We start from the raw sequence: 49,815 nt of genomic DNA on the forward strand, positions 1-49,815 counted from the left end.
AGGAAAGACGAACTCCAAGAGCACCAGGACGGCCGCCGCCAGCAGCAACAGAGACAGCATAATCCGCACGGCGAGCGGGCCCGGCAGGTTCCGGAAGATCCAGGCGTACACCTCAGGCTCCTGCCTGCGCGGCGACCAGGCCGGCGATGTCGGGGGGCGGTCCGGTGTCGGCGGGGCGCCAGGAGTCCAGCGCGGCGTAGGCGATGTAACGCTCCTTGTCGCCGAACCTCGGATGACAGGTTGTCAGCGTCATCATCGCTCTGACCGGTTCGGCCCCGGGTTGTTCCGGTACGGGCAGCAACACGTCTGTCCGGTCCGGCGTCACGATGGTGTATTCCTCGAAGACGTAGCTGAAGTACCCGTCGGCAGTACGCACATGGATGCGGTCCCCGGGCCGGAGCGCATCGATTCTGTCCAGGACCTTGCCGTACGTCTGCCGGTGGCCGGCCACCGCGAAGTTCCCGACCTCCCCCGGCATCGCTGCCCCGGCGTACATGCCCAGGCCCAGCGAATCGAGGACTTCGGGACCCACTCCCCCGGAGACCGGCACGGAGAAGTCCTCGCCGAAGCGCGGGATGTAGACGATGCCGAAGGTCTCCCCGTCCCCGGGCGGCTCGCCTGGCTGCGGCGGCCCGAAGTCCGCGGCAGCGGCTGGCTCGGTGGGACCTGCGAACTGCCGGGACAGGGTGGTGACTGCGCCCTGCTGCGCCGCCTGGGCGTCCACGTTGGTCCACCACAGCTGCCAGATGACGTAGAGGAGGAGGATACCCCCGATGGTCACGAGCAGTTCGCCCGCCAGGCCGGCGGCAGTTCGGAGCGGACCGGCGGTTCTGCGTGTTCCCATATAAGCGATCCTCCCTGGGGGAACTGGATTCCTGGTGGCGGCGTGGCCAACGCCCGGGCGGGCCTACTGCTGGGCGCGCAGTGCGTCGGTGATCTTGGCGGCGGCGGCCTGGAGCTTCGGCAGGGCTTCCGCGACCACGGCGTCCACGTCCCGGGTGCCGTCTGCCAGCGATGCCTGCATGGACATGTTCAACGCGGCTGCCACGGAACCGTCCGGATGCAGCACCGGCACCGCCACGGAGCGCAGCCCGATCTCCAGCTCCTGGTCCACCAGGGCCCATCCTTGGCGCCGCACCTTGTCCAGCTCCGCCCGGAGCTTGTCCGGGTCGGCGATGGTCCGTGACGTCAGCGGCTTCAGGTCGGCGGAGGCCAGATAGTCCTCCAGCTGGCCGGCGGGCAGGCCGGCGAGCAGCACGCGGCCCATCGACGTCGCGTAGGCGGGGAAGCGTGTGCCCACCATGATGCCCACGGTCATGATCCGCCGGGTATGGATGCGGGCGATGTAGACGATCTCATCGCCGTCGAGAATCGACGCGGAGGTGGATTCATGCAGCTCCGCGGAAAGCTCCTCCAGCAATGGCTGCACCAGCTGGGGCAGACTCTGCCCGGCGAGGTAGGAATACCCCAGCTGGAGCACCAGGGCGGTGAGTTCGAAGACACGGCCGTCCGTGCGCACATAGCCCAGGTCGACCAGGGTGTGCAGGAACCTCCGCGCCGTGGCACGGGTCAGGCCGGTCCTCTTGGAGACCTCGCTGAGCGTCATGGTGACGTTGTCGGCGTCGAAGGCCCTGATCACGGTCAATCCGCGGGCCAGCGACTGGACGAACTGGTCGCCCGGCGTCTTGGTCTCGGTCATGGTTCCTTTTTGCAGTTACTCGGTGGGCGGAAGCAGCTTGATGTCCATCTTGGACTGCAGTTCTTCAAGCGTGGTTCCGAACGTTTCGCGCACGCGCACGCCTTCCTCCGTAATCAGGAAGACCGCGTCATTAGTGTATATGCGGGTGACGCAGCCCACGCCCGTGAGCGGGTAGGTGCATTCCGGAACCAGCTTCGGCTTGCCGTCCTTGGTGAACAGGGACATCATCACGTAGACATCCTTGGCCCCGGTCGCCAGGTCCATCGCACCGCCAACGGCGGGGATGGCATCGGGTGCGCCGGTATGCCAGTTCGCCAGGTCGCCGGTGGCGGAGACCTGGAACGCGCCGAGCACGCAGACGTCCAGGTGGCCGCCGCGCATCATGGCGAAGGAGTCGGCGTGGTGGAAGTAGGAAGCCCCCGGCACCTCGGTGACCGGGACCTTGCCCGCGTTGATCAGGTCCTGGTCGATCTCGTCGCCCTGCGCCTCCGGGCCCATGCCCAGCATGCCGTTCTCCGTGTGCAGGGTGATGTCCTGCTCCGCGGTCAGGTAATTGGAGACGGACGTCGGCTGGCCGATGCCGAGGTTGACGAAGGAACCGGGCTTGATGTCTTGGGCCACAAGCTTGGCCAGGTCTTCGCGGCTGAGTTTCTCGCTCACTGGTTTGCCTCTCCCTCTGCGACCTGCGGCGCAATTTCGACGACGGTGTCCACGTAGATGCCCGGAGTCACGATGACCTCGGGATCCAGTTGGCCGGTCTCCACGATGCCGGAGACCTGGACGATGCTCTTCTTGGCGGCGGCGGCCATGATCGGTCCGAAGTTGCGGGCGGTCTTGCGGTAGACCAGGTTGCCCTTCTTGTCGGAGGTCAGCGCCTTGATCAGCGCGACGTCGCCGTGGATCGGGGTCTCGAGCACGTAGCCCTTGCCGTCGATCATGCGGGTTTCCTTGCCTTCGGCCAGCATGGTGCCGTAGCCCGTGGGCGTGAAGAAGCCGCCGATCCCGGCGCCGGCGGCGCGGATACGTTCGGCCAGGTTGCCCTGCGGCACCAGCTCCAGTTCGATCTCGCCGGCGCGGTAGGCGGTGTCGAAGTGCCAGGAGTCGGACTGGCGCGGGAAGGAGCAGATGATCTTCTTGACCCTGCGCTCCTTGATCAGCAGCGCCAGGCCGGCGTCCGCCTGCCCGGCGTTGTTGTTCACCACGGTCAGGTCGGTGGCGCCGCAGTCCATGAGCGCGTCGATCAGCTCCATCGGCTGGCCGGCGTTGCCGAAGCCGCCGATCAGCACGGTGGCGCCGTCCTGGATGCCGGCCACGGCGTCCTGGGCAGTAGCAGCGAATGTAGCCACTCGCTTACCTCCTTAGTTCTTGGTTGAGTTGACGTTTTCCAGCACGACGGCGAGGCCCTGGCCGACGCCGATGCAGATGGCGGCCACGCCCCAGCGGTCGCCCGATTCCTGCAGGCGGCGGGCCAGCGTGCCGAGGATGCGGATCCCCGAGGCGCCCAGCGGGTGGCCGATGGCCACGGCACCGCCCCAGGCGTTCACGATCGCCGGGTCGATGTCCCAGTTGTCGATGCAGGCCAGGGACTGCGCGGCGAATGCCTCATTAAGCTCGACGGCGGCGACATCGGACCAGTTGATCCCGGCCCGCTTGACGGCCTGGTTGGCGGCCTCCACCGGCGCGAACCCGAAGAACTGCGGGTCCAGGGCGGACGTGCCGCGGCCGGCGATCCGGGCCAGCGGCTCGGTACCCAGCAGCCCGGCGGCGGCCTCGCTGCCCAGCCAGGCCGCGGAAGCGCCGTCGTTCAGCGGCGAAGCGTTGCCGGCCGTGACCGTGCCGCCCTCGGGGCCGTCGCCCACCGGCCGGAAGACGGTCTTCAGCCCGGCCAGGACGTCAACGGTGCTGGTGGGGCGGATGGACTCGTCGCGGGCCAGGTCGGTGCCCGGAACCTGCACCACCATCGAGTCGTACCTGCCCGCGTTCCAGGCCTCGTCGGCCAGCCGGTGCGAGGCGGCGGCGAACTCGTCCTGCCGTTCGCGGGTGATGCCGTGACGCTCGCGCAGCTGTTCGGTGGCCTCGCCCAGGGAGACGGTCCATTCCTGGGGCATCTTCTTGTTCACCAGGCGCCAGCCCAGCGTGGTGGACGCCAGCGTCATGTTGCCGGCCGGGTAGGGCTTCTCGGTCTTTGGCAGCACCCACGGCGCCCGGCTCATCGACTCGACGCCGCCGATCAGCACCAGGTCGCCTTCGCCGGCGTTGATCTGCCGGGAGGCGATGATCGCGGCGTCCAGGCTGGAGCCGCACAGCCGGTTCACGGTGGTGCCCGGGATGGAGGTGGGCAGGCCCGCCAGCAGCGTGGCCATCCGCGCGACGTTCCGGTTCTCTTCGCCGGCGCCGTTGGCGTTGCCGAAGATCACCTCGTCGATGCGCTCCGGGTCCAGGCCGGGGGCCCGGGAAACTTCCGCCTTGACGACTTCGGCCGCCAGGTCGTCCGGTCGGACACCTGCCAGCGCACCGCCGAACTTGCCGAAGGGGGTGCGGACGGCGTCATACAAATATGCCTGGTTCATTCGAGGCTCCTTCGTGGCGCACTTGGGGCGTGCGCTTTTCGGTTACAGCAAACGGTCCGGTCCAGCGCTCAGGCTGGACCGGACCGCTCCGTCGACACGGGGGTCCGCGCAGGAACTTGCCGTTCGGCACGGGACCGCCGCGGGGGCGGCATCCGGTCTTTGCCGAGGGTGTTCGCTTTACGAACGCATGTACGTCATATGAACTATATCGAGCCCTTGTGATCCTCGTCAAGGCTGGCAAAGACGCCCTTGGCCACCTTGAACGCGACGTTGGCGTCCGGAACGCCGCAGTAGATGGCCGACTGCAGCACCACTTCCTTGATCTCGTCCCGGGTCATGCCGTTAGTCAGCGCCGCCCGGACATGCATGGCGAATTCCTCCCAGTGATTCCTGGCGATCATGGCGGTCAGCGTGATGGCGCTGCGCGTGGTGCGGGGCAGCCCCTCCCGGGTCCAGATGGTCCCCCAGGCGTAACGGGTGATCAGTTCCTGGAAGTCCTGGGTGAACTCATCGATCGAGCTGTTCGCGCGGTCCACGTGGGCATCGCCGAGGACCTGCCGGCGCACCGCCATGCCCTCGTCGTAGACCTCCTGCTGTGTCTTGGCAGGATCGAAGGTGCGGTTGTCGCTCACGGCGTGTACTCCTTGGGTAGTTCAGTCATGGGTCCGGCTGCCGTTCAGGCGGCCAGGAAGAAATCTCGCAGCAGCGCCGCGGTTTCCCCCGGTGCTTCGGCGGGTGCCTGGTGGGCCACCCCGTCGACGACGGCGGAGCTCCCCTTCTGCACGCCGGCGGCCACTGCTTCGGCGAACCCGGGCGGGCACACCTGGTCCACCGCCCCGGCGATGGCGATCACCGGGGTGCCTATTTCACCGAGCCGTTCGCGGACGTCGAAGCCGGCCAGGGCCTCGCAGGCGTGGGCGTAGGCGAAGCGGTCGGCGTTCTGCAGGGTGTGCAGCAGCCGGGTAGTGCGCTCGGGGTGCTTCTCGATGAAGCCCGGCGCGAACCAGCGCTGCGCCGAGCCGGTCACCATCGTGGGCGTGCCCGCGGTGCGCACGGTTTCCGCGCGCTCCAGCCACGCCTCCGGCTCGCCGATCTTGGCGCCGGAGCACACCACGCCCAGGCCGGCGAAGCGGTCCGGGTAGTCCAGGCCCAGCTGCAGGGCCAGTTCACCGGCCAACGAGACGCCGGCGAAGTACACCTTGGCCGCGGCGTCGATGTCGCCGGCTTCGCGCAGCTTGTCGAGCATCGCCACGACTCCTTGGGCCAGTTCGGCCATGGTGAACGGTCCGGTCGAGGCGGGGCTGGCCCCGTGGCCGGGCAGGTCAACGCCCACTACCTGGAAGTCCTGCAGGTGCTCCACGGCGTCGGACCAGAGCGCCTTGGCGCCGGTGCCCAGTCCCGCGCCGGCCAGCAGCACCGGCCTGCCTTTGCCCTCGGACAGCAGGGTGGGGGTGATTTCGGGAACGGTCACGAATGGCTCCATTCTGCGTAGTGGGATGTGATTCGGTCGATCAGTTCGCTGCTTTGGCCGGTGTACCCGGCCGGATCCAGCAGTTCGGCCAGCGCCGGGTCGGACAGGACCTCGCCCGGCACAGCTTCGCGCAGCAGTTGCGCCAGGCTGCCCTGGCCGGCGAGCGACTGGTTGACCAGGCTCTGGACCTTGGACTTGCCGGCGCCGGGGGTCCCGCCGTCCAGCATCGGCGCCACCGTGGCCATGACGCGTTCGCTGACCACCAGCTCGCCGGTGATCTGCAGGTTCCGGCGCATCGTCTCCGGGCGGACCACCAGCCCGTCGGAGAGTTCGGCCAGCTTGGCCGCCGCCCCGCCGGCCAGCCGGAGCAGCTGGCGCAGCGCCTGCCACTCCACGTGCCAGGAACCGTCCGGCCGCTCGTCGATGGCCCCGGCCGCCGCGGCCTGGACCTGGGCCAGGTGTCCGGGAGCGGCGAGGGCGGCGCTGCGGATCAGCACGGACAGCACCGGATTCTGTTTCTGCGGCATGGCCGAGGAGCCGCCGCGGCCGTCTGCGGCGGGCTCGGAGACCTCGCCGAGCTCGGGCCGGCTCAGCAGCAGCACGTCGTTGGCGACCTTTCCGGCGGCCGCCAGCACGTCGGCCAGCGCGGCGGCCAGCGAAGTGACCGGCAGTCGGTTGGTCTGCCACGGCGCCACCGGATCGGCCAGCCCCAGCCGCCCGGCGAGGCGGGCCGCCAGGGCGAGCGCGTCGTCGTCCTGCCCGGTGCCCTCCGCCGGAGGGTTGGCGGGCCGGTTGGCCAGGTCGGTGAGCGCGGCCATGGTGCCGGCCGCACCGCCCCACTGCAGCGGCAGTCCGCCGGCCACCTGCTCCAACCGGATACCGGCCTGGGCCACGCCGGAGAGCCAGTTGGCGGCCTTGAGCCCGAACGTCGACGGCAGCGAATGCTGGGTGAGCGTGCGGGCCACGGTGACGGTGGCGCGGTGTTCGTCCGCCAACCGTCCGAGGCCCGCGGCGGCTGACTTGAGGTCGGTGACGATTCCGGCCAGCGCGCGGCGGGCCATCAGCATCAGGGCGCTGTCCAGGATGTCCTGGCTGGTGGCGCCCTGGTGGATCGCCGGGACGGAAGCCGGGTCGTGCTTTTTGATCTCCGCCCGCAGGTCGGCCAGCAGCGGGATGACCGGATTGCCGCCGCCCTGTGCCCGCTCGGCCAGCCCCGCGGCGTCGTAGAGGTCCGCATGCGCGGCCTGCTCGACGGCCGGGACGGCCTCCGCCGGCACCCTGCCCGCGTCGGCCAGCACGCGGGTCCATTCGAGCTCGACGTCGAGCATGGCTTGGATGAATTGGTAGTCGCTGGTTAAACGGGACGCTGCTGTCCCAGCCGAAGCCGGGGACAGCAGCCCGAAATCAGCGTGGTCCGCTGGGTTCATGTGTTCCTAAATCCCCGGGTAGCTCAGGAAGACGGTCTCGCCTTCGCCCTGCAGCCGGATGTCGAAGCGGAGGTCGCCGTTCGGCTCGCGCTCGGCGATGAGCGTGTTCCGCCGCTCTTCCGGCAGCGAGGACAGCAGCGGATCGTTGGCCAGCGCCTCGGTGTCCTCCGGCAGGTAGATCCGGGTGAACAGCCGGTTCAGCAGGCCGCGGGCGAAGACCACCATGGAGATGAACGGGGCCTTGCCCGGCTCGGTGGCACCCGGGTTGACCGTGGTGAAGGTGTAGTGGCCCACGTTGTCCACGGCCACCCGGCCGAAGCCGGTGAAGGTGTGGTTGTCGCGGACCAGGGACCCGGTTTCGCGGGAGATCTTGCCGTGCTCGTCGGCCTGCCAGATCTCCAGCATGGAGTCGGGGATCACGGCGCCGTTGCCGTCGTAGACCACGCCGTGCAGCCGGATGGCTCCGGCGTGCGCGCGGTGGACCAGCTGGCTGTCCTTCTCGTAGGGCAGCGCGAAGCCGTAGAACGGGCCGATGGTCTGGCCCGGGGTGGGCACCAGTTTGGTGGTGGACTCGCTCATCAGTGCTCCTCGCCTTCTTCCATCCATGTGCGGTTGCTGCCGGAAAGGACGATGTCCCAGCGGTAGCCGGTGTTCCACTCGTGGCTGGTGATCGAGTGGTCGTAGGTGGCGACCAGGCGGTCGCGGGCCGCCGGGTCGGTGATCGACTGGTAGATCGGATCCAGGGGGAACAGCGGGTCGCCCGGGAAGTACATCTGGGTGATCATGCGCTGGGTGAAGTCCGTACCGAACAGCGAGAAGTGGATGTGGGCCGGGCGCCAGGCGTTGTGGTGGTTCTTCCACGGGTACGGAGCCGGCTTGATGGTGGTGAACTTGTACTCGCCGTTGGGCCCGGTGATGCAGCGGCCCACGCCGGTGAAGTTCGGGTCGATCGGGGCCGGGTGCTGGTCGCGCTTGTGCACGTAACGTCCGGCGGCGTTGGCCTGCCAGACTTCCACCAGCTGGTTGCGCACCGGGCGGCCGTCGCCGTCCAGGACACGGCCCTGCACCACGATCCGCTCGCCGAGCGGCTCGCCGTTGTGCTGGATGGTCAGGTCCGACTCCAGGATGTGCACGTCCCGCTCGCCGAAGGCCGGGCTCCACAGCTCGATGGTCTCCGGGTCCGCGTGGTGCAGGTCCTTGGTGGGGTGGCGCAGCAGCGAGGAGCGGTACGGCGCAAAGTCGATGCGCGGCTGCGTTTCCTCGGCGCCCCCGGCCTCCACGCCCTTGCGGTACGCCTCGTGGCTGTCGGCGATTTCCTGGCTGATCTTCTCCTGCGAATCCGCGGTGGCGGCGGGATCCAGCAGGTGGCTGTCGTCAAACGTCTCGTCCTCGAAAGCCTCGTCCTGAGCTTTAGCGTCGCTCATCGGGACTCCTTTCCGTTGTGGCTGTGGATGGGTTAAGGGTTTGCGCCCGGTGTGGTGCGGGCGCAGCGGCTACTTGTGCGGCCAACCCGTGTAGGACTCGGCCAGGTACTGCTGCCCGAAGCGGGAACCGGTCACGGTGGCCAGTTCGCCCAGCGCGCGCTTGGTCTCGAACGGCGAGGCATCCTCGCGGGTGTGCAGCATGCTGGTCATCCAGTAGGAGAAGTTCTGCGCCTTCCAGACCCGCTCCAGCGCCAGGTCGGAGTAGCCCTCCAGCAGGGCGTCGCTGCCGGTGGAGTAGAACGAGTCGATGGCCTCGAAGAGCACCTTGACGTCCGCGAAGGCCAGGTTCAGGCCCTTGGCGCCGGTGGGCGGCACCGTGTGTCCGGCGTCGCCGGCCAGGAACATGCGCCCGTGGGACAGCGGTTCCCGCACGAAGGAGCGGAAGGCCAGCACGGTCTTGTCGAAGATCGGTCCCTGCTTCAGCTGGAAGCCGTCCGGTCCGTCGACCCGCTTCTGCAGTTCCGCCCAGATCCGGTCGTCGCTCCAGTCGTCCACGTTCTCGGCCGGATCGCACTGGAAGTACATGCGCTGGACCCTCTCGCTGCGCTGCGAGATCAGCGCGAAGCCGTGCGGCGAGTTCGCGTAGATCAGTTCCGGGGCGCTCTTCGGGGCCTCGGTCAGGATCCCGAACCACGCGAACGGATACTCGATCTTGTAGTCCTGCTCCCCCTTCACCGCGCGGCGGCAGAAGCTGCGGGAGCCATCGGCTCCAACCAGGATGTCGCAGTGCACCTCGAAGGCGGCGCCGTCCTTGTCCGTGAACCGGAACTTGGGCGTGGTGGTCTCCAGGTCCAGCACCTCGGTGACCTGAGCCTCGTAGCGCACGTCGCCGCCGTCGCGCCGGCGGGCAGCGGCCAGGTCCAGGAAGACCTCGTTCTGCGCGTACAACGTCACGGTGGCGTCCACCAGGTCCTTGAAGTCCAGGGGATGCGATTCGCCGTTGAAGCGCAGATCGATGCCGGCGTGCTCGTCGCCCTCGGTCAGCACCCGGCCATCGACGCCGGTGTCGGTGAGCATCTTGACCGAGCCCGCCTCCAGGATGCCGGCCCGGTGGGTGTTGTGGATGGTGTCGTGGTCACGGGATTCCACCACGAGGTTGTCGATTCCCTGCTGGGCCAGCAGGTGGCTGAGCATCAGGCCGGCCGGTCCCCCGCCGACGATTCCAACCTTGGTCTTGATGATCTGCGCTTGCGCCATAGGTGAGTCTCCTGGAGTCAAAGAGGAAGCCATGTCTTCCTCCAGTGTGAGCCCCGCGACACGCGTTCCGCCCAGGCGTTCTTATTGAATGAGAATTACGACGGCGGTGGTTGCCGCCGCTCCGCTCGCGGCAGCGCCACGCCCAGGGCGGAGATGCCGTGCGCCGCCCGCCGTCTCGGTCACGGCAGCGCCACGCCCATGGCGCGCGAGATGCCGCGTGCCGCAGTCATCAGCGCCGGGACCACGGCGTGGAAGTTCTCGAAGCCCAGCGGCACCACCACGCCGAGGGCAGCCAACGGGCGGGCGGCCGGACCGGGCACGGGGACGGCAATGCCGGTGGTGTCCACGTCGATGCGCCCGTCGAACGCGGCGTAGCCCCGCTTGCGGATGTCGGCCAGGTGCCGGCGCAGGTCAAAGGACACCGGGTCAGCCGATGTCACGGCCTCCGGGTGCCGGGTCAGGTAGGACTCCTGGACGTGGTTGGGTGAGTAGGCCAGCAGCACCATTCCCATCGAGGTCCGGTGCACCGGCATGCGGCCGGCTATCTGGGCCTGGTTCACCACCGAGCCGCGGCTGGAGAGCCGCTCGATCACCAGGACTTCGTCATCGCGCAGCACCGCCAGCTGGGTGTGTTGGCGCACCACGGACTGGATGTCCTCCATGAACGGCATGGCGGCCTGCCGCAGGTCGACGGCCGGCGAACTCCGGTTGGCCAGCTCCCACAGGCGAAGCCCCAGCCGGATCTCGCCGGGGCCTTCCTTCGTCAGCAGACCGTGGCGGGACAGTTCCTCCACCAGCCGGTAGGTCGTAGCCAGCGGCACATCCGCCCGGCGGGAGAGCGTGGCGACGTTCATCGCCGGCTTGTCCGGCTCGAACGCAGACAAGATGCGCACCAGCCGGTCCAGCATCGAGTCACCGGACGGGGAATTGGCCATGCCCCTAGAATCTCACGTGTGCCTCGTCCGCCGGCGCCACGGGGTCGAGTGCGCATTCATGTGGGGCAGCAGACGGGAGCCTCCGGGGCGTTGCGCTCCCGTCTCCTCCCACCCGGTGACAGACGCAAAAAACCGCCTCCCGCTGCCCCGGAATCGGGGAGCAGGAGGCGGTTTTGTGCTTTACGCCAAGGCGCTGGCGCCCCGCACCGGTGGGGTGCGGGGGCCGCAGCACCCTATTGGCTAGCGGTAGTCGCTGCCCAGGTCGTAGTCATCCAGCGGGATGGCGTGGAACTCGGGCGTCAGCGAACCATCGGCGCCGGCGTAGTCGAAGTCGCCGAAGGCGCTCGGGCCGGTGAACAGGTTGGCCTTCGCTTCCTCCGTGGGCTCCACCGACACCTGGGTGTACCGGTCCAGGCCGGTGCCGGCCGGGATCAGCTTACCGATGATGACGTTCTCCTTCAGGCCCAGCAGCGGGTCGGACTTGCCTTCCATGGCCGCCTGCGTCAGGACGCGGGTGGTCTCCTGGAAGGACGCGGCCGACAGCCACGACTCGGTGGCGAGCGAGGCCTTGGTGATGCCCATCAGCTCGTCACGGCCGTTGGCCGGCTGCTTGCCCTCGGACACCGCCTTGCGGTTCTCCGCCTGGAAGCGGCTCCGCTCGGCCAGCTCGCCCGGCAGCAGGTCGGTCTCGCCGGACTCGATCACCGTGATGCGGCGCAGCATCTGGCGGACGATGACTTCCACGTGCTTGTCGTGGATGCCAACACCCTGGCTGCGGTACACGCTCTGGACCTCGTCCACCAGGAACTTCTGCGCCTGGCGCGGGCCGAGGATACGCAGCACCTGCTTCGGGTCCTTGGCGCCGGTGACGAGCTGCTGGCCGACGTCCACGTGCTGGCCGTCTTCGACCAGCAGGCGTGCACGGCGCAGCACCGGGTAGGCGATCTCTTCCGAGCCGTCATCGGGGGTGACGATGACGCGCATCTGGCGCTCGCCGTCCTCGATGGACACGCGTCCGGCCACTTCGGCCATCGGCGCGACACCCTTGGGGGTACGGGCTTCGAAGAGCTCCTGGATACGGGGCAGACCCTGGGTGATGTCTTCCGCGGAGGCCACACCACCGGTGTGGAAGGTACGCATGGTCAGCTGGGTACCGGGCTCACCGATCGACTGTGCGGCAATGATGCCCACGGCCTCGCCGATGTCCACGGTCTTGCCGGTGGCCAGCGACCGGCCGTAGCACAGCGCACAGGTACCGACGGCCGACTCACAGGTGAGCACGGAGCGCACCTTGATCTCGGTGATCCCGGCGTCGATCAGTTCCTGGATCAGCACGTCGCCGACGTCGGAGCCGCCCGGCGCCACCACGGTGCCCTCGGAGTTCACCACGTCGGTGGCCAGCGTACGGGCGTAAGCGGAGTTCTCCACTTCCTCCGCCCGGCGCAGTTCACCGTTGTGGTCGGCCTCGGCGATGATCGTGTTCAGGCCACGCTCGGTGCCGCAGTCCATCTCGCGCACGATCACGTCCTGCGACACGTCCACCAGACGGCGGGTCAGGTAACCCGAGTTGGCGGTACGCAGCGCGGTGTCGGCCAGGCCCTTACGGGCACCGTGCGTGGCGATGAAGTACTCCAGCACCGACAGGCCCTCACGGTAGGAGGACTTGATCGGACGCGGGATGATCTCGCCCTTCGGGTTGGCCACCAGGCCGCGGATACCTGCGATCTGGCGGACCTGCAGCCAGTTGCCACGGGCACCGGAGGACACCATGCGGTTGATGGTGTTCTCCTTGGTCAGGTTCTTCCGCATCGCGTCGGCAACCTCGTTGGTCGCCTTGTTCCAGATGTCGATCAGTTCCTGGCGCCGCTCGTCGTCGGCAATCAGGCCCTTGTTGTACTGGGACTCGACGCGGGCGGCCTGGGTCTCGTAGCCCTCCATGATGGCGGCCTTTTCGGCGGGCGCGGCGATGTCGGAGATCGCCACGGTCACACCGGAACGGGTCGCCCAGTAGAACCCGGCGTCCTTGAGGTTGTCCAGCGTCGCCGCGGTGACGACCTTCGGGTAGCGCTCGGCCAGATCGTTCACGATCGCCGAGAGCTGGCCCTTGTCCGCCACGCGTGCCACCCAGGGGTAGTCATCGGGCAAGGTGTCGTTGAAGATGACCTGGCCGAGCGAGGTTTCGATCAGCGCTTCCTGGCCCTCTTCCCAGTCCTCCGGTGCCGGCTGGTCCGCGCTGGGCACGAAGCCGGGCACGCGGATCTTGACCACGGAGTTCAGGTGCAGCTCGCCGGCGTCGTGGGCCATGATGGCCTCCGCCGGGCTGGCGAAGACGCGGCCTTCGCCGGTTCCGCCTTCGCGCTTGGTGGTCAGGTGGTGCAGGCCGATGATCATGTCCTGGGAGGGCAGGGTCACCGGACGGCCGTCCGACGGCTTGAGGATGTTGTTCGAGGAGAGCATCAGGATGCGCGCCTCGGCCTGGGCCTCGGGGCTCAGCGGCAGGTGCACAGCCATCTGGTCGCCGTCGAAGTCGGCGTTGAACGCGGCGCAGACCAGCGGGTGAAGCTGCAGCGCCTTGCCTTCCACCAGCTGCGGCTCGAACGCCTGGATGCCCAGGCGGTGCAGGGTTGGTGCACGGTTGAGCAGCACCGGGTGTTCGGTGATGATCTCTTCGAGCACGTCCCACACCTGCGGGCGGAAGCGCTCCACCATCCGCTTGGCGCTCTTGATGTTCTGCGCGTGGTTCAGGTCCACCAGGCGCTTCATCACGAACGGCTTGAACAGCTCCAGCGCCATCTGCTTGGGCAGGCCGCACTGGTGCAGCTTCAGCTGCGGGCCGACAACGATCACGGAACGGCCGGAGTAGTCAACGCGCTTGCCCAGCAGGTTCTGCCGGAAGCGGCCCTGCTTGCCCTTGAGCATGTCGGACAGCGACTTCAGCGGACGGTTGCCCGGTCCGGTGACCGGGCGGCCGCGGCGGCCGTTGTCGAACAGCGAGTCCACTGCTTCCTGCAGCATCCGCTTTTCGTTGTTGACGATGATTTCCGGCGCGCCCAGGTCGAGCAGCCGCTTCAGGCGGTTGTTGCGGTTGATCACGCGGCGGTACAGGTCGTTCAGGTCGGAGGTCGCAAAGCGGCCGCCGTCCAGCTGGACCATCGGGCGAAGCTCCGGCGGGATCACCGGGACGGCGTCCAGCACCATGCCCAGCGGCGAGTTGGTGGTGGTCAGGAAAGCGTTGACCACCTTCAACCGCTTCAGGGCGCGGGTCTTGCGCTGGCCCTTGCCGTTCTTGATGATGTCGCGCAGGGACTCGGCCTCGGCGGCCATGTCGAAGTTCTCAAGGCGGTTCTTGATGGCTTCGGCACCCATGGCGCCTTCGAAGTAGAGGCCGTAGCGGTCGCGCAGCTCGCGGTACAGCCCCTCGTCGCCCTCGAGGTCGGCGACCTTGAGGTTCTTGAAGCGGTCCCAGACCATGTCGAGGCGCTCGATCTCGGCGTCGGCACGCTTGCGCACGTTGGCCATCTGGCGGTCGGCGGAGTCGCGGGCCTTCTTCTTCTCGGCGGCCTTGGCGCCCTCGCCCTCCAGGCGGGTCAGCTCGTCCTCGAGGTCCTTGGCGATCGCCGCGATGTCGGAATCGCGGGTATCGGCCAGCTGCTTCTTCTCCAGGTCGTGCTCGGCCTGCAGGTTGGGCAGTTCCTCGTGGCGGCGCTGCTCGTCCACGCTGGTGATCATGTAGGCGGCGAAGTAGATGACCTTCTCCAGGTCCTTCGGCGCCAGGTCGAGCAGGTAGCCCAGGCGGGAGGGGACACCCTTGAAGTACCAGATGTGGGTGACCGGGGCGGCCAGCTCGATGTGGCCCATCCGCTCGCGGCGGACCTTGGCACGGGTGACCTCGACGCCGCAGCGCTCACAGATGATGCCCTTGAAGCGCACCCGCTTGTACTTGCCGCAGTAGCACTCCCAGTCGCGGGAAGGTCCGAAGATCTTCTCGCAGAAGAGGCCGTCCTTCTCAGGCTTCAGGGTGCGGTAGTTGATGGTTTCCGGCTTCTTGACCTCGCCGTAGCTCCAGTCGCGGATGTCGTCCGCGGTGGCAAGGCCGATGCGCATGAGGCCGAAGGAGGATTCGCTGGACATATGGTCCCTGTTCTCTCTTGTTCTCTAAATCTGAAAGTCTGTCGGGTTACGGAAAGAGGACGCCGTGCGGCGGGCCGGCCGCGGTGCGGAAGGCACCTGCGGCCGGCCGGCGCGGCTAGACCTCTTCGACGGAACTCGGCTCGGCCCGGGAAAGGTCGATGCCCAGTTCTTCCGCGGCCCGGAAGACTTCTTCATCCGAGTCACGCATTTCGATCGCGGTGCCGTCGGTGGAGAGTACTTCCACGTTCAGGCAGAGCGACTGCATTTCCTTGATCAACACCTTGAAGGATTCGGGAACACCCGGCTCCGGGATGTTCTCGCCCTTGACGATCGCCTCGTAGACCTTGACGCGGCCGTGGATGTCGTCGGACTTGATGGTCAGCAGTTCCTGCAGGGTGTACGCGGCACCGTAGGCCTCCAGGGCCCACACTTCCATTTCACCGAACCGCTGGCCGCCGAACTGCGCCTTACCGCCCAGCGGCTGCTGGGTGATCATCGAGTACGGGCCGGTGGAACGCGCGTGGATCTTGTCGTCCACCAGGTGGTGCAGCTTCAGGATGTACATGTAGCCCACGGACACCGGATCCGGGAACGGCTGGCCGGAGCGGCCGTCGAACAGGCGCGCCTTGCCGGAAGCGCCGATCAGGCGGTCGCCGTCGCGGGTCGGATTCGTCGAATCCAGCAGCCCGGTGATCTCGAACTCGCTGGCACCGTCGAACACCGGCGTGGCCACCGTCGTCGGACCCGTCTGGCGCGGCAGGTTCGGCAGGTCCTTGGCCCAGTCCGGGTTGCCCGCGATGTTCCAGCCCTGCTTCGCGGCCCAGCCGAGGTGGATTTCCAGCACCTGGCCCACGTTCATGCGGCCGGGAACACCCAGCGGGTTCAGCACGACGTCGACCGGGGTGCCGTCTTCCAGGAACGGCATGTCCTCGACCGGCAGGATCTTGGAGATGACGCCCTTGTTGCCGTGGCGGCCGGCGAGCTTGTCGCCGTCCGTGATCTTGCGCTTCTGCGCCACGTACACGCGCACCAGCTGGTTCACGCCCGGGGGCAGCTCGTCGTCGTTGTCGCGGTCGAAGATCCGCACGCCGATCACGGTGCCGGACTCGCCGTGCGGGACCTTCAGGGAGGTGTCGCGCACTTCGCGGGACTTCTCGCCGAAGATCGCGCGCAGCAGGCGCTCTTCCGGGGTCAGCTCCGTCTCGCCCTTCGGGGTCACGCGGCCGACGAGGATGTCGCCGGCGTCGACCTCGGCACCGATGTGGATGATGCCGCGCTCGTCCAGCTGGGAGAGCACTTCCTCCGACACGTTCGGGATGTCACGGGTGATTTCCTCGGCACCGAGCTTGGTGTCGCGGGCATCAACCTCGTGCTCCTCGATATGGATGGAGGTCAGCACGTCGTCGGAGACCACGCGCTGCGAGAGGATGATCGCGTCCTCGAAGTTGTGGCCTTCCCAGGACATGAACGCCACGAGCAGGTTCTTGCCCAGCGCCAGTTCGCCCTGGTCAGTGGACGGGCCGTCGGCGATGATGCTGCCGGTTTCCAGCCGCTGGCCCTCGGAGACGAGGACGCGCTGGTTGTACGCGTTGCCCTGGTTGGAGCGGGCGAACTTCATGATCGGGTACCGGGTCTCGGTGCCGTCGTCGTTCAGGGCGGTGACCAGGTCCGCGGAGACCTCGGTGACCACGCCCGGCTTGGCGGCAACCACGGAGTCGCCGGCGTCGACAGCCGCGTAGCGCTCCATGCCGGTGCCGACCAGCGGGGCTTCCGAACGCAGCAGCGGCACGGCCTGGCGCTGCATGTTCGCGCCCATCAGTGCGCGGTTGGCATCGTCGTGCTCCAGGAACGGAATCAGGGCGGTCGCCACCGACACCATCTGGCGCGGGGAAACGTCCATGTAGTCGACTTCGGTGGCCGGCACGAGTACCGGCTCGCCGCCGCCGCCGCGCTCACGGCTGAGGACCAGGTCCTCTTCGAAGTGCAGGTCCTCGGTGAGCGGAGCGTTCGCCTGGGCGATCACGCACTCGATCTCGTCGTCGGCCGTCAGGTAGTCGACCTGGTCGGTGACCTGGCCGTTGACCACCTTGCGGTAGGGGGTCTCGATGAAACCGAACGCGTTGATCCGGCCGTAGGAGGCCAGCGAACCGATCAGGCCGATGTTCGGGCCTTCAGGGGTCTCGATCGGGCACATGCGGCCGTAGTGCGAGGGGTGCACGTCACGGACTTCCATGCCGGCACGGTCGCGGGACAGGCCGCCCGGGCCCAGCGCGGACAGGCGGCGCTTGTGCGTCAGGCCGGCCAGCGGGTTGTTCTGGTCCATGAACTGGGACAGCTGCGAAGTGCCGAAGAACTCCTTGATCGCTGCCACCACGGGGCGGATGTTGATCAGGGTCTGCGGTGTGATCGCTTCGACGTCCTGGGTGGTCATGCGTTCGCGGACCACGCGCTCCATGCGGGAGAGGCCGGTGCGGACCTGGTTCTCGATCAGTTCGCCGACCGCACGGATGCGGCGGTTGCCGAAGTGGTCGATGTCGTCGATCTCGACGCGGAGGTCGTGGTCGGCGCCGTCGCGCTTGCCCGGGATGGTGGTCTCGCCGGCGTGCAGCGCCACCAGGAACTTGATCATGGCGACGATATCGTCATTGTTCAGGACCGAGGCGTCCGGATCCGTCAGCGGCTTGTCGATGCCCAGCTTGCGGTTGATCTTGTAGCGGCCAACCTTGGCCAGATCGTAGCGCTTGGGGTTGAAGTACAGGTTGTCCAGCAGGGACTGGGCAGCCTCGACTGTCGGCGGCTCGCCCGGACGCAGCTTGCGGTAGATGTCCAGGAGGGCTTCCTCCTGGGTCTGGGTGGCGTCCTTCTCCAGCGTGGCGCGGATGGAGTCGTACTCGCCGAAGGTCTCCAGGATCTGGCCTTCGGTCCAGCCCAGGGCCTTGAGCAGCACGGTCACGGACTGCTTGCGCTTGCGGTCAAGGCGCACGCCGACCTGGTCGCGCTTGTCGATTTCCAGCTCGAACCAGGCGCCGCGGGACGGGATGATCTTCGCGGTGAAGATGTCCTTGTCGCTGGTCTTGTCGGCGGTCTTCTCGAAGTAGGCGCCCGGCGAGCGGACCAGCTGGGAGACGACGACGCGCTCGGTGCCGTTGATGACGAAGGTGCCCTTGTCGGTCATCAGCGGGAAGTCGCCCATGAACACGGTCTGCTGCTTGATCTCGCCCGTGTTGTTGTTCATGAACTCGGCCTTGACGTACAGCGGCGCGGAGAACGTGGCGTCGCGGTCCTTGCACTCGGCCATGGTGTACTTCGGATCGGCGAACTCCGGCTCCGAGAAGCTCAGGGACATGGTGCCCTGGAAGTCCTCGATCGGGGAGATCTCTTCGAAGATGTCGGCGAGGCCGGAGGTGGTGGCCACGCCCTGGCGGCCTTCTTCCTGGGCCTTGGCTACGCGCGCCTTCCAGCGTTCGTTGCCGACCAGCCAGTCGAAGCTGTCGGTCTGAAGGGCGAGCAGATTGGGAACGTCAAGAGGTTCGTGAATCTTGGCGAATGAGAGCCGGCGGGTTGCTCCGTCGTTCGACGAGGCGTCCAGCAGGCTGTTAGCGGTATCGGTATTAGAGGTGCTCGAGGCGACCAAGAGGGATCCTTCCACAGACCTTCAGGCTTGTCCTGCGCTTCCGCACCGCCGGCACCCCGAATGGGGCCCGGACATCACCTGGATCCGCTATATGATCCTTGCCCGCCGCACGATCTGCAGTTAAACACAGATAGGGCGTGGCGAAGCCCACCGCTATATGAAGGCCAAAGGTTTTGAGGGAAGACGCAAATACCAAGTGTACGGCACCGCGCGGCGGAATGTCCAGCATGCAGGCAGGCGCAGTTCACCGCTGCGCCCGTCCCCGGGCCGGGGCGGCGCACCGGGTGCGCGGTGCAAAAGAGCGTCTTCGCGGTTGTCCTCCCCCGGACAACGCCATCAGCATATACCCCGTCCCCGGCTTTTTCCGGCCTGCGCTTCAGGCGAGTTGCCCAAACGCGGGTAATCTGTGAACCAGATCATACCGACGGCAGCAGCCGGCGGCCCGGTTCAGCCGGGCAGGACGGCACGGAAAGAGGCATCGACACATGGCCGAGAACAACAGCAGCCGAGACGACGTCGTCATCCTGAACGGCGCGCGGACGCCCAATGGACGACTGAACGGCCAGCTCGCATCATTCACCGCGGTCGAGCTCGGAGGCAAAGCCATCGCGGCCGCGCTGGAGCGCTCCGGCGTCGCGGCCGAACAGGTGGACGCGGTCATCATGGGACACGTCATCCAGGCCGGAGCCGGCCAGAACCCCGCCCGGCAGGCAGCGATCGCCGGCGGGCTCGGCTGGAACGTCCCCACCGTAACGATCAACAAGGTGTGCCTCTCCGGGCTGGCGGCCATCACGGACGCCGCCCGGCTGATCCGTTGCGGCGAGGCGCAGCTGGTGGTGGCCGGCGGGCAGGAGTCGATGACCAACGGCCCGCACCTGCTGCCCGGTTCCCGCCAAGGCTGGACCTACGGCAGCCTGACCGCCCTGGATGCCACGGCCCACGACGGGCTCACCGATGCCTTCGACCACGAGTCCATGGGCGCCTCCACCGAGCGCCGGAACAGCGAGCTGGGCATCGGCCGCGAAGCGCAGGATGCAGTGGCCGCCGCGTCCCACCAGCGCGCCGCCGCGGCGGCGGAAAGCGGGGTCTTCGACGACGAGATCGTTCCGGTTACCGTGCCGCAGCGCAAGGGCGGGGACCTGGTGGTCGACCGCGACGAGGGCGTCCGGCCGCAAACCACGGTGGAGAGCCTTGCCCCGCTGCGCCCGGCCTTCGCCAAGGACGGCACCATCACGGCTGGAAACTCGTCCCCGCTGTCCGACGGCGCGGCCGCCGTCGTGGTGGCGAGCCGCGGTTTCGCCGAGGACAACGGCCTGGACTGGCTCGCCGTCGTCGGCCGCCCCGGGCAGGTGGCGGGACCGGACACCTCGCTGCAGTCCCAGCCCTCCAACGCCATCTCGCAGGCCCTCAAGCGGGCCGGCTGGACCACCGCCGACCTGGATTTCATCGAAATCAACGAAGCCTTCGGCGCCGTCGCCGTGCAGTCGCTGCAGGACCTGGACCTGCCGCTGGAGAAGTGCAACATCCACGGCGGGGCCATCGCCCTCGGCCATCCGATCGGCGCCTCCGGTGCCCGGCTGGCGCTGACGGCCGCCTGCGAGTTGCGCCGGCGCGGAACCGGCAAGGCCGCTGTCTCCCTGTGCGGCGGCGGCGGCCAGGGCGAGGCGCTGCTGCTCTACCGGGACTAGGACCCGGGCGGCCCCCGGCACCCCGGCCGGGAATACCGGCCCGGCGCCGGGGCTTGAACCGGTCATGAACAACGAATCCGGTGCCCCTGCCCCGCCAGCCGGCCTGCAACGTTTCCTGGCCGGCGCGGAAGCCCACTCGCTGAAGGTCGAGGTCGCCGAACGTTCCGGCGCCCGCAGCCTCGCGGAGGCGGCGCAGCTGTTGGGCATTGCCGAGGCCGACATCGTCAAGACCCTGGTCATCAAGCATAAGGACGGCTCGTTCCTGTTCGCCCTCATCCCCGGGGACCGGCAGATCTCCTGGCCCAAGCTCCGGTCGCTGCTTGGGGTCAACAAACTGTCGTTGCCGCACGCCGATGTGGCGTTTACGGCGACGGGCTACCGGCGCGGCACCATCACCCCGCTGGGCAGCAGCACGGCGTGGCCGGTCTACGCCGACGAGTCCATCCGCGGCCGGCGGATTTCGCTGGGCGCCGGGGAGCACGGTTACTCCGCCTTTGTCGACGCCGATGCGCTGACGTCCGCGCTCGGCGCCACCGTGGCCGACATCTCCGACCCGGCCTGAGCCCGCGTTACCGGCTGCCTGCCCGGGCGCAACCAGCACAAAGCCCCGCCGCCCGGAGAGGGCGGCGGGGCTTTGAAGAAGCTGAAAGAGCTTACTTGAGGGTGACGGTCGCGCCGGCAGCCTCGAGAACTTCCTTGGCCTTCTCGGCAGCTTCCTTGGTGGCGCCTTCGAGGACGGCCTTCGGAGCGCTGTCGACCAGGTCCTTGGCTTCCTTGAGGCCCAGGGAGGTCAGGGCACGGACTTCCTTGATCACTGCGATCTTCTTGTCGCCGGCAGCTTCGAGGACGACGTCGAATTCGGTCTGCTCCTCGGCAGCGGCTTCGCCGCCGCCGGCGGCGGGGCCTGCAACGGCAACAGCAGCAGCGGTGACCTCGAAGGTCTCCTCGAACAGCTTGACGAACTCGGAGAGCTCGATGATGGTCAGTTCCTTGAAAGCTTCAATGAGCTCTTCGTTGGTGAGCTTCGCCATGGTTGGCGTCCTTCCTGATAGGTGATGCGGCTGGTGTGTCCGCACCAAGAGTTGGTTGGTGAAGAGTCTTACTGCTCTTCGGCGGCAGCCTCGGCCGGGGCCTCGGTTGCTTCGGCAGCGGGAGCTTCGGCTTCGGCAGCTTCGGCCGGAGCTTCGGCAGCGGCGCCGCCGTTCTCCTCCTGCTTGATGCGCAGCGCATCGAGGGTGCGGGCCAGTGCGGACATCGGCGCCTTGAGGACGCCGGCGACGCGGGCCAGCTGGTGCTCGCGGGACTCGAGAGCGGCCAGCGCAGCAACGGCGGTTGCGTCCAGGGCCTTGCCCTCGAAGACACCGGTCTTGATGATGAGCTGCGGGTTGGACTTTGCGAAATCCGTCAGGGACTTGGCGGCTGCAACGGCGTCACCCTTGATGAAGGCGATAGCAGTGGGTCCGGAAAGCTGGCCGTCGAACGCGTCGATGCCGGCTTCCTTGGCTGCAATGCCAGTCAGGGTGTTCTTTACGACCGCGAACTTGGTGTCCTGGCCGAGAGAAACACGCAGCTCCTTGAGCTGTGCAACGGTAAGCCCGCGGTATTCGGTTAGGACTGCAGCGCTGGATTCCTTGAAATCGGTGGTGATTTCTTCAACGGCTGCCACCTTGGTTGGCGTTGCCATAACCCTCCTTCCGGGGAATAGTGCCGGTGGTTCGGGTCGCACGCATAAAAAACGCCCCATGCAGATGCACGGGGCTTCGTTCCCGCACCGACGTTCCGGCAGCGGGGCAATGCTTCGTTCACCTGCGCAGGCCGTCCCAGGCATGGGACTTTCGGTTGAAAACGTGGAGGATTTCAACGACCGACGGTCTTTGGTTCTTCAAGGTTACGGGATCCTGCCGCCGGACTCCAAATCGGCGGCAGGCAAGGGGCGCCAATTGGCCCGCCGGGACGCGTCAGACGGCGGCCGACCCTATGGGAGAGGCTTTCCCCGGGCCCGCCGCACTGCCGTCGAGGTCGTCCTGGACCTGGTTGACGTGGTCCTCCATGGCCTGGCGTGCTCCCGGGGAGTCCCCGCTTTCGACGGCGGCGAGCACCCTGCGGTGCATGGCCAGCGTGCGGGTACGGACGGCCTGCGCCACAAAGGCTTCCCGCCGCGCGTCCGCCAGCACCCGGGCCATCGGCACGAAGACCGCCGGAAAGAGGATGTTGCCGGACGCTTTGAGGATCGCAGTGTGAAACAACCGGTCGGCTTCGACGAAGGCATCCGGGTCACCCGCGGCATCCGCCGAAGCCATCGACTCCAGCTCCCCGCGCAGCAGCTCCAGGTCGCCGGCAGTGCGGCGGAGGGCAGCCAGCGCAGCGGCACCGGATTCGACCAGGCGCCGCACTTCGAGCAGTTGCCGTGAGGCGGCGGAGTCGCTCATGCTGTACGCCGCGGCGCGGACGATGGCTTCGACCGAGGTCCATTTCTCCGCGGGGTTGATGAAGGTGCCGCGGCCCCGCTGGATGCTGATCACGTTCATGGCCCGCAGCATGGTGAGGGCCTCCCGGACGGTCAGCCGGCTGACCTGCGACCGGGCGGCGATCTCGGCTTCCGTCGGCAGCGCGTCTCCGGGCGCCATCCGGCCGGCGATGATCTGCTCCAGCAGGTCTTCCGCCACCGTATCAACCAGCGTCCTGCGTTCCATCGGCCCTCCCGCCATACCCGGCAGCGTGCCGGTGCGCTGTCATCGTAACCGCCGCTGGTGGTTACCGACGCGTAGCATTACGGGCGGGCGCCATGGCCGTAATTACGGTGTCAAACGGCACGGCCGGGGGCGGGTTTACCCGGCCTGCTGCCCCGGACGCAGCTTCTTCTGCCAGGCGGCCTCGTACCCCGCCGGAGCGAAGCCGAGTGCGGTGTTGATGTCCAGCATGTGGCTGTTTTCGTCGGCGTTCCAGGTGTAGAGCCGGCGCCCCTGCGGCCATGCTTCCGCCACCCGCTGCAGGTTGCGGGCCTTGATCCACATGCCCAGGCTGTGGCCACGGTGGGCACGCAACACCAGCGTGTCCTCCTGGAAGACCACCTCGGGCTGCTCCGGGAAAAATTCAAGCACGGTATGGCCCACCAACTGGTCGCTGGGCACATGCCGGGCCGTGACCACCAGGCAGCGTCCGCCCTTGCGCCGCAGCTCTTCCTCATGGTGGCGGACCCGTGCCGCGTCCCACGCTTCTTCCTCGTAGTCCAGTTCACCCAGCGGGACGTCCGTGCTCATCCGCTGCCGCAGCGCCGCGTACTGGTCCACGTGGTCGGGCGGGCAGCTGTCGGCCCACTCCAGCAGCCGGTAGTCCCCGCCGGCCTTCCCGGCGGCTGCTGCCACCTGGACTGCCAGTCTGTCCTGGTCGACGGGAAGCGGCATCCTGCTGCAGCGCTCCACCTGTTCGAGCCGGAAGCCGCCTGCCAGCGCAAAGCGCACGGCCGGCGCGGACGCCGGCAGGGCCCCGGCCCCGGTCCCCGGCCGGAGCATGTCCGGCCCCCCGGGATCGAAACCGGCAGGATGCTCGCTCCAGGCCTGCAGCGTGGTCCGGCCCTGGCTGACCGCGCAAGCCTCGGCCTCCGCCAGCAGCCTGCTTCCCACGCCACGACGGCGGTACTCGGGGTGGACAGCCACAAAGACGTACCCGTTCCGTTCGTTGTCCCGCAGCGACAGTTCGAGCAAGGCGCGCCCGACGTGCCGGTCGCCGTCCTTGGCCGCCCAGAGATGCGTTACCGAGTAGTCGCTCGCCCGCGATCCCTCGAGCCTAACGGCCGGGCTCACCCAAAAATCGTTGTTGCCCCAGATCAGCCCGTTGACCAGGTTGGCCAGCTCGGCGGATGCGACGAAGTCCGCACCGCCGGGACCCTCCAGGGTAGGCGGGATCCGCAGCGGCGCGATCGTGATCGAGGTGGCGTGCATGCGTGCTCCTCGGCTGTGAGGGAAGTGATTGGGCAGTGCCAATCACTTTACTGCATTCCGCCGGACGGCACCATTCCCCGCTTAAACGGACTATGGCCGCAGCTTCATGCTGCGGCCATAGTCTAAGCGGTCGCCGTTGCCGGCGAACCTGAAGTCCTGGCTAGGCCTCCACGGCCACCTTGGTGACGTTCGGGTCCACGGCGATGCCGGGGCCGAAGGTGGTGGTAACGGTGGCCTTCGCGATGTACCGGCCCTTGGAAGCGGACGGCTTCAGGCGCAGCACCTCTTCCAGGGCGGCGGCGTAGTTCTCCACCAGCTTGTTGGCGTCGAAGGACACCTTGCCGATGATGAAGTGGAGGTTGGCGTGCTTGTCGACGCGGAAGTCGATCTTGCCGCCCTTGATGTCGTTGACAGCCTTGGTGACGTCCGGGGTCACCGTACCGGTCTTCGGGTTCGGCATCAGGTTGCGGGGACCGAGGACCTTGCCCAGGCGGCCGACCTTGCCCATCAGTTCCGGGGTCGCCACTGCGGCGTCGAAGTCGGTCCAGCCGCCCTGGATCTTCTCGATCAGGTCGTCGGAGCCAACGAAGTCGGCGCCGGCGGCGATAGCGGCCTCGGCCTTGTCGCCGGTGGCGAAGACCAGCACGCGGGCGGTCTTGCCGGTGCCGTGCGGCAGGTTGACCGTGCCGCGGACCATCTGGTCCGCCTTGCGCGGGTCGACGCTGAGGCGGAAAGCCACCTCAACGGTCGCGTCGAACTTGGACGGGTTGGTCTCCTTGGCGAGAGTGATTGCCTCGACCGGAGCGTAAACCTTGTCCGCCTCGATCTTGGCTACAGCTGCCTCATATGCTTTGCTGCGCTTTGCCATCTGCTTTTTCTCCTTGTGCAGTTGTGGTCTGCGGACCGCGCTCGGCCCTGCCACAACGACGGCGGTGTTCCCACCCCTGGCGAGCTGGGTCGCCGTCGTTTTTTGAATTGTCTTGGTGGGGTCCTGCAGGACGAACGTCCTGGCACGACCACCTGGGGTCGAGGTGCTTAGCCCTCGACCTCGATGCCCATGGAGCGGGCGGTGCCGGCGATGATCTTGGCGGCAGCCTTGATGTCGTTGGCGTTGAGGTCTTCCATCTTGGTGCCGGCGATCTCATCGACCTGCGCCTGGGTCAGCTTCGCAACCTTGTTGGTGTGCGGGGTAGCCGAGCCCTTCTGCACGCCTGCAGCCTTCTTGATCAGCTCTGCGGCCGGCGGGGTCTTGGTGATGAAGGTGAAGGAACGGTCTTCGTAAACCGTGATTTCAACCGGGATCACGTTTCCGCGCTGGGATTCCGTGGCGGCGTTGTACGCCTTGCAGAATTCCATGATGTTGACACCGTGCTGACCAAGCGCCGGACCGATCGGCGGGGCCGGGTTGGCGGCGCCTGCCTGGATCTGGAGCTTGATGAGGCCGGTGACCTTTTTCTTGGGGGCCATATCGGGTCCTTCTCTCACATTACGTACCGGCGGCACAGGAGCGTGCCGACGGTGGTTGGCCGCCATGGCGTGGCGGCCGGCCGTGCGGATTCGGACAAAGCGGGTCCTGGTCCGCACGAAGTCTTGGTTAGTGGATCTTGGTGACCTGGCTGAACGAGAGCGTCACCGGGGTTTCGCGCTCAAAGATGGTCACCAGCACCACCAGCTGCTGGGATTCCGGCTTGATTTCGGAAATCGTCGCCGGCAGCGTCTCGAACGGCCCGTCGTTGACCGTGACGGACTCGCCGACCTCGAAGTTGACGGTGATCGGCGTGCTCGCGGCAGCCGACTTGCCGGCAGCCTTGCCGCCGGCTTCCGTCTTGGTGCCGGTGATGGTGTGCTCCAGCATGGAAGCAACTTCCTTCAGGCTCAGCGGCACCGGGTTGTGGGCGTTGCCGACGAATCCGGTCACGCCCGGAGTGTGGCGGACGGCGCCCCACGAGGCGTCGGTCAGGTCCATCCGGACCAGCACGTAACCCGGGATGCGCACGCGCTTGACCAGCTTGCGCGTGGTGTTCTTGATCTCCACGACCTCTTCCATCGGGACCTGGATCTCGTAGATGAAGTCTTCCATGTTCAGGGTCTGGATGCGGGTCTCCAGATTGACCTTCACACGGTTTTCGTAGCCGGCGTAGGAGTGGATGACGTACCAGTCACCGGGCTGGCGGCGCAGCTTGGCGCGGAATGCTTCGAGGGCTTCCTCTTCGGTCTGCTCGGCCTCTTCGGCCTGCCCGGTCCCTTCCGGGGCCTCGTCGGCGGCTTCGGCTTCGGTCATGTCCGCCTCGGCGGCGGCTTCGGCGGCCTCGTCGAGGACGGGGGCGTCTTCGGCGGCCTGGTCAAGCTCGCTCGCCAGATCGGTACCGGCAGCCTCGTCTGCGGCGTCAACGCCAGAAGCCGGCACCTCGTCGGTGCCGGTCTCGGTAACCTGCTCGTCGGCTTCCAGTTCCGCGTTCTCTTCGGAGTTCTGGGCTTCGAGTTCCTGGTCGGACACTTAGCTTCCTGCTTTCTTCTTCAGCTCACTTGACTCGCGGCGGCTTTGCGCCGTCGTCGTATCCATCCGTACGGCTGCCGCAACGCGGACGTTACTGTTCGGGTATGCCGTCTCCGAAGACGAAGAACGCGGCCTGGCCGAAAACCAGATCCAGTGCCGTGACGATCAACATCATGACGGCCACAAAAGCGATCACTACAAGCGTGTAGTTCAGCAATTCCTTGCGGGTCGGCGTGACGACCTTTTTGAGTTCGGCAATGATCTGGCGGACAAACAGAATGATCCGGGCGATGAGACCGCGCTTCTCGGTCTTTCGTCCGGTGGGGCGCCCCTGGGGACTGCTGGCAGACGTATCGGTCAACCTGGCCTCACTCATTCTGTCCGGTGTCCGGCCCCCGGACGGCCTCGGCCGGCCTGGACCGCTGCTTCGTGCTGGGATGCTGAACTGCTGCAGTTATGCCTGCGGCTGTTCTGCGCAGGGCAGACAGGACTCGAACCTGCAACCTGCGGTTTTGGAGACCGCTGCGCTACCAATTGCGCCACTACCCTATGGAGCCGAATACCGCCGGATGCCCCCCGCCGTGCGGGCATGGAACATCATGGCGTTTTCAACACCGAAGATCCAGTTTACGCCAGCGATGCGCCGACGTCGAACCGAACCCCGTTTGCCGCCCAAAAGGCGACTGATCCATTATGCAACATTTCCGCCGGCCCGCTGACCAACAGGACCGCCAACAGGACCCGCGGGCGCCAACCGAGGGCGCGCCAGGGGGCCGCGGCGCCGCCGGCAGGACATCCCCGACGGGCTGCACCTAGACTATGGAACAGTCCTACACGCTACTGAAGACGGGAACCCCATGCCTGCCAACGCCCGCGTCTCCCGGCGCATTGCGTCCATCGCCGAATCCGCCACCCTCGCCGTCGACGCCAAGGCGAAGGCGTTGAAGGCCGCCGGGCGCCCGGTGATTGGCTTCGGGGCGGGCGAACCGGACTTCCCGACCCCGGAGTACATCGTGGAGGCCGCCGTCCAGGCCGCACGCCAGCCGCGTTTCCACCGCTACTCCCCCGCCGGCGGCCTCCCCGAACTGAAGCAGGCCATCGCGGACAAGACGCTGCGCGATTCCGGCTACCGGGTGGATCCCGCCCAGGTGCTGGTGACCAATGGCGGCAAGCAGGCCGTGTACGAATCCTTCGCCACCTTGTTGGATCCGGGCGACGAGGTCCTGGTCCCCACGCCGTTCTGGACCACCTACCCGGAGGCGATCCGGCTGGCCGGCGGCGTCCCGGTGGAGGTCTTCGCCGGGCCGGAGCAGGGCTACCTGGTCACCGTCGACCAGCTCGAAGGCGCGCTGACCGAAAACACCAAGGTGCTGCTCTTCGTCTCCCCGTCCAACCCGACCGGCGCCGTCTACCAGCCGGAACAGGTCGCCGAAATCGGCCGGTGGGCCGCCTCCAAGGGCTTGTGGGTCATCACCGACGAGATCTACGAGCACCTCACGTACGACGGCGTGCCCTTCACCTCCATCGCGACGGCCGCGCCGGAACTGGGCGACAAGGTCGTCATCCTCAACGGCGTCGCCAAGACCTACGCCATGACCGGCTGGCGGGTGGGCTGGATGATCGGCCCGAACGACGTGGTCAAGGCCGCCACCAACATGCAGTCGCACGCCACCTCCAACGTGGCCAACGTGTCCCAGATGGCAGCGCTGGCCGCCGTGTCCGGACCGCTGACCGCGGTGGACGAGATGAAGGTGGCCTTCGACCGCCGCCGCAAGGCCATGGTCGAGGGCCTGAACGCCATCGCCGGCGTCGAATGCCCGACGCCGGAGGGCGCGTTCTACGCCTACGCGGACGTCCGCGGGCTGCTGGGCAAGGAATTCACGACGGCGGACGGCACCGTCCGTCCGGCGACCTCCGCCGAGCTTGCCTCGCTGATCCTCGACGAGGTCGAGGTCGCCGTCGTTCCCGGCGAGGCCTTCGGTCCGTCCGGCTTCGTGCGGCTGTCCTACGCCCTCGGCGACGAAGACCTCGCCACCGGCGTCGGCCGGCTGCAGGACTTCCTGGCGAAGGCCAAGTAACCGCCCGAAACCGTGCCGGCCGGGCTGCCGACGGGCAGCCCGGCCGCGGCGTGCCTGCTACTTTTCCGGCTGCGATTGATGGGCCGGATTGCCGTGGAACGGCGGCACGACCTGCGGGCCCGAGGTTTCCGGCCGCGCCGCGGAGCCGCCCTGGGTCCGGCCGACCTCGGGCATGTCCGGCGTGGTGGTGCCGCTCGGCTCTGCTCCGGCGCGCAGTTCCTCTAGCCGGCGCTCGAGGACCTGGACGACCGGGAGCCGGTTGCCGTGCTCACGTTCATAGGCCAGAAGCTCCGTCATTCCCTGCTCGTCCAGCCCCGTGATCCGGGACGGCAGAGTGCCCAGGGGTATGTGGTCGTAGTCCGGCAGCGGCAGTTCGTCGTGCTGCGGGGAGTCGGTCATGGATCCTCCTGCGCGGTCCGTCCTGACAGTGCCACCAAGCTACCACCGGCGCCTGGGGCACAACAGGGCCAGGTGCCCGGCTACGGGATCCGTTGGTCAACGGCCCTGTTACAGGATCCGGCGATCGGCTCCCCGGCTACAGGATCCGGCGGTCAACGGCCCAGCGGGTCAGCTCGTGCCGGGAGGACAGCTGGAGCTTGCGCAGCACGGACGAGACGTGCGTTTCGACGGTCTTGATGGAGATGAACAGTTCCTTGGCCACTTCCTTGTACTGGTAGCCGCGGGCGATCAGCCGCATGACCTCCAGTTCACGCGCGGAGAGCTTGTCCAGTTCGTCGTCAACATTGGCGACGGCCGCCGTGCCGAAGGCGTCCAGGACGAACCCGGCCAGCCGCGGCGAGAAGGCAGCGTCGCCGCCGGCCACCCGCTCCACGGCGTCGGAGATCTCGGCGCCGGAGATTGTCTTGGTGACGTACCCGCGGGCGCCGGCCCGGATGACGGTGACTACATCTTCGGCGGCGTCGGACACGCTCAGCGCCAGGAACCTGGTCTCTCCCAGCAGGTCCGCGCAGCCCGCCACCACCTCGGCCCCGCCGCCGCCCCTGCCTCCTGGCAGGTGCACGTCCAGGAGCACTACCGCGGGCCGCTGCTCGTGGATGGCCGCAATCGCCTGCTCCACGGTCGCGGCCTCGGCGACCACCTCGATCCGCCCGTCCAGGTCCGCTTTCAAGCCGGAACGGAAGATGGCGTGGTCGTCCACAACGACCACGCGGATGGGTTCGGTCACGATGCGGTTCCTTCCTGGGGGTGCTGCAGGCTGAGGTGGACTTCGGTGCCGCTGCCGGTGTTGCGGATTTTTGCCTGGCCGCCGTGGCGCTCCATCCGGCCGATGAGCGATTCGCGCACGCCCATCCGGTCCGGCGGCACGGCGGCTAGCTCGAACCCGGGACCGCGGTCGCGGACGAAAATTTCGCTGCTGCCCGGTGTGCACTCAACGTATACGGAGATGCCGCCGCCCGCATGTTTGGCCGCGTTCTGCACCGCTTCCCGGGTGGCATGCACCAGGACCTCGTGCCGGTCGGTCATGGCGCTGTCGCCCACTGCGACGACGTCCACGGGGTGCCCGTAGGCGTCTTCGATTTCCGCGGCCACCGCCTTCACGCGGTCCACCAGGTTGCCCTCTTCCTGCCGCTTGTCCCGGTAGAGCCATTCGCGCAGTTCCCGTTCCTGGGCGCGGGCCAACCGGGTGACGTCGTGTTCCGAACCGGCACGGTTTTGGATCAGGGCCAAGGTCTGCAGCACCGAATCGTGCAGGTGCGCGGCGATTTCCGCGCGCTCGGTTTCCCGGATGCGGCCGGAGCGTTCGGTCTCCAGGTCCCGCCAGTACTTCAACACCCACGGTGCCAAAACCAGCAGGACCCCGGCCAACACGGCCAGCGAGGCGAACAGCGTGGGCCACATGGCCTCCCAGGTAATCGACCCGGACACCATGGTGACGATGCCGGCCACCACCAGGACCAGCCCTGCCAGCAACCGGACGGCGCCCTGGGCCCCGGTTGCGCCGGCGCGATCCATCAATCCGCTGCGCCGGGAATCGTCCAGCTGCATCCACGCGATCACCGCGCCGGCCGCGATGGCGAGGACGGGCAGCCAGGTTCCCCACGGCAAATTGATGCCCGCGAGCTGGGCGACGACGGCACCGCCTGCGAGGACCAGGGCCGCGCCGATCAGGATTTCCTTGCCGCCGCGCTGCATCAGCCGCGGGGCGCCCGTCCCTCCGGCGACCTGCGGAAGCGCTCCGGGCTGCCCGCCGGGGCGGCCGACGTGCGGGGCCGGCAGACCGTCGGGGTAAGCGGGGGTCCCGAGGGGGTGGCCCGGCTGCCCGCCGGGCCGGCCGCTGGGCTCCTGGCCGGGACGCGGACCGCCGAATCCCCGCGCGAAGTTCTCCGCGATGTCGCGGGGATTAAAGGCGCGCTCGGCGGCCAGGGCCTTATCCGCCGCGGTCGGCACCAGCAGCCAGAGCCAGACGTAGAGCAGCACACCCGCTCCCCCGGCGAGCGCCAGGACCACCATGCCGACCCGGACGATCGCGACCGAGGTGTTCAGGTGCCGGGCCAGGCCGGTACACACGCCCGCGATGATGCGGTCCTCGGTGGAGCGGACGAGCGGTTCTCTCATGGGTCAATCCAAGCACGCGCGGGAGCGCCCGGCCTACCGTGGGGCGCTGATTCAGGGGAACCCCGGCCGGCCGGTCAGGGAAGGGTCAGGGTGGCACCCCATAGAGGAGACGGCTGCCGGTTGGAATGATCAAACCATGACCTCACACGCACCGATCCCGTCGGATAACGACGGCACCGACCGAACAGACGACCCGGACCAGCAACCGGCCGCACAGGACTCCCGGCAGGAATCCGCCCCGGCAACGAACCAGGCACCGGCTCCCGGCGAGCGCGAGACCGTCCAGCCGGATACCGGCGAAGCAGGGGACGCAGGGACCGGCGACCGCGCCGACGACGGCGCTGCCCCGCTGCCCGACGACGCTTCGCGGTATGGGGCCGCGGCACAGCCCGCGGATGCCCCGCGGCCCGACGACGCGGCACGCTACGACGACGGGCCCGCCAATCCGACCGAACCCATCCTCCCGCGCACCAACCCCACCATGCCGCTGGGCGCGGGCTACACCGATGCGGCCCATGCCGACGCGGCCGGGGGCGACGGCACCGGTTACCCCGGCCGCGACGGAGGCGGCGGGGGCTTCCCGCCGCCTCCGTCGGACAGCGCCGGCGCTTACCCGCCGCCGCCCGGCGGCGGCTTCCCGGCGCAGAGCAACGCGTTCTTCAGCTGGTTCCGTAACCTGGGCGTTGCCCGCGGGCAGGACCGCTGGATCGGCGGCGTAGCCTCCGGCGTCGCGCACCGGATCGGGCTGGACCCTATCCTGGTCCGCGGCCTGTTCATCCTGCTGGCCGTCTTCGGCGGCATCGGCGTGCTGCTCTACGGCGTGGCCTGGGCCCTGCTGCCCGAGCCGGACGGCCGGATCCATGCGGAAGAAGCCGGCCGCAGCAACTGGACGGCAGGCATGACCGGCGCGGTGATCTTCACGGCCCTGGGCGTGTTCAGCCGCCCGTTCAGCTGGATATTCGGGTTCGACAACGACGGCGGCTGGGGCTTCGGCGGCTTCCTCTGGGCCGTCCTCTGGCTCGGGGCGGTGGGGTTCTTCATCTACTGGCTCGCCACGCGCAACAAGACTGCCGCCGGCTCCCCCGGCTCCGCCGCCCCCGCGGCACCGGCTCCGGGCAGCCATGCCGGCCCGGCCCACACCGCCGGCGCCGCCTACGGTTCGATGCCGGCGTCCGCGGCCGGGTACGGCAACGCGGGCCACGGCGGCCCCCCGGGCCCGCCGCGGCAGGCCTACCCGCAGCCGCGCCCGTATCCCCAGCCCGCTCCGCGGCCGTACAAGCCCGCCCCCCGCGGCCCCTCGGGCGCGGCCATCGCCCTCACTCTGGGTGCGGCCATGCTGGCCGCCGGCGTGGTCCTGGGACTCAACGCGCTGGAGTTTATTGACCTGGGCCGGAACGTCGTACCGGCCGCGATCGCCGCCGCGCTGATCGTGATCGGCATCGGCGTCGTCGTGATGGGCGCCGTCGGCCGCACCTCCGGCGTCCTCGGTTTCCTGGCTGCCGTGGGACTGGTCCTGGCGCTGGCCTTCTCCGCGGGAACGCAGTGGACCGCCTCCAACTTCGCCATCGCCTCCAGCCGCACCTGGACCTCGGCCGCGGCGCCGGCCCAGGGTGACGGCTACAGCGTAGTGGCCGGCGACGGCACCGTGGACCTGCGGGCCGTCTCCGGTTCCCGTTTCGGCGGCCCCGCCGTCGTCCCGGTCAACGCCGTGGCCTCCTCCGTCACCGTCATCATCCCCGACGACGTCCCGGTGAAGGTGGAAACCCAGATGGCGCTGGGCAACGTCGAATACGTCACCGGCGCGGACAGCGGACGGCACTCCGGCGTCTGGCAGCCGGGAAGCTACATCATCAACGACGACGGCGGGGCGCCGGAGATCATCCTGGCCGTCCGGGGCGTGGCCAGCAACGTAGACATCATGACCGTCAGCGAACTGGAGGAAATCCGATGAGCAGCCAACTGAACCACGACCAGGATCGCCGTCCCCGCGCAGGCACCATCATCTGGGGGCTGATCGCCGTGGCCGTCGGCCTGCTGGTGCTCGCCGGAACCTGGTGGGACATCAGCTTCAACTGGGCCTACGTCATGATCGCCCTGTTGATCGGCTCCGGGATCGCCCTGGTGGTCGCCGGCGTCCTGAGCGCCACCCGCAACCGGGACCGCTAGCCCAGGACCGACAGCCCAATCATCGCCGGCCAAGCACCGCCGGCCAAGGATCGACAACCCGGCGGCCCGCGCCACCCGCGCGGGCCGCCGACGACGGTCCGCCAGTGACAACAGCTCCCGAACACGAAAGCATGGTTCCATGGATACCTTTTACCGAGTGCTCCGCTCCAGCCCCGTCCGCCGCGGCCCTGACCGCTGGGTAGCCGGCATCTGCGGCGGCATCGCCGCAAAATTCGGCTGGGACGTGACGTGGGTGCGGATAGCCACACTGCTGGTCTTCCTGTTCCCCGGCGTCGGCGTCGGCACCTACCTGGTGTTGTGGCTGCTGCTGCCGAAGTACGACGGCAGCATCGCGCTGGAGAAGTTGCTCGCCAGCAAGTCCTGACCCGCTGTCCACCGGACGGAGGACAGCGGGTTCGGCAGGACGGACGTGTCGGCAACGCACGCGGCCCGGGCATGCTGGAAGCATGAGAACACCCGCCACCGCCCGCGGCGCATGGGACACCATGGGCACGCCGTCCCCCGGACATCCCGCCGGACCCGGGCCTTCCGTGCCGGAACCTGCCGAACCCGATCCCATCGGCGCCGATCCTGCCGGGCCGGGCACCGCCGTCGTCCTCGACCGGTTGGTGAAGGAGTACCGCCGTCCCGGGGGCGGTACCTTCCGCGCCGTCGACGGCATCACGCTGCGGATCCGCGCGGGCGAAACCTACGCGCTGCTCGGACCCAACGGCGCCGGCAAGTCCACCACCATCGAGATGATGGAGGGCCACCGGAAGCCCACCTCTGGCCGCGCCACCGTGCTCGGCGTCGACCCGTACCGGGCGGCGCCGGCGTTCCGTGCCCGCATCTGCCCGCTTGAGCCGCCGGCCCGCTGGTCGGGCCGATCGACGCCAAGGTCGCCGCTCCCCGCCGGAATGACTCCGGCCGGGGTTCCTGCATAGAATCGAGGCGGGCTCAATGGGGTGCTCGCGCCGACCGGCCAGCACCCGAGAAGGAGTACCCATGAGGATTGGCATCATGACCAGCGGCGGGGATTGCCCCGGCCTGAATGCGGTGATCCGCGGCATCGTGCTCAAGGGCATCACGGCGCACGGGCACGAGTTCGTGGGCTTCCGCGACGGCTGGCGCGGCGTGGTGGAGGGCGACATCATGGAACTGCCGCGGCACCAGGTGCGGGGCATTTCCAAGCAGGGCGGCACGATCCTGGGCACCTCGCGCACCAACCCGTTCGACGGACCGAACGGCGGGCCGGAGAAGATCCAGCAGACGCTGGACCGGCTGGGCGTGGACGCGGTGATCGTGATCGGCGGCGAGGGCACCTTGGCCGGCGCCTACCGGCTCACCCAGGCCGGGCTGAAGATCGTCGGCGTGCCCAAGACCATCGACAACGACCTGGAAGCCACCGACTACACCTTCGGTTTCGACACCGCGGTGCAGATTGCCACCGAGGCGATCGACCGGCTGCGCACCACGGGCGAATCGCACCACCGCTGCATGATCGCCGAGGTGATGGGCCGCAACGTGGGCTGGATCGCGCTGCACGCGGGCATGGCTACCGGCGCGCACGCCATCCTGATCCCCGAGCAGCGTGTGACCATGGACCAGGTATCCGACTGGGTGCTGCACGCGCAGAAGCGCGGCCGCGCACCGCTGGTGGTGGTGGCCGAAGGCTGGGTGCCCGACGGCGAACTGGGCCCGCATGCGGAGCGCGGGGTGGACAGCTTCGGGCGGCCGAGGCTGGGCGGCATCGGCGAACGGCTGGCCCCCGAGCTGGAAACGCGCACCGGGATCGAAACCCGAGCCACCACGCTGGGGCACATCCAGCGCGGCGGGGTCCCCTCCGGCTACGACCGCGTGCTGGCCACACGGCTGGGCATGGCGGCGGTGGATTCGGTGGTGGAGAAACGATGGGGCAGCATGGTGGCCCTGAAAGGCACCGACGTTGTGCACGTGGGCTTCGAGTCGGCGCTGAACAACTTAAAGACCGTCCCGCAGCATCGTTACGACGAGGCAAGGGTTCTCTTCGGCTGAGCGTTCAGTAGTGTGGATGGTATGCGATTGGACGCAGGGACGGCTGACATTGTGCTGCTGGCGTGGGCGCGCTTGCTCGGATTTTCCGACAGCGCCTTCGCCTCTGCCGGCGATCGGCTGACCCGGATTAACGAGGACGCCGGGACGCTCACCTTCGTGCGCTTGTTCGGCCGGTCGGCGCTGGTCGGGCCGGAATGGGCCGTTGCGGCGGCAGCCCGGTACTCGGACGACGACCTGGCCGAACACCAGACGCTGATGCAGTTGAGCCGGGAGCACGGCGGGCACGGGCTGGGCAAGGCCGTGCTGTCCTACGCCGAAGACCTTCCGGTGGTGCAGCCGGAACGGGAGGCATTGGTTTCCACCGCGGGCAGCGACGTCGCCCGCCTGGAAGACATGTGCCCGCCCGATGACAAGCACGAAGCGGCGCTGGCCGGCATGGACAAGTCGTTCGTGCTGCTGGACGGGAGCACCCCGATGGCGGGTGCGGGCTACCAGGAGTGGCAGCAGATCCTCGGCCACGTGGGCGTCCTGACCGCCCCCGCCTATCGGCGCCGCGGGGCCGGCGCGTTGATCGCCGCGATCGCGGGCCACGAGGCGCTCTCCTCCGGACTCATTCCGCAGTGGCGCTCACACGAAGAGAACAGGGCCTCCCGCGCGCTGGCCGCGAGCCTGGGATTCTGGGACGCGGGCACCCAGACATCGGTGATCCTGCAGAAGCGGACCTGACCCCGGCGGCCCGGGCTGCAGCCTGGCTCAGCGCGGCGGGCGCAGGAACCCGGTCTGCCGACCGACCACCTGGCCGGCGTCGGGAGTGACAATTACTTCCTGGGCGGCGTCGTAGCTCTCGCCGGCGTCCAGCACCGTCAACTGCGCCTGCGGATCGACCGAGCGCTTGACCACGGCCAGCGCAATCGGTCCCATCTCGTAGTGTTGCGCCGCGGAGGTAACCGCGCCGACGCGTTTGTCGCCCAGCATCACGTCGCTGCCCGGGACCGGCAGCGTGTGCTGCGAGCCGTCCAGCTGCAGGAACACCAACCGGCGCGGCGGCCGGCCCAGGTTGTGCACGCGGGCGATGGTTTCCTGGCCCTTGTAGCAGCCCTTCTCCAGGTGCACGGCGGTCCGGATGAGGTCCAGTTCGTGCGGGATGGTCTTCTCGTCGGTCTCCGCCCCGATGCGCGGCCGCCAGGCGGCGATCCGCAGCGCCTCGGCCGCCCAGACGCCGGCCAACTGCAGCCCGGAGACGGCCGTTTCCAGTTCGGCCGCCGGCAGCAGGTATTCGTACCAGGACCGTTCCAGGCCGGGGTGCTTTGGTTCCTCGATCCCGGTGTAGGCATAGCCGCCGGAACCGATCTGCGGCCACGGATCCTGCCACACGGTGCGGCCCTCGAAGGCCGGGACGGGCCTGACCGAACCCACTACGGCCCAGTCCGCGGAGACGTCGGCAACGTCTACCCGCAGCATGAACTTCATTGAGTCCAGCCATGCGGCCAGCGGCGCCGCCTCAAAGGCTTCGACGATCAGCCAGGTGCGTTCGCCGTCGTCGACGATGCGGGCGTCGTATTCGATCCGGCCCTGCACCGTGAGCAGCAGCGCTTCGCTGGACTGGCCCGGCTTCAGGTTCAACAGCAGCTGCGAGGAGAGCGTGTTCAGCCAGCTCAACCGGTCTTCGCCGGCCACCGTCACCACCCCGCGGTGGGAAAGGTCCGTCACGGCCTCGCCGCGGGCCAGCGCGCGCTGTTCGCGCAGCGGGTCGGAGTAGTGGGCGGCGACGCCGGCGTCGGCCCCGGAGGCTTCGACGGCGCCGGGCTGCAGGAGCAAAGGGCTGCGGTAGGTCATACCGGCGTCAACTCCTGGCGGCCGCGCCAAATTCCCGGCCGGCTAGGCGCGCTTGGCGAGGATCGCCGAAGCGTGCGGGGCCAGGTCCTTGCCCTTCGCCTCGGCCACGTCCCAGCGCCAGTAGAGATCGTTGTTGACCAGGCCGAAGATGCGGGTGGCCGCGCTATAGTCCTTGGACTGCGAGCCGCGCATCACCATGTCGGTGCTCAGCTGCACGCGCGGGCCCTTGATCTGCCCGTAGTAGAGCTCGGAGATGCCGCCCGGATGCACGATGGTCGCGGTGATGTCGAACCCACCGTCGGCGTTGCGCAGCTCTTCGACCTCGTCCGCGGACCTCAAGGCCGGCACGATTTCGGCGGGAACCAAACCCGGGCCGACGTCGGCGTCGTTGAGCTTGCGGTCCAGCGCCCAGAAGCCGGTTTCCACCGACAGCGGGCGCAACCGGTTGCCCTCCTCGTCGGTCAGCCAGCTTTCGGCGGTGTACTGCAGGTAGGGCAGGCCGTTCTGCGTGAACGTGGCCTTTTGGACGAAATGTTCGTCCCCCTCCTCGCCCGCGCCCAAGCGGCCGGCACCTTCCCAGGTGCCCAGCAGCCAGGACAGCGGCACCAGCTCCGGGGTCAGCTCCGTCGGGAGTTCAATCGGCATTGTTAAGCGAGGGTCGCTTACTTCTGGCCCTTGAACAGGCGGTAAACCACCAGCGAGGCGACGGCAGCGATGCCAAGGCCGGCGAGGACCAGCAGGGACAGGTAGAAAATTTCAAGACCGAGATACGACATGGCTCCATAGTAACGGCCCGGACCGCAGGATGCCTGTTCGAGACGCGGCCCACGATGTGACCTCACTCATTCAGCGCAGCAGCATCCGCTCCAGGAAGTAGACCAGCGACCCGGCGGCCATGACCGGGGCGGCGCCAACGGCGAGCATCGCCAGCAGCCGGGTGGGACCGCCGTCGGCCAGGACGAGCCGGCGGAAACTGACCATGATGATGCCGGCGGCGGCTCCCACGGCCGCGGCGGGCAGCATCGGGACGGTGGAGAACAAGGGTGCGGCCAACGCCCCCGCGAGCGGGGCCAGGACCACGCCCAGCGGCGCCACGATCCGGTCCGGCCAGGGCAGCAGGCAGACGCCGATGGCCACCAGCATGCTGATCCCGGTCACCAGCATCATGCCGCCGTTGTTGGAATTGGCCGAGAGCCGGTCGGCAGCGACCCAGCCGGCGCCCAGCGAGGTGAGCACCAGGCCGGCACTGGCGCCGAAGGTCGATTCGAGCCGCCGGGGCTGGCCGGTGCCGCGGAGCAGCTGGATCAGGAAGACGGCCATCACGCCGAGCGCGATCACCACCGCCATCCACAGCAGCGGCATGCCGGCGGGCGCGAGGCCGGCAAGCACCGCCGTCGCAATTCCTGCCAAGGAGATGACGGCGGCGAGGGTCTTTTTGGCCGGGACGCCCAGCAGCACCGGCCAGCCGATCCCGATCACCACCGCGGCGACGCACACCACTGCCGTCAGCACCGGGAGGGACAGGTAGGAGGCACCGATGACGGCGCACAGTACGGCGGCAGCGGCTGCGGCGACGATCCACGTTTTCACGCTAGTCATACTGCCCTATGACGCAGGGGCGGGGCGAGAAACCGCGGCGCCGCAGGGCGCGGCGCTATACTTATGCCACCGTCCGGCAGGGTGCGCCTGCGTTTGAGGACCTACCGGGCCCAGCCCGATGATGTGCGCCGCGCAAACCCCCTGGAGGAACCATGCCGCACATTCTGCTGTTGACCAACAGTTCCGGCTCGTCGATCGACGTCCTGCCCGCCCTCGAGCTGTTAAACCACAAGGTCCACATCCTGCCGGCCGAACCGACCGCCCTGCTGGAAACCGACCCGGCCGACGTGGTCATGGTGGACGCCCGCAAGGACCTGGCCGCGGCGCGCTCGCTCACCCAGCTGCTGAAGGCCACCGGGCTGGGGGCACCGCTGATGCTGGTGCTCACCGAAGGCGGCATGGCCGCCGTCAGCGCCAACTGGCTTGCCGACGACGTGGTGCTGGTCACCGCCGGACCGGCCGAAGTCGAGGCGCGGCTGCGGCTGGTGATCGCCCGCGCCCATGCCGGCGAAGAGGACACCGGGACGGAGATCCACGCTTCCGGCGTGGTGATCGACGAGGCCAGCTACAGCGCGCGCGTCGGCGGGCAGCCGCTGAACCTGACCTACAAGGAATTCGAGCTGCTCAAGTACCTGGCCCAGCACCCGGGCCGGGTGTTCACCCGCGACCAGCTGCTGCACGAGGTCTGGGGCTACGACTACTACGGCGGCACGCGCACGGTCGACGTGCATGTGCGGCGGCTGCGGGCCAAGCTGGGCCCGGACCACGAGCAACTGATCGGCACGGTCCGCAACGTCGGCTACCGCTTCACCCTGGTGCGCGAGGCGGAAGAAGAACCCAGCGGCGTCAGCGGCTGACGGAAACGCCGAATCACTGAACCGCAGCACCCTCCCGCGCCAAGAGGCTGCTCGGATAGTCTGTGCTCATGACTGCATCGGATTCGGACCTCTGGCCCGTGCTGACCATCAAGGGCGCCCCCGACGCCGAGACCCTCGCGGACATCAAGGCGCTGGCCGCCGCCGCCGAAGAGTCCGACGGCAACCCCCCGCTCTCCGAGCAGACCTGGGTGAATCTGCGCTCCCCCGAGTCGGCCGACGTGATGGTGCTGGCGACGTATGCCGGCGAGGAGCGCTCGGATCCCGCCACCGCGACCGCGCTGGCGGGCGTCGCCGTCGTCAGCCTGGCCACCGCACCCGGCGCCGAAAGCGTGCTGGAACTGGTGGTGCACCCTTCCTACCGCGGCGAAGGCGTCGGGACCCGGCTGGTCGAGGCCGTTCAGCACCACACCGAATTGCCCGACCTGAAGGCCTGGTCGCACGGCGGCCATGAGGCCGCGGGTCGGCTGGCCGCGCGCTTCGGTTTCGCCCCGGTCCGCGAGTTGTGGCGGATGCGCCTGACCCACCCGACGGGTTTGCCGGCCGCCGAACTGCCGCCCGGCGTCGCCATCCGTTCCTTCGTGCCCGGCCGGGACGAGGAGGCATGGCTTGCCGCCAACGCCGCAGCCTTCGCCGACCACCCCGAACAGGGCGCCATGACGCTCGCCGACCTGCAGGCCCGGATGGCCGAGGACTGGTTCGATCCGGCCGGCTTCCTGTTGGCCGAGCGCGAGGATGGCGGCGGCCTGCTGGGGTTCCACTGGACCAAGGTGCACCCGCGCTCGGGCAGCCACCCGTCCATCGGCGAAGTCTACGTTGTGGGCGTGACGCCGCAGGCCCAGGGCACCGGGCTGGGCAAGGCGCTGACCATCGCCGGCATCAAGCACCTGCAGGACGCCGGCGAGCACGCCATCATGCTCTACGTCGACGCGGACAACGGGCCCGCCGTGGGGCTCTACCGCAAGCTTGGTTTCACCCGCTGGGATACGGATGTGATGTACGCACCGCGGGGGCAGGCCGGCGCGCAATAGTCGGTAACCTTATAGCTATCTGGCGCCTCTACGATGAGGCATGTCCGGCCCGCCCCAACGCCGCAGGAGAGAGCATGGTCATCGAACCCGAAGCCGCAGCCATTCCCCGCCTAGGGTCCTCCGAGATGGTTCCTGCCCGCGCCACCCAGGACCGCATCGACATTCCGGAGTTCGCCCCCTCGCTCGCGCCCGACGGGGACTTCACCCTGGAACGCTTCCTGGACCGGGAAATCAGCTGGCTGGACTTCAACGCACGGGTCTTGGAACTGGCCGAGGACGAAGACCTCTACCTGCTGGAGCGGCTGAACTTCCTGTCCATCTTCGCCTCCAACTTGGACGAGTTCTTCATGGTCCGCGTGGCAGGCTTGAAGCGCCGGATCGCCACCGGGCTGGCGGTGCCATCCGCCGCGGGGCTCTCCCCGAGCGAGCAGCTGGAGCAGATCAAGATCGCCGCGCACAAGCTGCAGCAGCGCCATGCCCGGATTTTCGCCGAGCAGATCCGCCCGGCGCTGGCCTACGAGCACATCCACATCGTGCGCTGGGATGAGTTGGATGAGGCGGCGCGCACCGAACTCTCCGTGATGTTCCGGGAGCGGGTGTTCCCGATCCTGACGCCGCTGGCCGTGGACCCGGCCCACCCCTTCCCGTACATCTCCGGGCTCTCCCTGAACCTGGCCGTGGTCGTGCGCAACCCGGTGAGCGAGAAGGAGCTCTTTGCCCGCCTCAAGGTCCCGGACCAGCTCTCGCGGTTGATCCCCGTGGACGGCCCCCGCGCCGGCTCGGTCCCCGGCCGCACGGCCCGCTTCATCACGCTGGAAGACGTCATCGCCCAGCACCTGGACCTGCTCTTCCAGGGCATGGAGGTGCTGGAACACCACACCTTCCGGGTCACCCGCAACGAGGACCTGGAGGTCGAAGAGGACGACGCCGAAAACCTGCTCCAGGCGCTGGAAAAGGAACTGCTGCGCCGCCGGTTCGGACCCCCCGTGCGGCTGGAAGTGGCCACGGACATCAACCCCAGCGTGCGCGAGCTGCTGGTGCGCGAACTCGGCGTCGATGAATCCGAGGTGTACGCGCTGCCAGCGCCGCTGGACCTCCGCGGCGTGGAGGCGATCTACCAGATCGACCGGCCGGACATGAAATACCCCAAGCAGCTGGCGCACACCAGCCGCCACCTGAACGAAAGCGAAACGTCCAAGGCCGCGAACGTCTTCGCGGCCATGCGCCGGCGCGACATTCTGCTGCACCATCCGTACGACTCGTTCTCCACCTCCGTGCAGGCGTTCCTGGAGCAGGCCGCCACCGACCCGAAGGTGCAGGCGATCAAGCAGACGCTGTACCGGACCTCGGGTGATTCGCCGATCGTGGACGCGTTGATCGACGCCGCCGAAGCGGGCAAGCAGGTGCTGGCGTTGGTGGAGATCAAGGCCCGGTTCGACGAGCAGGCCAACATCGACTGGGCGCGGAAGCTGGAACAGGCCGGCGTCCACGTGGTGTACGGCATCGTGGGCCTGAAGACCCACTGCAAGCTCTCGCTGGTGGTCCGCCAGGAGGGCGACGGGCTGCGGCGCTACTGCCACATCGGCACCGGCAACTACCACCCGCGCACCGCCCGCTATTACGAGGACCTTGGCCTGCTGACGGCGAACTACCAGGTGGGCGAAGACCTCTCCAAGCTGTTCAACCAGCTCTCCGGCTACGCCCCGAAGTCCACGTTCAAGCGACTGCTGGTGGCCCCGCGGTCGGTGCGCTCCGGACTGATCGACCGGATCGAGAAGGAGATCGCCAACAGCAAGGCCGGCCGCGCCGCCCGCGTGGTGATTAAGGTGAACTCGATGGTGGACGAGGCCGTCATCGACTCGCTCTACCGCGCCTCGCAGGCCGGCGTGAGGGTGGACGTGATTGTCCGCGGGATCTGCGCCGTGCGCCCGGGCGTTCCGGGGCTGAGCGAGAACATCCGGGTCCGTTCCGTCCTCGGCCGGTTCCTGGAACATTCGCGCGTGTTCGGTTTTGCCAACGGCGGCGAGCCGGTGGTCTACATCGGTTCCGCCGACATGATGCACCGCAACCTTGACCGCCGCGTGGAGGCGCTGGTGCAACTGAACTCCCGCGAGGACATCAACGACCTGCTGGCCCTGATGGACCGCTACATGGACCCCGCCACCGCCAGCTGGCACCTGGACAGCGACGGCACGTGGACCAGGCACCACAAGGACGACGACGGCAACCCGCTGTCCGACATCCAATCCTGGCTGCTCGCCTCCCGTTCCCGCCAGCGCACCGCCACCCGCCGCTGATGACGCAGAGCAAGACCAGCGACGCCGGCGCTCCCCCGGGCGTCAAGATCACCGCCGCCGGGGCCCTGTGCTGGCGCGTCCGCCAGGGCCGGCTGGAAGTGCTGCTGATCCACCGGCCGCGCTATGACGACTGGTCCTGGCCCAAGGGCAAGCTGGACAGGGGCGAAACCACGCCCGAGTGCGCCGTCCGCGAGGTCCACGAGGAGATCGGCGTCCAGGTGCGGCTGGGCATCCCGCTGCCCACCATCCGGTACCGCGTCAGGGCCGGTCTCAAGCAGGTGGTGTACTGGGCCGCCAAGCTGGAGAAACAGGACCCCGTGCCCGACGGCGACGAGGTGGACCGCGTGCTGTGGTGTCCGCCCGCCGAAGCCCGCGGACTCCTTTCCAACCGTTCCGACGTGGAACCGCTGGACGCGTTGGAGGCCGCGCACCGGCGGGACGAACTCGATACCTATCCGTTCGTCGTCGTCCGCCATGCCAAGGCCAAACCGCGGTCCGCCTGGTCGCAGGCCGAGGGCGAGCGCCCGCTGGTGGCCACCGGGCGGCGGCAGGCGCTGGCGGTGTGCCGGATGCTGTCCGCGTGGAAACCCAAGCGGATCGTCTCGAGCCCCTGGCTGCGCTGCGTGCAGACCGTCACCCCGTACGTGCTGCACACCCAGACCAAGCTGCGGACCGTCGAGGCCATCACCGAGCACAACAACGAGCGCAACCCGAAGAAGGCCCGGGCCGCCCTCGTCCAGATGCTCGACAAGGGCAAGCCCACCGCCGTCTGCAGCCACCGGCCGGTGTTGCCGAACCTGTTCAACGTGCTGGCGGACCGGATGGATCCCGAACTCGCCGCGCAACTACCCACGGAGGACCCCTACCTGCGGCCGGGAGCCGTGCTGGTCTGCCACATCGCCAGGCACCGGCGCGGGCGCATCGTCGCGCTCGAAATCCTCGAGGCCTACGACGACTAAAACCGCCGCCACTGGCGCAGCGGCAGCCTCTTGACCGCCTGATTGTTTGTATCAATAGTTGATCCATTGATGCAGCACGAGGGGGAACGTGGACTCGCTCACCAGCACCATGACCGGCCTGCTGATCGGCGCCGTCATCATCTACGCGGTGTTGCGGTTCATCGCGGGCCGCAGCGGTGCCGCCCGCGATCCGGCCACCGCCCCGTCCACGGCTTCGGGCGCTTCCGATGCTTCCGCGCGTGACGCGGCCCGGATGCACGCGTTCTGGACCGCGCTCGTCGCGTTCTTCGCCAGTGGCCTGTCCGCGGCGTCGGAGGTCGGGCGCATCCCCGCGTACTACTACGCACCGGGCCACGCCCCGCAACCGTCTTGGCTGGCCGGGCTGCTGATCCTCCTGGTGCCGCTGGTCAGCCTGCCCGGGATCTACATCATCGGTCAATACACGTGGCCGAGGCCCCGCGGCAGCGTCCGCCGGGCCGACATCACCGCCCGGCGCATCCGCGACTACCTCCCGCGGGGGCTGCTCGCGGTGGTGGCCGCGACGGCAGTGCTGGCGGTGGCGGCGGCGGCAGCCATCCGGGAACTGCCGGGCATCGAAGGCTTCAGCGGCACCGGGACCTTTGACGCCGTCGAAATTTCCGGGGACTTCACCGGCCGGCAATCCGGCGGCTACTTCGCTCCTATCCTGCTGATCGGCGTCCTCACCCTCGCAGCCGGCGTCGCCGCAGCGACGGCGGTCATCGTGCGCCGGCGCTCCCTGGACCCGCTCAGCCGCGAGGACAACGCCATCCTGCGACGAATCCTGATCAACCGCTTGTTCCGCACCGCTACCTTGCTTTTCGCCTCGCTCGGCACCATGGCGGTCAGCTTCGCCAACGTGCAGGGGCCCCACCTCTCTCCCGACGGACCCGCGCCCGGGACGGGATGGGAACCCGTCCAGCAGCTTGCCGGCGGAGCGACCGTCGCGCTGATGATCGCCATGGCCCTCTGGCGGCCGCCGCACCTGTCAAAGGCCGGACCCCCGGGGGATGCTTCCTCCCCGCCTGTCCTGTACCGCGGCAGCTTCGCCGCGGGCCTGGACATCACGACGATGGCGCGCACCGCCGGTACCATCGTGGCGGTGCTGGCGCTGCTGCTCTTCGGGAGCTGGGCCACCTTCGCCGTGCCCGTAACCGTGGTCGACGGCGCACCCGCCGTTTCCCCCGCTTCTCCGCTGCCCTTGCTGCCACTGGCGATAGCCGTTCCGGCCGCCCTGTTCCTGGGCGCCATTGCCGCCGGAGAGATCCGGCTGTGGCGCGGCCACACCAGGCCCGCCGCCCCGTCCATCGCCGGGCCGTGCCCCGCGGTCCGGCCCGTTCCGGCTGCCAAGCCGTGGCCCGCCGTGCGCCTGGTGGCGCGGCCGATGCTGACCGCCGTGGCCGCCGGGGCGGTGCTGCTGGCGGCTGTTGTCGGGTTCAACCTGGCTGCGCCCGGCCGCGTGCCGGACCTGCTGGCCGCCTTCGCCGTCGTCGGGCTGGCGCTGCTCCTGCTCGGTGCCGCCGCCCTCCTGCTGGTACACCGCCGCCCGCCGCTGCTCGAGGCAACTCCGGAGGCGGACAACCTGCTGCGCCGGGTCTCGGCCTTTCGGCTGGCCCGGATGACCGCCGCCGGGCTGACTGCCCTGACTGCCCAGCTGCTCACCTCGCATCCGGCGGCGTGGGGTTGGTTCCTCGACGGCGGTGTCGTACTGCACCTGCACCAGCTCTCCCCCGGCGCGCATACCGCGCTGCGGATCACCGCCGCCGTGCTGTACCTGGCCGCGATCGTGCTGGCGCTGCTGCCCGGCCCGTCTCGCCCGCGCCGGTCCGTCGCCGCCCACACCGGCCACCCCGTGCCCTGCCGCCCGGCTGAGCCAGGCACCTCAACTACACTGGACGCTGTGAACGCGATTCCCACCCCGTACGAGGACCTGCTGCGCGACGTCATGGCCAACGGCACGGCCAAATCCGACCGCACCGGCACCGGCACCCGCAGCGTCTTCGGCCGCCAGCTCCGCTACGACCTGGCCCAGGGTTTCCCGTTGATCACCACTAAGCGCGTGCACTTCAAGTCCGTGGCGCTGGAACTGCTGTGGTTCCTGCGCGGTGACTCGAACGTGAAATGGCTGCAGGAACGCGGCGTGAAAATCTGGAACGAATGGGCGGACGCCGACGGCGAGCTCGGCCCGGTCTACGGGGTGCAGTGGCGGTCCTGGCCCACGCCAGACGGCGGGCACATCGACCAGATCGCCCAACTGGTCGAAGACCTGAAAAACAATCCGGATTCGCGCCGGCACATCGTGTCCGCGTGGAACGTGGCGGAGATCAAGAACATGGCCTTGCCGCCGTGCCACGCGTTCTTCCAGTTCTATGTGGCGGACGGCAAGCTTTCCTGCCAGCTATACCAGCGCAGCGCGGACATGTTCCTGGGCGTGCCCTTCAACATCGCTTCCTACGCGCTGCTGACCCTGATGCTCGCCCAGCAGGTGGGCCTGGAGCCGGGCGAATTCGTGTGGACCGGCGGAGACGTGCACGTCTACGACGACCACGTGGACCAGGTCCGCGAGCAGCTGTCGCGCGCCCCCTACCCTTACCCCACGCTCAACATCCTGCGGAAGCCGGAGAGCATTTTCGACTACTCGCTGGAGGACTTCGAGGTGGCCGACTACCAGCACCACCCGGCCATTAAGGCACCGGTGGCCGTATGAGCGCCGACCACGTTGCCGCGCGTCCGTACCCGGACAGCGTCGCCGAAGCCGTGCTCGGAGCCGGACGGTCCGGGCAGTTCGCCGCGCCGGTGGTCGGCATGATCTGGGCTCAGACCAGCAACGGCGTCATCGGCCGCGACGGCGGCATGCCCTGGCACCTGCCCGAGGACCTGGCGCACTTCAAGCGAACCACCCTGAACCATCCCGTGATCATGGGACGCAAGACCTGGGAGTCCTTCCCGGACAAGTACCGGCCACTGCCCGGGCGCACCAACATCGTGGTCAGCCGGCGGCCCGAACTGCGCGGGCAGCTGGCCGCGGGGGGCGCCGTCGTCGTTGAAACCATCGAAGACGCCCTGGCGGAGGCGGCGGCCAGCCCGGGCAGCGACGAAATCTGGTTCCTGGGCGGCGGCGAGATCTTCAACCTCGCCAAGCAGCATGCCAATGCGGCCTCGGTGACGGTCATCGACATGGAGACGGACGGCGACACGTACGCCCCGCAGCTCGGCCCGGACTGGAAGTTCGACGGCGTCACCCCCACCGAGGACTGGCACACCGCGGCCAACGGCACCCGCTACCGCATCTCGCTCTGGGTCCGCGGCCAGGAGTAGGCGCGGCCGGAGCGGCGAAAGGCCGGGCCGGGGGAATCGCCGGCGGCGGGCACCGTCGTCGTACGTGTGACGCATGCGTTCCGCCCAGGCTGTGTGATTCACGGTGCCCACCTGATGCAACTCACAGCGCCCCCTTGTGTAACCCGCAGGGCCTACCTGTGTAACTCGCAGCGCTTAAATTGACCCCGTCCGTAAAATGGAATGCATGACTTCCCCTGCAGCCACTTCATCTGCCCAGTCCGTCGGCCTGATCGGTTGGCGCGGCATGGTCGGCTCCGTCCTCATGCAGCGCATGCAGGATGAAGGCGACTTCGACCTCATCAACCCAGTATTTTTCTCCACGTCGAACGCCGGCGGCGACGCCCCGGCCTTCGCTGCGGGTGCCGGCAAACTGCAGGACGCGTACGACATCGAGACGCTGGCAAAGCTGCCGATCATCGTGACGGCCCAGGGCGGCGACTACACCGCCGAGGTCTATCCGAAGCTGCGCGACGCCGGCTGGGACGGCCTGTGGATTGACGCGGCGTCCACCCTGCGGATGCAGGACAGCTCCATCATTGTGCTGGATCCGGTGAACCGCGATGTCATCGACGCTGGTTTGGCGCGCGGCGTGAAGGAATTCATCGGCGGCAACTGCACCGTCTCCTGCATGCTCATGGGCCTGGGCGGCCTGTTCAAGAACGGCCTCGTCGAGTGGGGCACGTCCATGACCTACCAGGCGGCCTCCGGCGGCGGCGCCCGGCACATGCGCGAACTGCTGAACCAGTTCGGTACGCTGAACGCCGTGGTGGCCGATGAACTGGCACAGCCCTCCTCTGCCATTTTGGAAATCGACCGCAAGATCCTGGCCCAGCAGCGCAGCCCCGAACTGGATTCCTCCCAGTTCGGCGTACCGCTGGCCGGTTCCGTTATCCCGTGGATCGACAAGGACCTGGGCAATGGGCAGTCCAAGGAAGAATGGAAAGCCCCGGCCGAGACCAACAAGATCCTGGGGCTGAGCGACGACAAGCGCATCCCGTTCGACGGTCTGTGCGTCCGTATCGGCGCCATGCGGTCGCACTCGCAGGCCCTGACCTTGAAGCTCACCGAGGACCTGCCGGTGGCCGAAATCGAGCGAATCATCGACGCCGACAACGAGTGGTCCCGCGTGGTTCCGAACACCAAGGAAGCCACCATGGAGCACCTGACGCCCGTGGCGGCCAGCGGCACGCTTGAGATTCCGGTAGGCCGTATCCGCAAGCTGGAAATGGGGCCCGAGTACATCAGCGCCTTCACCGTGGGCGACCAGCTCTTGTGGGGTGCGGCGGAACCGCTGCGCCGCATGCTGCGCATCGCCACCGGCAACCTCTAGGACCTGCAGCCGGCAAGAGTGCCGGCGAGGCGTTTGAGCGCCCGGAGCCGCGGTGACCTGGGGCAGTGAGCGCGAAGGCGTGAGAAGCCCGGTGCTGTGAAGCCCGGTACTTTGAAGCTTGGTGCCACGAGGAGCCCGCCCCTATCGGGCGGGCTCCTGCTGTCGCCGGGGACGATCTCTTCCTTCGGCACAGCGCCGCCCACGAAAGTCCTGCCACGCCGACCTGTCTCCTGAGCCCTCTGACTCACCGACACCGCACGTGACTTGTCCTCCACAGGCCTTCGACGGCTCCGCTTTCAACCGTTCGCCTGGCGACTCTTCCTCCACAGGCAAGGGACGACGGCAGGGTTATTCACTTTCATCGAATGTCCGTTCTACCCAGGGCTTCGGCTGCGTAGCGTTGAAGTATGGCAGCGGAACCGTTGGACGAGGCACAGGAGCCGGAGGAACACTCCGGCATTCCTGCCCTGCCCGACGACGCTACCGCCGACGACTTCGACAAGCCCCAGGGACCGCCAGAGAACGCGATCTCCGGCTCTCCCGTCGGTGCCCCTTCGTCCGGTGGCTCAGGCCCCGGTGCTGCCACGCACGGCGCCGCCGACGACGTTGAGGAACCCGGCTGCGCGGACACCGGGCGGCCAGGAACGGGCGACGCGGCGCTTACAAACTCTCCGGACGCCGCCGCGGTTTCGGTACCGGATCGGCAGGGGTGGGCGGAGGATTGGCAGGAACTGGGACCGGCGGAACTGGCCGGCCTGCTTGCGGGCACCGACCCGGCTACCTTGGATGACTGGTCGACCCTCGACTACCTCCAGGCCGTGCGCAGACACGAGGCTTGGACCCAGTCCCGCCGGTTGCGGGCCGTGCACCGCCTGGCGGTGCTCCGCCCGGCGACCGGCGCCGATGCCGGGGCACCGGACGGGATCTGCCGGCACGCCGCCCACGAGCTCGCGCCCATCCTGGCCGTGCCCCGCCAACGCGCGGCAGCGGAACTGGCCGACG

46 protein-coding genes and 1 tRNA gene (1 of these 47 cut by a window edge) are annotated in these 49,815 nt (G+C 68.3%); 17 read left to right on the forward strand and 30 right to left on the reverse strand.

What is annotated here, in order from left to right; translation table 11 throughout:
• The 15 genes from AC5RVD_RS10340 to rpoB form a co-directional block, all read right to left on the reverse strand.
• On the reverse strand, positions 1 to 111 hold the 5' portion of the coding sequence (locus tag AC5RVD_RS10340) for a hypothetical protein (protein WP_494113030.1). Its footprint begins 60 nt before the window's first position; the window shows 111 of its 171 coding nt (coding positions 1-111); the start codon lies at positions 109 to 111; its stop codon lies beyond the left edge, outside the window.
• A gap of 1 nt (position 112) precedes the next feature.
• Complete coding sequence (locus AC5RVD_RS10345) at positions 113 to 844, reverse strand: class E sortase (RefSeq protein ID WP_494126868.1); 732 nt, start codon at positions 842 to 844, stop codon at positions 113 to 115.
• 63 nt (positions 845 to 907) lie between these two features.
• On the reverse strand, positions 908 to 1,699 hold the full coding sequence (locus tag AC5RVD_RS10350) for an IclR family transcriptional regulator domain-containing protein (RefSeq protein ID WP_494113028.1): 792 nt from the start codon (positions 1,697 to 1,699) through the stop codon (positions 908 to 910).
• 15 nt (positions 1,700 to 1,714) lie between these two features.
• Positions 1,715 to 2,359 (reverse strand): 3-oxoacid CoA-transferase subunit B, encoded by a 645-nt coding sequence (locus AC5RVD_RS10355; RefSeq protein WP_494113027.1) that lies wholly within the window; start codon positions 2,357 to 2,359, stop codon positions 1,715 to 1,717.
• Positions 2,356 to 3,045, reverse strand: coding sequence for a 3-oxoacid CoA-transferase subunit A (locus tag AC5RVD_RS10360; protein WP_494113026.1), 690 nt, complete (start codon positions 3,043 to 3,045; stop codon positions 2,356 to 2,358). The genes AC5RVD_RS10355 and AC5RVD_RS10360 overlap by 4 nt, the downstream gene beginning before the upstream one ends.
• Positions 3,046 to 3,057: 12 nt before the next feature.
• Entirely contained in the window at positions 3,058 to 4,269 is a 1,212-nt protein-coding gene (locus AC5RVD_RS10365; RefSeq protein ID WP_494126869.1) for a thiolase family protein, read from the reverse strand.
• Between the two features lie 203 nt (positions 4,270 to 4,472).
• Entirely contained in the window at positions 4,473 to 4,901 is a 429-nt protein-coding gene (gene pcaC, locus AC5RVD_RS10370; RefSeq protein WP_493989366.1) for a 4-carboxymuconolactone decarboxylase, read from the reverse strand.
• Positions 4,902 to 4,945: 44 nt separating this feature from the next.
• The gene (locus tag AC5RVD_RS10375) at positions 4,946 to 5,740 is read right to left on the reverse strand and encodes an alpha/beta fold hydrolase (RefSeq protein WP_494126870.1); all 795 of its coding nucleotides are present in this window, start codon (positions 5,738 to 5,740) and stop codon (positions 4,946 to 4,948) included.
• Entirely contained in the window at positions 5,737 to 7,167 is a 1,431-nt protein-coding gene (locus AC5RVD_RS10380) for a lyase family protein (protein WP_494126871.1), read from the reverse strand. The genes AC5RVD_RS10375 and AC5RVD_RS10380 overlap by 4 nt, the downstream gene beginning before the upstream one ends.
• Before the next feature lie 6 nt (positions 7,168 to 7,173).
• Entirely contained in the window at positions 7,174 to 7,746 is a 573-nt protein-coding gene (pcaG, locus tag AC5RVD_RS10385; RefSeq protein ID WP_494123071.1) for a protocatechuate 3,4-dioxygenase subunit alpha, read from the reverse strand.
• Positions 7,746 to 8,591 carry a protocatechuate 3,4-dioxygenase subunit beta gene (gene pcaH, locus AC5RVD_RS10390; RefSeq protein ID WP_494113021.1) on the reverse strand — a complete coding sequence of 282 codons (846 nt, stop codon included), beginning with the start codon at positions 8,589 to 8,591 and terminating at the stop codon, positions 7,746 to 7,748. Before pcaH ends, pcaG begins: the two co-directional genes overlap by 1 nt.
• Positions 8,592 to 8,660: 69 nt before the next feature.
• Positions 8,661 to 9,848, reverse strand: a complete 1,188-nt coding sequence (locus AC5RVD_RS10395; RefSeq protein WP_494126872.1) for a 4-hydroxybenzoate 3-monooxygenase — start codon at positions 9,846 to 9,848, stop codon at positions 8,661 to 8,663.
• Positions 9,849 to 10,027: 179 nt separating this feature from the next.
• Positions 10,028 to 10,783, reverse strand: a complete 756-nt coding sequence (locus AC5RVD_RS10400) for an IclR family transcriptional regulator (protein ID WP_494113019.1) — start codon at positions 10,781 to 10,783, stop codon at positions 10,028 to 10,030.
• A gap of 240 nt (positions 10,784 to 11,023) precedes the next feature.
• Positions 11,024 to 14,914, reverse strand: a complete 3,891-nt coding sequence (locus tag AC5RVD_RS10405; RefSeq protein WP_494113018.1) for a DNA-directed RNA polymerase subunit beta' — start codon at positions 14,912 to 14,914, stop codon at positions 11,024 to 11,026.
• 115 nt (positions 14,915 to 15,029) lie between these two features.
• A complete protein-coding gene (gene rpoB, locus AC5RVD_RS10410; protein WP_494113017.1) occupies positions 15,030 to 18,548 on the reverse strand; it encodes a DNA-directed RNA polymerase subunit beta in 3,519 nt (1,172 codons plus the stop codon).
• 485 nt (positions 18,549 to 19,033) lie between these two features.
• Between rpoB and AC5RVD_RS10415 the strand changes: the two genes are divergently transcribed.
• Both AC5RVD_RS10415 and AC5RVD_RS10420 read left to right on the forward strand, forming a co-directional pair.
• Complete coding sequence (locus AC5RVD_RS10415; RefSeq protein WP_494126873.1) at positions 19,034 to 20,236, forward strand: acetyl-CoA C-acetyltransferase; 1,203 nt, start codon at positions 19,034 to 19,036, stop codon at positions 20,234 to 20,236.
• A 64-nt stretch (positions 20,237 to 20,300) separates the two neighbouring features.
• On the forward strand, positions 20,301 to 20,798 hold the full coding sequence (locus AC5RVD_RS10420) for an aminoacyl-tRNA deacylase (protein ID WP_494113015.1): 498 nt from the start codon (positions 20,301 to 20,303) through the stop codon (positions 20,796 to 20,798).
• A gap of 91 nt (positions 20,799 to 20,889) precedes the next feature.
• On the opposite strand, the gene rplL is transcribed toward AC5RVD_RS10420, so the two are convergent.
• The 9 genes from rplL to AC5RVD_RS10465 all read right to left on the reverse strand — a co-directional run bounded on the left by rplL (position 20,890) and on the right by AC5RVD_RS10465 (position 27,223).
• Positions 20,890 to 21,267, reverse strand: a complete 378-nt coding sequence (gene rplL / locus AC5RVD_RS10425; RefSeq protein WP_494113014.1) for a 50S ribosomal protein L7/L12 — start codon at positions 21,265 to 21,267, stop codon at positions 20,890 to 20,892.
• A gap of 68 nt (positions 21,268 to 21,335) precedes the next feature.
• A complete protein-coding gene (rplJ, locus tag AC5RVD_RS10430; RefSeq protein ID WP_493989378.1) occupies positions 21,336 to 21,920 on the reverse strand; it encodes a 50S ribosomal protein L10 in 585 nt (194 codons plus the stop codon).
• Between the two features lie 274 nt (positions 21,921 to 22,194).
• On the reverse strand, positions 22,195 to 22,929 hold the full coding sequence (locus AC5RVD_RS10435; RefSeq protein WP_494126874.1) for a FadR/GntR family transcriptional regulator: 735 nt from the start codon (positions 22,927 to 22,929) through the stop codon (positions 22,195 to 22,197).
• 135 nt (positions 22,930 to 23,064) lie between these two features.
• A complete protein-coding gene (locus AC5RVD_RS10440) occupies positions 23,065 to 24,177 on the reverse strand; it encodes a GNAT family N-acetyltransferase (RefSeq protein WP_494113012.1) in 1,113 nt (370 codons plus the stop codon).
• Between the two features lie 160 nt (positions 24,178 to 24,337).
• Entirely contained in the window at positions 24,338 to 25,045 is a 708-nt protein-coding gene (gene rplA / locus AC5RVD_RS10445) for a 50S ribosomal protein L1 (protein ID WP_493989381.1), read from the reverse strand.
• Positions 25,046 to 25,212: 167 nt separating this feature from the next.
• On the reverse strand, positions 25,213 to 25,644 hold the full coding sequence (rplK, locus tag AC5RVD_RS10450; RefSeq protein ID WP_493989382.1) for a 50S ribosomal protein L11: 432 nt from the start codon (positions 25,642 to 25,644) through the stop codon (positions 25,213 to 25,215).
• 127 nt (positions 25,645 to 25,771) lie between these two features.
• Entirely contained in the window at positions 25,772 to 26,674 is a 903-nt protein-coding gene (gene nusG, locus AC5RVD_RS10455; protein WP_494113011.1) for a transcription termination/antitermination protein NusG, read from the reverse strand.
• 91 nt (positions 26,675 to 26,765) lie between these two features.
• Positions 26,766 to 27,050: a preprotein translocase subunit SecE gene (gene secE / locus AC5RVD_RS10460; protein ID WP_494113010.1), complete on the reverse strand. Its 285-nt coding sequence runs from the start codon at positions 27,048 to 27,050 to the stop codon at positions 26,766 to 26,768.
• A 100-nt stretch (positions 27,051 to 27,150) separates the two neighbouring features.
• Positions 27,151 to 27,223 (reverse strand) — tRNA-Trp (locus AC5RVD_RS10465).
• A gap of 308 nt (positions 27,224 to 27,531) precedes the next feature.
• Between AC5RVD_RS10465 and AC5RVD_RS10470 the strand changes: the two genes are divergently transcribed.
• Positions 27,532 to 28,752 carry a pyridoxal phosphate-dependent aminotransferase gene (locus tag AC5RVD_RS10470; protein WP_494126875.1) on the forward strand — a complete coding sequence of 407 codons (1,221 nt, stop codon included), beginning with the start codon at positions 27,532 to 27,534 and terminating at the stop codon, positions 28,750 to 28,752.
• A gap of 57 nt (positions 28,753 to 28,809) precedes the next feature.
• Here the strand turns inward: AC5RVD_RS10470 and AC5RVD_RS10475 are convergent, their stop codons facing one another.
• The 3 genes from AC5RVD_RS10475 to AC5RVD_RS10485 form a co-directional block, all read right to left on the reverse strand.
• Positions 28,810 to 29,151, reverse strand: coding sequence for a DUF8129 domain-containing protein (locus AC5RVD_RS10475; RefSeq protein ID WP_494113008.1), 342 nt, complete (start codon positions 29,149 to 29,151; stop codon positions 28,810 to 28,812).
• Between the two features lie 136 nt (positions 29,152 to 29,287).
• A complete protein-coding gene (locus tag AC5RVD_RS10480) occupies positions 29,288 to 29,938 on the reverse strand; it encodes a LuxR C-terminal-related transcriptional regulator (protein WP_493989387.1) in 651 nt (216 codons plus the stop codon).
• A complete protein-coding gene (locus tag AC5RVD_RS10485) occupies positions 29,935 to 31,329 on the reverse strand; it encodes an ATP-binding protein (protein ID WP_494126876.1) in 1,395 nt (464 codons plus the stop codon). The genes AC5RVD_RS10480 and AC5RVD_RS10485 overlap by 4 nt, the downstream gene beginning before the upstream one ends.
• 136 nt (positions 31,330 to 31,465) lie before the next feature.
• On the opposite strand from AC5RVD_RS10485, the gene AC5RVD_RS10490 reads away from it, so the two are divergent.
• The 6 genes from AC5RVD_RS10490 (at position 31,466) to AC5RVD_RS10515 (ending at position 36,255) form a co-directional block, all read left to right on the forward strand.
• Positions 31,466 to 33,280 (forward strand): PspC domain-containing protein, encoded by a 1,815-nt coding sequence (locus AC5RVD_RS10490; RefSeq protein ID WP_494126877.1) that lies wholly within the window; start codon positions 31,466 to 31,468, stop codon positions 33,278 to 33,280.
• On the forward strand, positions 33,277 to 33,495 hold the full coding sequence (locus AC5RVD_RS10495; protein ID WP_494113742.1) for a hypothetical protein: 219 nt from the start codon (positions 33,277 to 33,279) through the stop codon (positions 33,493 to 33,495). Before AC5RVD_RS10490 ends, AC5RVD_RS10495 begins: the two co-directional genes overlap by 4 nt.
• 139 nt (positions 33,496 to 33,634) lie before the next feature.
• Positions 33,635 to 33,880 carry a PspC domain-containing protein gene (locus tag AC5RVD_RS10500; protein WP_493989391.1) on the forward strand — a complete coding sequence of 82 codons (246 nt, stop codon included), beginning with the start codon at positions 33,635 to 33,637 and terminating at the stop codon, positions 33,878 to 33,880.
• An 82-nt stretch (positions 33,881 to 33,962) separates the two neighbouring features.
• Positions 33,963 to 34,439, forward strand: a complete 477-nt coding sequence (locus AC5RVD_RS10505; protein WP_494126878.1) for an ATP-binding cassette domain-containing protein — start codon at positions 33,963 to 33,965, stop codon at positions 34,437 to 34,439.
• 61 nt (positions 34,440 to 34,500) lie between these two features.
• On the forward strand, positions 34,501 to 35,529 hold the full coding sequence (locus AC5RVD_RS10510) for a 6-phosphofructokinase (protein ID WP_494113744.1): 1,029 nt from the start codon (positions 34,501 to 34,503) through the stop codon (positions 35,527 to 35,529).
• 21 nt (positions 35,530 to 35,550) lie between these two features.
• A complete protein-coding gene (locus AC5RVD_RS10515; protein ID WP_494107622.1) occupies positions 35,551 to 36,255 on the forward strand; it encodes a GNAT family N-acetyltransferase in 705 nt (234 codons plus the stop codon).
• Positions 36,256 to 36,282: 27 nt separating this feature from the next.
• Here the strand turns inward: AC5RVD_RS10515 and ygfZ are convergent, their stop codons facing one another.
• From ygfZ to AC5RVD_RS10530, 3 genes are all read right to left on the reverse strand, one after another.
• Complete coding sequence (ygfZ, locus tag AC5RVD_RS10520; RefSeq protein WP_494126879.1) at positions 36,283 to 37,365, reverse strand: CAF17-like 4Fe-4S cluster assembly/insertion protein YgfZ; 1,083 nt, start codon at positions 37,363 to 37,365, stop codon at positions 36,283 to 36,285.
• Between the two features lie 42 nt (positions 37,366 to 37,407).
• Positions 37,408 to 38,010 carry a nitrobindin family protein gene (locus tag AC5RVD_RS10525; protein ID WP_494113746.1) on the reverse strand — a complete coding sequence of 201 codons (603 nt, stop codon included), beginning with the start codon at positions 38,008 to 38,010 and terminating at the stop codon, positions 37,408 to 37,410.
• 201 nt (positions 38,011 to 38,211) lie between these two features.
• The gene (locus AC5RVD_RS10530; protein WP_494126880.1) at positions 38,212 to 38,964 is read right to left on the reverse strand and encodes a hypothetical protein; all 753 of its coding nucleotides are present in this window, start codon (positions 38,962 to 38,964) and stop codon (positions 38,212 to 38,214) included.
• Positions 38,965 to 39,116: 152 nt separating this feature from the next.
• Here AC5RVD_RS10530 and AC5RVD_RS10535 point away from each other — a divergent pair, with 152 nt between their 5' ends.
• The 8 genes from AC5RVD_RS10535 to AC5RVD_RS10570 form a co-directional block, all read left to right on the forward strand.
• Positions 39,117 to 39,821: a winged helix-turn-helix transcriptional regulator gene (locus AC5RVD_RS10535; protein ID WP_494113748.1), complete on the forward strand. Its 705-nt coding sequence runs from the start codon at positions 39,117 to 39,119 to the stop codon at positions 39,819 to 39,821.
• A gap of 68 nt (positions 39,822 to 39,889) precedes the next feature.
• Entirely contained in the window at positions 39,890 to 40,870 is a 981-nt protein-coding gene (gene mshD / locus AC5RVD_RS10540) for a mycothiol synthase (RefSeq protein WP_494113749.1), read from the forward strand.
• 74 nt (positions 40,871 to 40,944) lie between these two features.
• Positions 40,945 to 43,167 carry an RNA degradosome polyphosphate kinase gene (locus AC5RVD_RS10545; RefSeq protein WP_494113750.1) on the forward strand — a complete coding sequence of 741 codons (2,223 nt, stop codon included), beginning with the start codon at positions 40,945 to 40,947 and terminating at the stop codon, positions 43,165 to 43,167.
• A complete protein-coding gene (locus AC5RVD_RS10550; RefSeq protein ID WP_494126881.1) occupies positions 43,167 to 44,126 on the forward strand; it encodes an NUDIX hydrolase in 960 nt (319 codons plus the stop codon). The genes AC5RVD_RS10545 and AC5RVD_RS10550 overlap by 1 nt, the downstream gene beginning before the upstream one ends.
• A 1,963-nt stretch (positions 44,127 to 46,089) precedes the next feature.
• Entirely contained in the window at positions 46,090 to 46,851 is a 762-nt protein-coding gene (locus AC5RVD_RS10555; RefSeq protein ID WP_494126886.1) for a thymidylate synthase, read from the forward strand.
• Positions 46,848 to 47,462, forward strand: coding sequence for a dihydrofolate reductase (locus AC5RVD_RS10560; protein ID WP_494126882.1), 615 nt, complete (start codon positions 46,848 to 46,850; stop codon positions 47,460 to 47,462). The genes AC5RVD_RS10555 and AC5RVD_RS10560 overlap by 4 nt, the downstream gene beginning before the upstream one ends.
• A 205-nt stretch (positions 47,463 to 47,667) precedes the next feature.
• Complete coding sequence (gene asd, locus AC5RVD_RS10565) at positions 47,668 to 48,813, forward strand: aspartate-semialdehyde dehydrogenase (RefSeq protein ID WP_494113753.1); 1,146 nt, start codon at positions 47,668 to 47,670, stop codon at positions 48,811 to 48,813.
• A gap of 407 nt (positions 48,814 to 49,220) precedes the next feature.
• Positions 49,221 to 49,815 (forward strand): hypothetical protein (locus AC5RVD_RS10570; protein WP_494126883.1); only part of this gene is annotated, 595 nt, incomplete at its 3' end.

The sequence above is a fragment of the Arthrobacter sp. THG-b23 genome, assembly GCF_059091265.1.

Excerpts from the sequence above, each read along its gene's own strand:
- AC5RVD_RS10545 (WP_494113750.1), top strand. The coding sequence starts at position 40,945 with ATGGTCATCGAACCCGAAGCCGCAGCCATTCCCCGCCTAGGGTCCTCC.
- mshD (WP_494113749.1), top strand. The coding sequence starts at position 39,890 with ATGACTGCATCGGATTCGGACCTCTGGCCCGTGCTGACCATCAAGGGC.
- AC5RVD_RS10400 (WP_494113019.1), bottom strand. The coding sequence starts at position 10,783 with ATGGCCAATTCCCCGTCCGGTGACTCGATGCTGGACCGGCTGGTGCGC.
- AC5RVD_RS10485 (WP_494126876.1), bottom strand. The coding sequence starts at position 31,329 with ATGAGAGAACCGCTCGTCCGCTCCACCGAGGACCGCATCATCGCGGGC.
- AC5RVD_RS10560 (WP_494126882.1), top strand. The coding sequence starts at position 46,848 with ATGAGCGCCGACCACGTTGCCGCGCGTCCGTACCCGGACAGCGTCGCC.
- AC5RVD_RS10475 (WP_494113008.1), bottom strand. The coding sequence starts at position 29,151 with ATGACCGACTCCCCGCAGCACGACGAACTGCCGCTGCCGGACTACGAC.
- asd (WP_494113753.1), top strand. The coding sequence starts at position 47,668 with ATGACTTCCCCTGCAGCCACTTCATCTGCCCAGTCCGTCGGCCTGATC.
- AC5RVD_RS10405 (WP_494113018.1), bottom strand. The coding sequence starts at position 14,914 with ATGTCCAGCGAATCCTCCTTCGGCCTCATGCGCATCGGCCTTGCCACC.
- rplL (WP_494113014.1), bottom strand. The coding sequence starts at position 21,267 with ATGGCGAAGCTCACCAACGAAGAGCTCATTGAAGCTTTCAAGGAACTG.
- AC5RVD_RS10500 (WP_493989391.1), top strand. The coding sequence starts at position 33,635 with ATGGATACCTTTTACCGAGTGCTCCGCTCCAGCCCCGTCCGCCGCGGC.
- rplJ (WP_493989378.1), bottom strand. The coding sequence starts at position 21,920 with ATGGCAACGCCAACCAAGGTGGCAGCCGTTGAAGAAATCACCACCGAT.
- AC5RVD_RS10510 (WP_494113744.1), top strand. The coding sequence starts at position 34,501 with ATGAGGATTGGCATCATGACCAGCGGCGGGGATTGCCCCGGCCTGAAT.
- AC5RVD_RS10350 (WP_494113028.1), bottom strand. The coding sequence starts at position 1,699 with ATGACCGAGACCAAGACGCCGGGCGACCAGTTCGTCCAGTCGCTGGCC.
- AC5RVD_RS10555 (WP_494126886.1), top strand. The coding sequence starts at position 46,090 with ATGGCCAACGGCACGGCCAAATCCGACCGCACCGGCACCGGCACCCGC.
- AC5RVD_RS10470 (WP_494126875.1), top strand. The coding sequence starts at position 27,532 with ATGCCTGCCAACGCCCGCGTCTCCCGGCGCATTGCGTCCATCGCCGAA.
- AC5RVD_RS10505 (WP_494126878.1), top strand. The coding sequence starts at position 33,963 with ATGAGAACACCCGCCACCGCCCGCGGCGCATGGGACACCATGGGCACG.
- rplA (WP_493989381.1), bottom strand. The coding sequence starts at position 25,045 with ATGGCAAAGCGCAGCAAAGCATATGAGGCAGCTGTAGCCAAGATCGAG.
- rplK (WP_493989382.1), bottom strand. The coding sequence starts at position 25,644 with ATGGCCCCCAAGAAAAAGGTCACCGGCCTCATCAAGCTCCAGATCCAG.
- secE (WP_494113010.1), bottom strand. The coding sequence starts at position 27,050 with ATGAGTGAGGCCAGGTTGACCGATACGTCTGCCAGCAGTCCCCAGGGG.
- AC5RVD_RS10365 (WP_494126869.1), bottom strand. The coding sequence starts at position 4,269 with ATGAACCAGGCATATTTGTATGACGCCGTCCGCACCCCCTTCGGCAAG.
- AC5RVD_RS10380 (WP_494126871.1), bottom strand. The coding sequence starts at position 7,167 with ATGAACCCAGCGGACCACGCTGATTTCGGGCTGCTGTCCCCGGCTTCG.
- AC5RVD_RS10490 (WP_494126877.1), top strand. The coding sequence starts at position 31,466 with ATGACCTCACACGCACCGATCCCGTCGGATAACGACGGCACCGACCGA.
- AC5RVD_RS10525 (WP_494113746.1), bottom strand. The coding sequence starts at position 38,010 with ATGCCGATTGAACTCCCGACGGAGCTGACCCCGGAGCTGGTGCCGCTG.
- AC5RVD_RS10530 (WP_494126880.1), bottom strand. The coding sequence starts at position 38,964 with ATGACTAGCGTGAAAACGTGGATCGTCGCCGCAGCCGCTGCCGCCGTA.
- AC5RVD_RS10495 (WP_494113742.1), top strand. The coding sequence starts at position 33,277 with ATGAGCAGCCAACTGAACCACGACCAGGATCGCCGTCCCCGCGCAGGC.
- AC5RVD_RS10435 (WP_494126874.1), bottom strand. The coding sequence starts at position 22,929 with ATGGAACGCAGGACGCTGGTTGATACGGTGGCGGAAGACCTGCTGGAG.
- AC5RVD_RS10415 (WP_494126873.1), top strand. The coding sequence starts at position 19,034 with ATGGCCGAGAACAACAGCAGCCGAGACGACGTCGTCATCCTGAACGGC.
- AC5RVD_RS10440 (WP_494113012.1), bottom strand. The coding sequence starts at position 24,177 with ATGCACGCCACCTCGATCACGATCGCGCCGCTGCGGATCCCGCCTACC.
- AC5RVD_RS10515 (WP_494107622.1), top strand. The coding sequence starts at position 35,551 with ATGCGATTGGACGCAGGGACGGCTGACATTGTGCTGCTGGCGTGGGCG.
- AC5RVD_RS10535 (WP_494113748.1), top strand. The coding sequence starts at position 39,117 with ATGCCGCACATTCTGCTGTTGACCAACAGTTCCGGCTCGTCGATCGAC.
- pcaG (WP_494123071.1), bottom strand. The coding sequence starts at position 7,746 with ATGAGCGAGTCCACCACCAAACTGGTGCCCACCCCGGGCCAGACCATC.
- ygfZ (WP_494126879.1), bottom strand. The coding sequence starts at position 37,365 with ATGACCTACCGCAGCCCTTTGCTCCTGCAGCCCGGCGCCGTCGAAGCC.
- AC5RVD_RS10345 (WP_494126868.1), bottom strand. The coding sequence starts at position 844 with ATGGGAACACGCAGAACCGCCGGTCCGCTCCGAACTGCCGCCGGCCTG.
- AC5RVD_RS10395 (WP_494126872.1), bottom strand. The coding sequence starts at position 9,848 with ATGGCGCAAGCGCAGATCATCAAGACCAAGGTTGGAATCGTCGGCGGG.
- AC5RVD_RS10420 (WP_494113015.1), top strand. The coding sequence starts at position 20,301 with ATGAACAACGAATCCGGTGCCCCTGCCCCGCCAGCCGGCCTGCAACGT.
- pcaH (WP_494113021.1), bottom strand. The coding sequence starts at position 8,591 with ATGAGCGACGCTAAAGCTCAGGACGAGGCTTTCGAGGACGAGACGTTT.
- AC5RVD_RS10550 (WP_494126881.1), top strand. The coding sequence starts at position 43,167 with ATGACGCAGAGCAAGACCAGCGACGCCGGCGCTCCCCCGGGCGTCAAG.